Raw genomic sequence first — 55,991 nt, 5'->3', positions numbered from 1 at the left:
ACTTTTTCTTAGGTGATAAAAATGAACCAAAAGTAGTCACTCCATTAAAGGATCAAATCAAAAGTGTTTACAAAAATGAAAAGCTATGGTGTTTAAGTTTGTTCTATTTCTTAACATTTGGTGCATTTGTTGCATTTACAATTTATCTGCCAAACTTCCTCGTAGCAAATTTTGAGCTGGATAAAGTTGATGCAGGTTTAAGAACAGCAGGATTTATTGCAATCGCAACGTTTGTCCGTCCATTAGGCGGATGGCTTGGTGATAAATTTAATTCATTTAAGATTTTAATGATCGTTTTTGCAGGTCTAACCTTATCAGGTATCTTATTAGCATTTAATCCAACATTGACATTTTATTCTATCGGCTGTTTAACAATTGCCTTCTGTGCGGGTATTGGCAATGGAACTATTTTCAAGCTGGTACCGATGTATTTCTCAAAGCAAGGCGGAATTGTTAATGGGATTGTTTCAGCAATGGGAGGCTTAGGAGGATTCTTTCCACCGCTCATGCTCTCATTCTTATTTAATTTGACTGGCCATTATGCAATAGGGTTTATGGCGTTGTCTCAAGTAGCACTTGCTAGTTTAATTATCGTTGTTTGGATGTATTATCAGGAAAAAATGGGGTCTGCTGTTCAAAAAGGGAAACCATTTAATGGAAGAGGGCAATTATCTCAATAATAATAATAATAATAATAGGAAAATCCTCAAATGCTTATGAGGATTTTTCCTTTATCAAGTCATATTTTTGAAAGTTTTTATTCCTCAAAGAAAGCTCTAAATGTTTTTAAATCGGTATTGTTTTTGTTTTGAAGATAAGGATTATCAATAGTTGAATCCTTTGGATCTAAATTGGTTTTTATTTTTAACATCGGTCCAGTTGTTCTTCGTTTAGCAATAATCCGATCATTTAATTCATTAAAATCGGGAAGACTCTGATTACCTGGTTGTCTCGGTTCTGACATTCGGGCACCTCCTTTAAATTAGCTTGCTTATATCAATCAAATATATGTGATGCCAATTAACCGATCTTATGATTATTTTTATAAAGAATAAGCACAATAAGAAGGTACACAAAGTTAAAAAGGGGGGAACGAAGTGTCAAAAAATAAACAAACACCTTCTGCAGAAGTCGATCAAAAGAAATTATTAGACGACAAAGTTGAAGCCCTTCGAAAAAACAACTTTGAAGATGACCATGTTCGAAGAGTTACTTCAAATGGGGCCCAAGGGCAATAAGGAAGAAAAAAGGAGTTGCAAATGCAGCTCTTTTTTTTGAATATATAACTTAACAAATGAATCAAATAGGTATAAAATAATTTAGTGATAGATACCAAGGTTAATTTTATTAAAATATGATTTGGTTTTTTTGAAGCGACCAATTCATATTTGATTTTTGATTCAATCTCGAAAGTGAGTGTTCATTATGGGTCGTAAATGGAATAATATTAAAGAAAAAAAAGCGGCAAAAGACGCAAATACAAGTCGGATTTATGCAAAATTTGGCCGTGAAATTTATGTTGTTGCAAGACAAGGTGAGCCAGATCCAGAAGCAAATCAGGCATTAAAGTTTACATTAGAACGTGCAAAAACATACAATGTACCTAAACATATTATTGACCGTGCAATAGAAAAAGCTAAAGGCGGTTCAGATGAAAACTATGACGAGCTTCGCTATGAAGGCTTCGGACCAAATGGATCAATGGTCATTGTAGATGCTTTGACAAATAACGTCAATCGTACAGCTGCAGATGTACGCGCTGCCTTTGGTAAGAATGGCGGGAATATGGGCGTGAGTGGATCGGTTGCCTATATGTTTGATGCGACAGCTGTCATTGGATTAGAGGGAAAAACGGCAGATGAAGTGCTTGAAATCCTAATGGAAGCAGATGTTGACGTTCGTGATATTATCGAAGAAGATGAATCTGTGATCGTTTACGCAGATCCTGATCAATTCCATGCGGTGCAAGAAGCGTTTAAGAATGCAGGTATTACGGAATTTACAGTTGCTGAACAAACCATGCTTGCACAAAATGACGTAACTCTTTCAGAGGATGCACAGGCAAAGTTCGAAAAAATGATTGATGCACTAGAAGATTTAGAAGATGTTCAACAAGTGTATCATAATGTTGATTTAGGAGAATAGAAGAAGCAGACCTTGTTTTAGAAGGTCTGCTCTTTTTTATTTTTGTGCAACTTATATTAGCAATTACCAGTTTATATTTAGGTGAAGAGGCGTCGGTCGATGATTTTAAGGGATAGCTTAAATTATGAACGAGGCAATTGCAATTGCAGATAAAAAAATTAAGGTTGTGACGGCTATGTAGAATACCTCTTAAAAGAATAAACCAATAACAATAGTACAAATCTTGAAAGAGTTAGAGCGAATGAATAAGAAAAGTTTAATAAAGCTAATGTTAAAACTTATAAGAGAATAAGCACTATTAGAACGGAATGCTGCCAAATGATTTTTGAATATTTTTCCTTTTGTTTGTTTTATTAATGATATTCGTGATAAAAAAGCTAGAAGAATAAATAGACTGATATTAATAATTTTGATAAAGAAGTTAAGTGCAATTATTAACAAAAATGCACAGTTCCAAGATTTAACATAACAAAAGAGTAATTATGTATAATAAAAAGAGCCTTTTTAGGCTCAGAAGTCGATTAGAAAAATACTATCGTGAATTGTTATCTATATAGGCTGAAAACTTAAATTGGTTCAGACAATGCTTTATTAGCTATATTTACATCGTTTTTAAGTAATTTATTTAGATTATATGAAGGATAAAAACCCTTATCATATATGTATTTATAAACATTAGCATGAGTGTCAATAGCTCGTAGAAGCTGTTGAGTTAATACCTTTCTTAGTGATGGTGTTGCAGTTTCGGTAATTGCAATAGCATAGTTTCTAACAGATGTTTTCGCTGAGGGCGTGCATTATTGTGTTCCATTTACCTACCTCCTAAAAATACTCTTTAATACTGTATTCATGTGGAAGGTTCTGGGACATTGTCTTTACAATTTTATGCTTGTACTATTAAAACATTTGTTTACAGGGCAAGCATGCGTTGAAGGTTGAATATGTTAGGATTTTTTTGGATCTTGCCCTGTAGAGCTAAATATAGGAATATAGAATATAGCTCATTATTTTAGAGTTCCCAATATTTAATAAAGAAATACAGATAAATGAATATGATGCCGAGCAAAACCTGAATCTTTTGAGTTCTCGTTCTTCGGAGGGCCTTGCTTGGCATGGATTAAAGTACCCAATTTTGATTTGTATATGCAAAAGAGTAAAAAGGTAAAAAACTATTAAGAATTCCTATTTTTATTTAAAGATTTAAGAAATTTGAAGTGCAATAATTGAAGCCACAATAGAAATGGGTATGAGAAAGCTGAATACAGGTATTTCCAACCGTTGTAATAAAAATAACCAGCCACTAAAGAGATGTATTCGAAAACCAAACTAAAAATAGTCCACCCAATAATGTAAAGTAACTTACTCATTAATGGTTTTCTATTCGGATAGAAATTTATGAATACAATACCTGCAACCGGAAAGAAAATTAAAATCGGCAAGAAACCTAAGTATTGGACACCAGGATAAATATAGCCATACAGATGATACTTAATGTCGAAAACTACATCTACCATCAAGCCTAAGAGAATTGAAAATAATGCGATTGTGTATTGTTCAGACTTCGTTATGTTTTTGGGAATCAGATATAGCACAAATATAAAAATAAAACAAAAGAAAATTAAGAAGAAGGTCATTTTATATATCATTCCCTATAAAAACAAGAATTAAAAATTAGTTTATCCAATCATGAAAAAATAATACGATTAAAGTTTGATTTTTAATTTGAAGAAGATTTTCAACTTTAAGCTGGATTAATAAATTATCTGCTTGGGCTGAGGAATTGCAAAATAGGAAATTGGATTTAATCGAAATTACTTCAAACGCATACAGAAGTTGCTTACCGCTGCAGAATCAGGATATACATACATCATTTTACGGAAATTTCAGCTTTGCCGTTTTTGCTTCGGAAGCTTACTTATAAAGGGGGGAATTCCTGGAGTAATAAAAGAAAGTTGGTAACACAGTCTTGGAAAAACCCCTTGAAAAGAAGGGGAATACTTCTTTTTCCAAGGGGTTTTTCCATTAAAACTGGTTGTCAGGGTGTAAATTATTTTGCATAAATTCTTGCACCTTGTGTATTTCTTCAATAGAGGCTTTTTCAGTTTTATACCAGCCTTTTTCATTCATTATTTCATAGAGCCTGTATTGATTGGTATTTGCATTATCAAAGCACTGCTGGTATATTTCACGCAAATCCTTATGGCTCGATTCTAATATCGCATTACTTACACTTCTGCATCTTCCTTTCTCTAATTCCAGGCAAAGCTGCAGCGTTTCTCGATCTGTTAAGCCACGCCCCTCCATATTATTTGGCATTTGTATGTCTCCTTTCCTCGTTATTGGATCATTTTCGAACGATTAAAATATTGTGAAAGTCCGGCGATTTTTAATTGATGACTTTCTGCTAGTTGTTCAAGAATTTTTCTTAGTTCTTGGTCCTCACACAGAGATGCACACCAATTCATTGTTTTGGCAGTAATTTCCTCAGCGCGGATCTCATCCTCTATATATGAAAGTTCTTTAGTCGTTAGTTCATTCATTCTTTTCACCCCCAGGAACAATAATCCTTTTCTTTGCTAGTATTCATAGAAATGCTCCATTTTATCCACATGACAATATACTTGATTATTGAATAAGATTAAATTTATGATCCAAAATATTGTTTAAAGGAGATGAAAAGATGAAACATGTAATAGCATTTGCTGTAAAAGGTATTGCAAGCCTTGTCCTTTTATATTTAATACTTGGCATGATGTTTGGGATGAGTTTTGGAAATGTATTGTTCATCACCTTAGTTTTGGGGATGGTAGCTTATATAATTGGTGATATGCTCATCCTGCCGAGGACAAATAACTTAGTAGCATCAGTTGCTGACTTTGGGCTTGCATTGATGGTCATTTGGCTAATGAGCAGTGTTCTACCGAATGGCGGGAATTTGTTCTCAATGTCCTTAATTTCATCATTAGGGGTCGCACTTTTTGAGTTTTTTTACCATAAATATATTTCAAATAATGTGATTAATAATTCTCAGACATCTCAAAATTATTCTGGAAATTTACGTTTTCAAACAGAGGCTTCAGAGGAGCTGACACCGAAAAGGGCAGAAATTAAAAATAGGAAAGAAGATAAATAATTGCCAAACGGGATACACTTGAAGGATTTTCATTCTTCAGGTGTTCTTTTTTGTTGGTCTTTCAGTTTTTGCTTGATATAGCAATTCTTTAATATGATAAAACAAAGATAACCACCTCATCTGAATAATTCAGTTCATAGCATCAACCTAGTATTTTAGAAGATGTAAAATGGGTGTATATCCTTCGGTTAACGGAAAAAGTATTCTTCATTAAAATAACTTGTCCTTCTCCAAGACGATGGTGCATATATTAGTGGAAGAAATCGTTTGGGAGGATTATTATGTTTCAAATTTTTGAAAAGGCAATTATGGGCATGGCATTATTACGAATTCTTTCGGGCAGCATCGAAATCTTTGTTGCCATATTGATTTTAAGAATTAATGATATTGAAAAGGCGCTTTTTGTTAATAGTTCTCTAGCTTTAGTTGGACCCATTATATTGATGATCACAACAACGATCGGCCTTGTTGGATTATCTGAGAAGGTTTCTTTTATAAAACTTATTTGGATATTTGGAGGAGTTGCATGTATCCTTTATGGTGTTAAAAGTAATTAATTATTGATGGAATGTTAGGAAACTAAACATTACAGAGTACATCAAGTGAGGTTGGGTTAAGAAAATAAGACTTATACATTACATATATTTGAAAAGAAAACCTGTGCGTATATGTACATATGATAAGGGATCAGGCAAGGCAGATCGAAATGAATCATTTATCAAGAGAAGATTATCTTGTTATAAGAGTTTCAAAACAAGGGAAGCTTATACTTAATGGTTAAGAGTAAATGAAGGGACTGTTTAAGTATGCTTTCAAATCAGGAATTATCCCAGTTTAAGGAAAGACTAAACCATTTAAAACAGGAAATTCAGAGTAGGTTCAAGCAAAATGAGCATTTTGGTTTAAAGGAATCATTTTGGAAGGAATCAATGGGCGAACTTTCAAATTATGACAATCACCCGGGAGATGCTGGGACAGAGCTATTTGAAAGAGAAAAAGATATCGCCTTAAATGAACATTTAGAAGATGAGTTGAAGAACATCGACAAAGCTTTAATAGCCATACAAAATGAGACCTATGGAAAATGTGAAGTTTGTTCGAAGGATATCCCGTCTGAACGATTGGACGCATTACCTACAACTACTTTCTGCATAGAACATTCACAGGATCAACGCACATCTCACAAACGCCCTGTTGAAGAAGAAATTATCGGGCCGCCTTTTAAAAAGTTTTTCAAAGATGAGGACGGAGATGAAAATGTTGCCTTTGATGCAGAGGATTCATGGCAAGAGGTGGCAAAATGGGGAACAAGCGAATCGCCATCTGATATGTCTGATCCGCCAGACGATTACAATGAAATATATACAGATTCAGGAGAAAATGTAGGGTATGTTGAGGATTTCGAAAATTTCGTTGGTGTCGATATTGAAGGAAAAAATATTACAGTTTACCGAAATGCCCAGCATGAGGAGCTAGAGGATCGGTTAGATGAAGAAGATATTATGACATCTTATGGGGATTTATCTGCCTATGAAAAAGACCCATACACTGCTGAATATCTTGAAAGAGAAAGGGATAACGAAGATAATTCTTAAGGAGCCGTTAAATAATATTTCTGTTTTAAAGGACGATCTCTAGAAGATTTCGTCCTTTTTGATTATATTTCAGGAAGGATGATGATGTGAGTAAGTAATACTGAAATTTTCTATTATTTTCTAAAAACATAAAGCCTTTGCCCGAAGTAATTCGTGATCATATAGACTGCAGTTCCAATTATTATAGCTAAATTTTCGCCAGTAAGCCTGATAAGGGGAAATTTACCTATAATCATACCAGCTGCCATTTCACTTACTTTATATGAAAATAAGTAACAAAAAAGAATGACTGCGATGAAGCGGGGGACACTTTTTTTGATCGTAACTTTAGATTGAAAAGTAAAAGTCCGATTTAAACTATAACTGACAATCGCTCCAATACTATTCCCAATAAAAGTAGAAAACCAATAGGAAAGTTCTGCAATATTTAAGAGCAGAAACATCGTACTAAGACCAGTCAGTGTATTTATGACCCCCACGATAAAAAAACGGATAAAGGAATTAGTTCGTTTCAGGCAGCTTTCCAAGATCAGTGCGATAGAACTCATTTTCATTCCCTCCATCATTTATAATATGGCGGGGCATCGGCATATTAAATGTATCAATGTCGATGATATATTTCGGTCTTCTCTTGGATTCTTTATATATTTTTCCGATATATTCCCCAACTAGTCCAATGGCAATAAGCTGAAGTCCACCAATAAGCCATATGGAAATGATTAAAGATGTCCAGCCTATTTCTGTCTTCCCAAAAAACTTTAAGCCGAGAAAATAAGCACCGAATAAAAGACTAATAAAGAAAGATAAAACACCAGCTAACATGACGAAGCGAATAGGGGTAACAGAAAAAGATGTAATTCCTTCAAATGAGAAGGCAAGCATTTTTTTAAATGGATATTTTGTCTCACCGGCCAGCCGTTCCTTTCGGTCGTAGTACACATTAGTTGACTTAAAGCCGATAAGGGGAACAATACCTCGCAGAAACATATTAACTTCCTCAAAATGTTGGAGCTCATGTAACGCACGTTTGCTCATTAAACGGAAATCTGCGTGGTTATAAACAAGATTCACACCCATTTTTTTCATTAGCATGTAAAAGCCCTGTGCTGTGCTTCTTTTGAAAAAAGTATCGCTATCTCGTTTTCTCCTTACGCCATAAACAATTTCACAGCCTTCTTGAAATTTAAGGATAAATTCCCGAATGACAGTAATATCATCCTGAAGATCTGCATCAATGGAAATCACACAATCAGATGCCTCTCTAGCAGCTGCTAAACCAGCGAGAAGAGCATTCTGATGCCCCACATTTCTTGAAAGTTTTAATCCACGAATATTCTCGTCATGTAAGCTTTTTTTGTAAATAATCTTCCAAGTTTCATCCTTACTTCCATCATCCACAAATAATATTTTGCTTTTATTTGAAATGAGTCCTTCTTCCTTTATCTCTCTAAGAAAACTGCTTAGCTGCAAAATCGTTTTTGGAAGAACATCCTCCTCGTTATAGCAGGGGACGACAATAGTAAGTACTGGATTTTTCATGTGGCATTCTCCTATCCTCTATATTGCTTTATAAAGGTAGATTTTCCAGACAGAGCTTTTTGATTCAAACGTTTTTTCTAGCACTAGGCTATTTTCTGAAGCGTTATCAATTGGAACCGCTGAAAATATGTATCTCCCACCCATTTCTTTAAAGTGCTCTATATTAAGCTCCAGTTTTTTCAGCCTTTTTTTTGTCTTTTTTTTAAACATATAATGCTTCCCAAGTTCGGCCGTAAAGATATAACAACGACCGCCCCATTCATCAAAGTATGTCCGAATAGTTTTGTTTTTGGCAAGTTCTTTTTCAATTATTTTCCTGAACTGATATTTATAGCTTAAAGGATAAAAGTTATTATATGTATCAAGCGTGTAGAACCCATTGTACTGTGCGATTGCAGGGTGAATGCCGATACTGGCCACTCGATAATCCTCTTGAGGAATGCCGATAAAATCCTTAATATTATTGAATTGTTCTTCCGCATAAAATTGCTTAACTGTAGGCTTATTACGAAACAAAAACTCTTCATTGGCAAATGAAACAACTAAAATCTGTGCAAGGACAAGGATAAGCCCGATTCTTTTCCAGTTTTTCAAATAAGAACAGATGATTTTTAATGACAATGCAAACAACAAATATACAATAAGAGGTCTTAAAAAGTGATACCTCGCAAAGTTAAATGTGTCAAGAAAGTGGAAACGTTGAGTAAGCGGAAGCCACCCTTTGTAAAACCAAAATGCATACCAAGCAGATAAAACAATGTTTAGCAAAAATAAAAATACAAATACTTTTTCCATTCTCCACTTTTTTTTCATAAAAACGATTGCTAAAGCAATAAGCATCGCTGGCAATATGATAAAAGTATGTACAGTTGCAGCATGATGGTGACCATAAATAAAATTCTTAAAAGTAAGGCGGAGTGCGTGGGTAGCTGATAATCTAGCATGAAAATATTCATCCCGACTGTTTGGGTCATCATCAAATAATAAGGAATATACGAGCCGATATTCAACTAGTAAAAACATGACAGTCATATAAGCGATCGATAAAAGAAAGCGAAAATTCCACCCTTTTCCTCTAATCAAGTCTGAAAGCCAGAATATCCCCATAGCACTAAGAAAAAAGAAAAAACCAAGTACAATACTAGAATAGAATGGGAGAACGGTTAAAATGAGATAGTTCTTCCACAATCTTTCCCCATTCCGTATATTCAAGAAAGCCCATAATGCGAGTGGCATACCAAGTGTACTTAACATCCCTGAAGGCCAAAAAGGAGTAAATGCAAAAGCTAGTGAGATGCCAATATTGAAGGCTATCCATTCCTTATCTTCAAGGAAGTGTGTTTTCAAAAGTAAATACATGCCCAAAAATGCCGTAAATCTTGTTATTGTTTGGCTTATTGCGTAGGCAATCATGGTTGGGAATAGTACATAAAGCCAGACAATCAGGCTATATTCAGTACCAAAGGCATTCCGTGACAAATTCCCGTTAATTATTTGAGGAATAACAGCGTTTGCAGGTCCGGTAATTTGACCGCTTTCAGCTAGGACTTTATACCATGCAAGATTGGAATCCAAATTATCATGGACGCGTATGTGAGCATTGTCTCCTAATATGAATAAGGGGGAGATGAAGATAGTCAATGCAAGTAATGACAAGATAATTAGTAATTTCTCTATATAATTATTTCTTTTTGACAGCAATCTTTACGCACCTCTGAATACAATTCTTTTCTAAGTGAACTTTATTTAAGGTTGCACTATCGTATGAATAATATTCCTTTTGAGTTGTAAATCTTCAATTGAAAAAAGGCCAGATCGAAAAAAAACACCGTCATATAACGGTGTCTAAATGTTAACCTATAGCCTATTGCAAACTTGTTTGTATCCGTTCAGTAAACAACTCAACAAACTTTTTACACTTGGATAAGTCTTGTTTTTGCGGCAATAATTCAACCTTTAAGGTTACAGCTAAATTCGTATTTGTTTTTAATGCATTTTTAAACGTATCGACAGCTCCGCAGTAGTGGGGGTAAAATCGGTCACCCGTACCAAAGATAGCTGTAACCATTTTTTTATCTCTTAAACCTTTAAACTCATTATATATAGGCTCCATTTCTATGGGGATTTCTCCGTCTCCCCATGTATAAGTGCCAATTGCGATTGCATCGTATTCAGCTAACTCGTGAACCGGGAAGTCAGTTATGTTCATTAGTTGAGATCTATATTTCTGTTCAATTAATAGTTCATGTAGTAATCGTGCTAATTCTTCTGTATTGCCGGAAACAGATGTATAAACAATACCAATTCTCATAACTCATCAAAGCCATTGTCTTGCGAGACTTTGGTATATGTTCGTGACTTCTGTTCGAAGAAATCGGACTTCGTTTCGTTCATCATTTCATCACTGAATACATGAATCCATGGCATTGGATTTTCTCGATCTTCATAGAGATTTTCAAGTCCTAGTTGGCGAAGCCTCTTGTTTGCTAAGTACTCAACATAGCCTTCAAATTCTTCAATGTTAATTCCTTTAATGTCTTTTAATATATAATGTGCCCATTCTTTTTCAAGCTGAACTGCTTTATGGATGGTATCATAAACAAATTCAATATTACTCTCTGTATTTAATTCTGGCATTTCAGTTAATAAAATCCGAACAAATTGTGAAATGAAATAGGCGTGCTGCATCTCATCGCGTTGGATATAGCTTATCATTGTGCTCGTTTTTAACATTTTTTGCTGACGTGCTAAGTGGTAGAAGAAAGCAAATCCAGCGTAAAAGTAAATTCCTTCAAGATTTATTGAGTTAATACAGAGCTCAAATAAATGTTGTGGAGTTGGCTCGTTTCGAAATTTTTCGTATGCATCCAAAATAAGCTCATTCCGTTTTCGAACGATGGGATCATCCTTTGCTTGATCGAACCGAGCGTTTTGTTCACTTAGTGGAACAAGTGAGCTCAAAATATAGGAATAAGATTCATTATGAACAGCTTCTTGCTGTGATATAACTGCAAAAATAGCCTTAAAGCTTGGGTCGGTTACATAATCCATCACTTGTGTCATTGTAGGTGTTTGTAAGCTATCGAGAGAAGCCAGCTGTGTATTGATTCTTAAAAATACATCTTGCTCAGTTGTACTTAATAAATCCCATTGTTTAATATCATCCTGCATATTAATTTCTTGGGCTTTCCAAAAATTTGATAATAATGTTTGATACATTCGGTACATTTGCGGATATTTAATGTCGTTCCAATTTAAAATTCCGGAAGAATGACCATTAATGATCCGAGTTGCTTTATTTGGATACTCTGGATTAAGCAGTTTTATTTTAGTAAGGGCTTGTTTGGTGCTCATTTGACTACATCCTCCTCAAGATTTAGCTATGACAAGCTTCACATTCATCAATTTCTGTTTGTGAAGTACTGCGTACATAATATGTCGTTTTCAATCCATGCTTCCATGCTTCCAAATGAAGCTGCAATAATTCCCGCGCTTTTATATCATGGCGAACATAGAGATTAAAGCTAATGGATTGATCAATATGTCGTTGACGTGCAGCATTGTGCTTAATACTCCATAATTGGCTTAATTCATGGCGAACACGACGGTAATAATTGTAAGTATGGTGATTTAAATCAGGAGCAGTCACTTTAAATTTAAAGTTTTTCTTTTCCTCTGCATATTCAATCGCATATAGTGGATCAATTCCATCAGTTGATCCGCCAATTTTTGCTGTAGACGAATTAGGCGCAACAGCAAGCATCCATCCATTCCGAACTCCAAATGTTTGAATATCCTTCTGCAGCATAGTCCAGCGCTCGGAAGTGTAGCCTTTTCGTTCAAAGTAAGCGCCAGTTTGCCATTCAGATCCAGAAAACATTCGATAGGATCCTTTTTCCTTTGCAAGCTCCATTGAAGAATGAATAGTGTGATAACTGATTTCTTCGTACAAAGCATCTGCAAATTCAACGGCTGCTTCAGATTCCCAATGAATTTCCTTGAGTGCAAGTAAGTGATGCCATCCAAACGTTCCTAGTCCAACAGCTCGATACCTTTCGTTTGTCCATTTGGCTTGTCCAACTGAAATATTGTTAATATCAATCGTATTATCGAGCATTCGCATTTGAATTCGGATGAGTCGTTCTAACACATTCGATTGTATTGCATTAGGAAGATGGATAGATGATAAATTACAAACTACAAAGTCTCCTGGTTTTCTAACTATGACAATATTGCCATCATCGTCTTGAAATTCTTTCTGAATCACTGTTGCAGACATATTTTGCATAATTTCAGTACAGAGATTACTGCAATAAATAGAAGTGTGTCCTCTACCTTTCACATGCTTATTTGGATTTTGACGATTTACCTCATCTCTATAGAACATATATGGAGTACCTGATTCTAGCTGAGATACCATAATTCGAGCCATAATATCCATCGCCCGGTATGTTCTTCTTGGAAGTAGAGGGTGATTAACAGCTTCTTCATATTTTTGAGTAAAATATTTAATATCTGTCTCATCGTAATAGTCTTCTAGCCCTAATGGATTCCCAACTTCATCTTTCCAGCCCATGATTTGCTTTACTTGGTGTGGACAGAAGGTATGCCATTCACCAATGCTTCTTCCTGTTTCATCAACTTTCTCTAATTTTTTCATGAATAAATCAGGAATGGCTACACCTGTAAAAATATCATGAGCTTTCCGTCGCTCATCCCCGTTATTCGTCTTTAAATCTAAGAATCCATTCATAATGTCTTTATGGAATATATCTAGATAAATAGCTACAGCTCCTTGCCTTTGTCCCAATTGATCTACGCTGACTGCTGTATCGTTGATTAGTCGAATCCATGGAATGACACCTGAGGAGTTCCCTTTAAATCTCTTAATATCTGAACCTAAAGCACGCACCTTTCCATAATAAATACCGATTCCTCCACCGTCTTTGCTTAATCTAGCAATATCCCAATTATTTAAATAGATACTATCCAAAGAATCTTCAACTGTGTCAATAAAGCAAGAGGATAGTTGACCATAACTTTTCCCTGCATTAGCAAGAGTTGGAGTGGCAACCGTCATATAAAGATTGCTTAATGCCCAGTAGGCCTCTTTAACAAGAGAAAGTCGATTAGATTTACTTTCATGCTTCATTAAAGTCATCGCGATGATCATAAATCGTTCCTGTGGCAATTCAAAGACATTTTTTTCATAGTCTTTCGCTAGATAGCGGTCGGCGAGCAGGAATAAGCCAACATAATTAAATAAATAATCCTTTTCCGGATCAATTGCATTTTCAATTTCAGCGATCTCTTCCTTAGTATATAAATTTAATAAATCATCTGAATAAATTCCTATATTTGTGAGTTCTTTAATAAGTTCATAGAAAGGTCCATACTTTTGTTCCTTGTGATAACCTCTGTTAACAGCTGCTTTTGAATAAAGATCATTTAAATATAACCCGGCAGCAAGAAAGGTCCAATTGGGCTGTTCCATTGAGATCTTGTTCAAGGAATAATGGAGTACCTGTTCATTCGCTTCAGAAAAAGTCTGATCATTCTCCAATATTTTCTGTTTTATCTCCCGGATGTCAATATTGTAAATAGTAGCTGCTCTTTCTAAAGCATCCAAAACAGAATTTAATTCATTTTGAAGCATTGTTTTCATAATATAAATTCCCCTTTCATTACTTTCATTCGATTCTTGGAATAGGGGGAAAATAAAAACCCATCACTCAATAAAGAGGATGGGTTTAACAAACGTTGATAAGATCATAGACAAAAAAGGTCTATCAAAATACCCTCGTTCTATCTTCCCAGCTCCCGAAGAAGATAACACGTTATAAATATGGCAGGTCTCCTGACTCGTGCTTTGCACCTACTTTAAGTCCTTCCCATCCTAATGGACAGTGGATCACTTATTTCGTCAGCACTTACAGTTGCGGGAACAGCTCTGGAATTGCACCAGATTCCCTATTAAGTCTTACTAGACACCGTATTTATAGGTTAATCACTGTATATTGTAGTATTGTGATCGTGTAAATACTATATATGTACTTTTATGATTATAAGCTAAACTCCAACTTTAGACAACCTATTTAGAGATTTGTTTAAATTAGGATGTGGTAAACTGTTGATCTAATGCAGGTTTTTATCAACATATTTCCCAAAGTCAGGTACTGCAATTTGATCAAAGTCATGAACAAGTTTTTCAAGGCTTTTTGTTAATAGTTCACCTGACATTGGCAATCCATGCCCTGTAATTGCAACAGATGGGCTTAAAGATGCTAATTTGATTACCGATTCTTTAGCAGCTTCCCAATCAGTTGTAAAATATCTGGGAGGTCCGTTTATCTCTTGTTTTTGGGTAATTACTTTATATAGTGAATCTTGTTTGACGGTTACAAATGCGTCTCCAACAATCAATGTATTGTCTGATTCCCTGAATAAAGAAATGTGTCCAGGAGAATGTCCGGGAGTATGAATCCAGCAAAAATCAGGCAAATATGGAATCGTCCCATCTGCAGGAAGCTTTTCCACATGATTGTCTAGGTTAATTGGTTCATTTGGAAACAGTGGAGACATTTTTGCTATCAAGCCTCCTTCAACTGTTGGGTCAGGTTCAGGATAACTCTTCTGTCCAGTTAAATAAGGCAGCTCTAATTCATGAGCATAAACAGGTATTTCCCAATGCTTAACCAATTCAATAATTGCACCTACATGATCAAAATGCCCATGTGTCAAGATGATTGCTTTCGGGTGGCTATTTGCGCCATAGTATTCTTCAACAACGGAGATGATCTCATTTGCTGAATGGGGCATTCCAGCATCAACTAGAATAAAATCTTTTGTATTAGGATCCCCTGCTAATATAATATTGACAATTTGTACAGTGTGGCAAAACAAGTCAGGCAAGACCTGAATAGTCATTCCACTCCCTATGGAAGTGGCGGGAATGTATTTATAATCACTGCCATAATTCATATCCTTATCCATTGGCTGTATCCTCCTTTAGATTAATTTCATTGATTCTTGGAAGCTGTTATTAGTATTTAAGGGGATATTTATTTTATACATAGGTAGGATTATTTATGGAAATAAGGAAAAAAAGATTACCTATTTAATGCATTATTTCTGCATTTAAAGTGAAAAAAGGGCAATCCCTTTATTTAAGCAGAATAAGATTAGACCTATAATAGATCAAATATTCCCATTTGCAGATATCCAACAGGCACATTATCATATGGAGGCAAATAAGAATATAAGGAAATTAGTGATACTTGTTAGCTAAATGAAGTTCAATTAAATTCTAATGTTTTAAAGAGATCCACTAGGAAAATAAATTGTTCCAGCTTTTATTATTTTTATCGAAAAATACCTAACATAGCCGATAATATTAAAAAGTAATTATTATTCTAGCGGGGGAACAAAATGAATGCAATCGAACAATTAAAGCTAATGGATTTGAAAAGTAAAAACAAACTAATGCTAACAATATACTTGATATTAACGGTCATTGGGTTAATCAGTATGTTCGCATTAGACCCGAAATCTATAATGACTATGCTAAACCTAGTACAAGTAATTATCTATCCTATTGTTTATTTTATGACGAATAAAAGTAAGAGAGAGTATTTATTTCCCTATGTAATTGTCATAGGAATGAATACATGTATGTTGATTACGACTTTAATAACGGGGGGCAATCTAGCTGGTGTTATTAGTGTATTTTTCTTTACTATTTTTGCTGCAGTTCCCTTTAATAAAAAAATCTTTGGAATCGGTATTGTTTTTGGTTTAATCATCCTTTCCTATAATAGTTTTTTTCCAGTAGCAACATACGCTTACTTGAAAGAGGAATTTGCATCGTTTTTCCTAATATATTTGCTATCAACGGTCCTTTTAAGCGTTTTAATTCATTTGAATGATAAGCAATACAAAATGCTCCAAGAATATATGGATCAAGAAGAAGCAAATTCAAGAGCAAAGGAAGAACAAAAAGTTAAGCTTGAAAAAGAGCTGTTTACCATTGTAGACAGTTTAAGTAAGGTGAATGAAAAAATTCAATTTAGTGTATCTTCACAAGATGAAATGAGAATTGCCATAAGTGAAGTTTCAGCAGGCAGCCAGGTTCAGAGTGAACAAATCTCAGGCATTGCTACCAATGCACATAATAATTTAGTGGTTTTGAATGATATGAATCAGTCAACTAAGGAACTTATTGAAGAATCTGTTCAATCTAGTATTGCTGCTGAGGAAGGTCAATTGAAAGCAAAGCATCTAATGAATGAGATGGATAACTTACAAATGGTTATTAAGGAGCTTAATGAAAACTTTAGGACATTAACTCAAAAAATTGAAGAAACAAATCAATTTGCACAACAAATTCAGCAAATTACAGAGCAAACAAATTTATTGGCATTAAATGCTTCAATTGAGGCTGCGTGAGCAGGTGAAGCAGGGAAAGGATTTTCTGTTGTAGCAGAAGAGATTAGAAAATTAGCTGATACAACGAAAGTAATCACAATTAAAATTACTGAAAATCTCGTAGAGGTTAACAAAACAAATGAATTAGCCCAAGGAAATATGAAAGACAGCAGTGTGAATTTGAACCAAAGTGTCGAATCATCTAACGAAGTGGAAAAAAAATTCTCTGAACTTCATTCAATGCTGAAAAAAGTAAATAAAAAGTTTCAGGAATTTGACACTCTGTCTAAAAAAGTGGGAAGAAATAGTGAAAAAGTTGAATCATCTACAAATGATTTTGCTGCAATTATTGAGGAAGCAACAGCAAGCTTGCAGCAAGTAAATGCATCAATTGAAACAATCACAGCAGATAATCGATTAATCGCAGAATATATCCAACAAACAGCAGAGAGTGCAGAAAATATTAAGAAATCATTTATATGAGAATAAGTGATAACGAGAAGAGTGAAATTGGTATGGTGCTGATTTTACTCTTCTTTTTTTTACTTACGATTAAGATAACTATTGTCAAAATAAAGTCAGTTCAATATAATTAAGATGCAAATACGATATGTTGTATTTGTTTTATGGTAAATACACTATATATAGTGTTAACCAGATAAATGAGGTGCTCTTTCAAGGGCTGAAAAGGGAATCTGGTGTGAAACCAGAACTGTACCCGCAACTGTAAATGCTGATGATTCAAACAAGAACCACTGTCGTTTTTGATGGGAAGGTGTTTGAAAAAAATGAAGCATGAGTCAGGAGACCTGCCTTATTTATACCGTGTTATCTTCTTCGGGAGCTGGGAGGATGGAACGATGGTAGATTTGTAGAATTTTTCTGCAAGTGTGTCAACGTGATGTCAGCCATTTCTCTAAAGAGAAGTGGTTTTTTTATTCTCTTATTATCCTTGGATACATCATGGTTTAGAAAAAGTAAGGAGGTTAAAAAGCAAACCACGTAATTGAATTTTTGGAAAATGAAGTAATGGGGGAGTTACAATGGGACAATTAAGCTACAAGGTGAACAAAAGTACATGGGGGTTAATTAAGAGTTTTGAGGAAATAACAAATGCTTCAGATCAAGAAATTATGAATGAGAATGCAAATATGGACGGAAGATCTCCAATGGGTCAAATGAATAAATTTGGAAGTGAATCCGCCAAATTCTATGCAATAGAGCATCAACTGTCGGAGTCGATAAAAAATTCTGTATTGGAAAATTATATTCATATTCATGACATGGATTACATGCCAATGGGTACGACAACTTGCTGTCAAATCCCTCTAGGTAAGCTTCTTTCTACCGGTTTTAATACAGGGCATGGCTTTATGAGGCAGCCGCAAAATATTAAAAGTGCATTAGCTCTTGCATCAATTATTTTACAGGCAAATCAAAATATGCAGCATGGCGGACAAGCTTATCCGATGTTTGATTATGATTTGGCTCCTTATGTAAAGTTAACATTTGAAAAGCATTTAAGCCGAATTAATGGGTATGAAACAACTTACACAACCGAAGAAAAAGAAAAAATTGCTTGGAAGGAAACTGATCAAGATGTATACCAGGCATGTGAGGCATTTATTCATAATAGTAATTCCATGCATTCACGAGGAGGTTCGCAAGTTCCATTTATTTCAATCAATTATGGAACTGATACGTCAAAAGAGGGCAGGATGATTACTAAGAATATTCTATTAGCTACACAAAGTGGGCTGGGAAAAGGAGAAACTCCGATATTTCCTATTCAAATATTTAAGGTAAAAAAAGGAATAAACTTTGATCCTGATGAACCTAATTATGATCTGTATCAATTAGCATTAGAAACAACAGCCAAGCGTCTTTTTCCGAATTTTAGTTTTATTGATGCTCCCTTTAATCTTAAATATTACGATGGAACGCCAGAAAGTGAAATTTCCTATATGGGCTGCCGTACAAGGGTAATGGCAAATCGCCATGGGGAGGAAAATAGCATTGGACGGGGAAACCTTTCCTTTACAAGTATAAACCTTGTAAAAATAGCATTAACAAGTAATAATGAGGAACAATTTTTTAATAAATTGGATTATTATTGTGATATTGTCATTCAACAATTATACGAGCGATTCTTATATCAGAGAAAGAAAAGCGCACAAGATTTTGCCTTTTTATATTCTCAGCGGATATGGCGGGGAAGTGAGGAACTAGGGAGAGAAGATACACTCGAAGAAGTGCTCCTGCAGGGGACATTGTCCATTGGATTTATTGGACTTGCCGAAGCTTTAAAAGCCTTAATTGGCACTCATCATGGAGAGAATGAGGAGGCTTGGAAACTTGGCTATAAAATTGTTGAATTTCTAAGAAAAAAGGCGGATCAAGCAGCTGAACAGCGTAATCTAAATTTCACACTTATAGCAACACCTGCAGAAGGCTTATCAGGAAAATTTACGAAAAGAGATCAAGCTGAATTTGGGGAAATAAGGGATATAACGGATCGATCTTACTATACTAATTCATTTCATATTCCAGTCTATTATCCAATAAAGGCGATTGATAAAATTAGAAAAGAAGGCCCCTTTCATGAGCTCTGCAATGCCGGTCATATTACATATATCGAATGTGATGGGTATTTAAAAAATAATCTTCAAGCCATAGATCAGCTAGTAAAAGCTATGTACGATAATAAGATTGGCTACGGTTCTATCAATCATCCAGTAGACTACTGTAAGAAGTGCAGCTATTCTGGCATTATTCATAACGAGTGTCCAAGCTGTCATACGACTGATGAATCGGATATTTCTAGAATTCGACGCATTACAGGGTATTTAGTAGGTGATATGTCTAAGTGGAATGTTGCTAAAAAACAGGAAGAAAAAAATCGAGTAAAACATTTATGAAGGTAATGGGCATACATCATGATTCTGTAGTTGATGGAGTAGGATTAAGAACTGTAATATTCTTCGCAGGATGTCCACACCATTGCTTCGGCTGTCATAATCCTGAGAGCTGGAATCTTAAAAACGGGAAAGAAATGTCAGTGGAGGAGATAATGGATGAAGTACTGTCAAATCCACTCACCGATATTACTTTATCGGGAGGAGAACCATTCTATCAGGCGAAAGAGGTAAAAGAACTAGCAAAGGCATTAAAAAATCTTAATAAAAATATTTGGATATACAGTGGATATAAATTAGAACAGTTAAAAAGCTGCGAGGATAAACATGTCAATGAATTGTTGGAATATTGCGATGTGCTAGTGGATGGTCCATTTATAATAGAGAAAAGAGATATCACACTGCCATTCCGCGGAAGCTCCAATCAAAGAATTATTAAACTGAACTAGAGTAGTTTAACAATGTAATAAAACTTATTATAGAAGGAGGTTATCGAATGGAGAATAGCCCCTATGATAGTAATGTTCTTTATGTAATTTTATTATCTATTAATCATGGAAAAAAGCTAACTGAACCAGTCATCCGTGAACATATTTCATTTTTAAGAAAACTTGATGAGAAGAATCAGTTAGTTCTTTGCGGCCCTTTTCTTGACTATAAAGGCGGAATGGTGATAATTCGAGCAACATCCATGGAGGAGGCAAAAGCAATAGCTGAAGCTGATCCATTTATAACATCTGGGTTGGAAAGCTATGAAATTCGTACAATGGAGGTTTCCTCTGAAGAGAACAACCATCTTGGTATGGGATAAGAGTTGTATAACATCTAAGTTTTGGCCGTTGGTGTAACAGTACTAACGGTCTTTTCTTTACAATAATGGTTTTCTTTATCCATATACATAGTTAAAAGACGTTTGTATACAATTTATGAACTTTGCAGTAGCAAAATGATTTTCTTGAGAACAATACTTATAATGGAATAGATAGGAGAATGGAAGTACAGTAGCCTATTCATCAGATGATTTTAACAGAAAGGGTTTACTTTTAAAATGCAGCTTATATTAACATTTGTCATTCTAGGTCTAATAATCTTTCTTTTTATGAGTAATCGTATCCGTGCAGATTTAGTCGCTATTCTCGCATTGCTGGCATTTGTTATTGCTGGTATTTTAGAGCCTGCTGAGGCACTGGCGGGCTTTTCGAATTCAGTTGTGATTATGATTGCAGCATTATTTGTTGTAGGAGCGGGGATTCTTCGTACAGGTCTTGCAAGAAAGGCAAGTAATTTGCTTTTGCGCTGGACTAGTAATAGCGAGAAAAAGTTATTTTTTCTCTTGCTAGTCATTGTTGCTTCTGTAGGAGCCTTTATGAGCAATACAGGGACGGTAGCGATTATGCTGCCAGTTGTTATCAGTATTGCTGTAAGTATGAAGGTGAGCTCATCAAAGTTTTTGATTCCACTTTCTTATGTTGCGAGCTTATCAGGATTATTAACACTAATCGCTTCTCCCCCCAATTTAATTGTCAGTCAAGTCCTTGTTGATCATGGTTTTGAGCGACTTCGTTTTTTTGATATTACGCCAGTCGGTATTGCGGCAGTCATAACAGGAATTATTTATTTAATGATTGTCAGAAAAGCCCTGCTACCGAATAGCAACAATAAGAAACAAATGAGCAATACTCAACTTTCTCCAAAGGAACTCATTCAGCATTATCATTTGGACGAGAACTTACATCGTGTTCATGTACTAATTGAGTCCCCGATGGTGGATCGGCCATTATCTGAATTGAAAATTCCAGCATTGTATCATCTTTGTATATTGAAAATTGACCGTAAATCAGCTGAGGGCAGGAATCTTTTACCTATTACCTATCAAGAAATGGCTGGACCAAAGAGTGTCATACACGGTAAAGATATCCTCTATATTCAAGGATCGAAAAGCCAAGTAGAGAAATTAGCCAAAGATTATCAGCTTGTGTTTGAAACAGATCAATCAAAGAATGATTTAGTTTCAAGTCAACTTGGTATTGCTGAAGTACTGTTAACACCACATTCAAGTTTGATTAATGAAACGATTGAGGATATTGGGTTTAGAGAAAAATACAATTTGAATATTATTGGAATTAATCGAAAAGGCACTTATATTTTAAAGGATATGTCCAATGTACGACTTCGTTTTGGAGATGCTCTCCTTGTACAAGGCTCATGGGAAGAAATCGAATTGCTTTCAAGAGAAACCAAAAATGTTGTGGTCGTTGGTCAGCCGAAAGAGCACGCAAGCGTGGCAGCAGCAAATGGAAAAGCACCAATTGCTGGTGGAATCATGCTTTTAATGATTGCAATGATGATTCTGGAAGTGTTCCCAACTGTTATTTCTGTATTAATCGGTGCTGTTCTTATGATCATCACTGGGTGTTTACGAAATATGGATGATGCCTATGGCCATTTGAATTGGGAAAGTATTGTGTTAATCGCCTGCATGCTCCCTGTGGCAACGGCATTAGAAAAAACAGGGGGAATGGTGCTTCTATCAGAAGGTATTATAGATGTAGCTGGCGGGTATGGACCATTAGGTGTGTTAGCTGGTATTTATTTGATTACAATGGTTTTCGGTCAATTTATTAGTAATACGGCAACTGCGGTGTTATTTGCTCCGATTGCGATGAATGCGGCTATGAATATCGGGGTTAGCCCCTATCCATTCTTAATAACGGTAGCGGCTGCAGCGAGCATGGCATTTGCAACTCCAGTTGCATCCCCAACAAATGCAATGGTCATGACAGCGGGAGGATATAAATTCAGTGACTTTTTAAAGATAGGAATCCCCTTACAAATAGTCATGTTCCTTGTTATGATGTTTATTATTCCGTTAATTTTTCCATTTTAATCAGGCGCTCTCCTTAATGGATAAGCGCCATTTTTTGTATAGGAATATTGTAATTCTGAACTTTATGTGAAATTATTGAGCTTTATTTTAAATTTAGGTGTCTTAGAAAAACGAAATATTTGATTGCCTAATTAATTTAGAGATATATTTAATGCAGTTAATAATTATATGGTTTATAAAAGATTCCAACTTAATAAGGAATGTGACTGCTATGAAACGATTGACTAAATTATTTTCAAAACAAAAAAAGGTTCAAATTGATTTTTGTGAAAAAAATCTTGATCGGTTTTTAAACGAAGAAAATAGCCCTGATTATGAGCGTTTCCTGAATCAGAATCATATTCAATATAAGGAATACAGCTGTCAAAGCAAATGTGAGCAGTGCAAGAAATCCCCATATGCGATTGTAGACGGTGAGTTCATTGCAGCAGAAAATTCCGATGAACTCTTAGGAAGGCTTAAACATATCGCAAGTAACAATAATAAGGAGTAGAGAGCAGTGCCAAGATTATTTGTTCATTTTACATTTTTCTTTTTTACGCTAACAGCTTTGTCAGGTGTTTGGATGCGTATTGTCCCATTTAATCCGACTACTTCGATTCCGTATGAAAATGTGCTTCATGGGCATTCCCATTTAGCTATTCTAGGATGGGCATTTTTGGGTGCGTTTATTATTTTCCTGTCTGTATATTGGCGTACGATTAGGCAGCGGAATCAGGCAATCGCACTGACCATGACGTTATTTTTTACATCCCTATTGATGTTTGCCGCTTTCTTATACCAGGGGTACGGTATCATTTCTATCGTCATGTCTAGTATTCATATTTTTGTAGAATATTGGGCAGCAGTATTTATTTTACGGCAATTAAAAATTCAGAATGAAGTGCCAAAGTCAGGGTTATTATTTATTAAAGCCTCTTTATTAACATTAGTTATCTCATCATTTGGCCCATTTTCACTTGGATATATTTCGGCAAACGGGATGAAGGATTCGATATTCTTTGATGTTGCGATTTATTTTTATTTGCACTTTCAATATAATGGCTGGCTATATTTATTCTTAGTCGGTATGTTTATCATTCTTGTCCATTCGAAAAATATTTTTATTCAAAGCTCTTTTATAAGCTATGGATTTTGGTTCTATATAATCTCCTTGTTCCCAAGTTATTTTTCTAGTATTTTGTGGGTGGATTTAGGTGAAATCAGTATGATCCTTGCAGCTATTGGGAGTATTGGACAATGGATTGGAGTTATTTTTACCTTGGTTGCTTTTAAAGCAATTGGAGGAGAGCTTGCCCGTCACTTTTCGAAATTTACTATAACTTGTCTTTACATAACCTTTTTGTTGTTGTTTTTTAAAAGTACAATGGAGTTAGGATTAATATCGCCTACTTTAGCAAATTTAATCTATGATACGAGAAGTATTGTTATAGGTTATTTACATTTTACTTTATTAGGCTTTGTTAGTATTTTTATTTTAGCTCAATATCAGATGATGAATATTATCACTTCTAAATGGTTATCTATTCTCGGTTTTTCAATTTTTTTTGCAGGATTCCTTCTAAATAAACTTCTATTATTCGGCCAAGGACTTCTTCAATGGCTTGATTTTCCAAGATTAACTTTTGATACAGGTGGCCTTTTACTTGCAAGCGGCCTACTATTAATTGGGATTCTCATTCTTTGGCTTTCTTTTTTTCAGAAAAATAATAACCGTCTAGTAAATCATTAGTTGAATAAGAAAAAATAAGCCCGTTCGCAATGAATAAAAGCGAACGGGTTTTGCTGTTTAATAGAGCTGGAATATTCTTTTGAATGCAGGATAAAGTAAATAACCAATAAAAATTCCAAACAGATTTAAAATAAGATCGTCAATATCTAAACTGCCGCGATGTGTGATAAATTGCAGAATTTCTATTAAAGAAATGAGTAGAAAAGGTATTTCTATTGGATGGCTCTGTTCGTAAACGGAGTTATTTTTATTTAAGGTTTATGTAAGGTTTACATTCATTTCGTGTAAGGTAGGTGAGCTATGATGATTATACAATTATAAAACAATTATTAAGGAGTTTAACAGAATGAATCCATCCATTACACAAAAAGAGAGAATCATTTCATTAGACATTATACGTGGAATTGCGTTATTAGGTATTTTGTTTATTAATGTAGGAGCATTTAAGATTGTTATAGAAGGGGGGCCAATGCCAAACTATAGCGGGATAAATGGCGTGATTGACATTTTAATTGATATCTTTATAGAAAAGAAATTCTTTTCGATTTTTTCATTTTTATTTGGAATCGGGTTTTATATATTCGCTTCCCGTGCTGAAAGCCGTGGAGACAAGCCAAGACTACGATTTTTCCGACGTTTAATGGCTCTGTTATTGCTGGGGATTATTCATATATTTATTTTTTGGGGTTCGATCCTAGCAATATATGCCATCATAGGTTTATTTCTTATCCCTTTTTACCATGCAAAGATATCGATAATAGGCAAATGGCTTGGGGTAATCATAAGTCTTCATATTATTTCGAACCTAATTATGCTATATGTTTCTGATATAGGTATATTAACTAATATTATTGCGTTTCTTGCTAATGATGTAATTGCCATCTTCATTATGTTCTTATCAGGATTTTTGGCTGCAAAAGCAGAATGGATTATGCATATTAGCAAGTGGTCCAAACAAATTAAATGGATACAAGCGGGGACATTGCCTCTATTTATTGGATTCTCTATTTGGATATGGTTTTCTTACCAAGCAAAAAGCCAAAGTCTCGATACAATCATTTCATTAGGTGTATTGCCTACGACTTTATTTTACTTATCTACCTTATTTTTAATCTTAGAAAATAAACTCATTGCGAAATTTCTCCAGCCAATTGCGCGTGTAGGACAAATGGCTTTTACTAATTATGTAGCACAAAGCATTATTGGGCTGGTAATCATCTCAGTTTTAGGTCTTGAGGCTGTATCACCAAATGATATTATCATCATTTCAGTTTTGATTTATGCCCTCCAAATCATCTTTAGTGTCATTTGGTTTAAGTACTTTAAGATGGGACCGCTAGAGAAGGTATGGAGATTTATGACCTATGGAAGAATGAGTAACCTAAAATCATCGTAAAAGTCGAAAAGAATGCTAGAACGACTATTAGGATTGAGGATCAAGGAAAAGGAATAAAAAAGAAGAATTGGACAGAAATTTTGACCGCTATTATCGGGGCACAAATACTGGAGAATCACACAAAGGATCTGGTCTAGGAATGGCAATTGCGAAGGATATCATTAGGGCACACAATGGTGAAATAAACGTCAAAAGTTCACTTGGATGTGGGACAACGATTGAAATTTTTATAAGGACTGTAATCAAATAGTTAAAATCCAGTGAAACAAGTAAGGTAACATTAATAAACCTGTCAAAACCCTTTTATAACAAAGGTGTATTGACAGGCTTTATATTTTCTATAGATTGCAATGTTTATATTTTTCTAGAAAATAGCTTTAGTAACGGATGCATTTTCCTATCTATGATTTTTAACTCATTCATTAATAAATCATCCTGATGCTCAGCTAACCATTTCTTTAGTTCATGTTTGTCCTGACAATGGGTTAAATAAGTTTGTCCGCCTTTTCCGACAGCATTAACAATAAATCTACAAGAGGATTTCCTCATGCTTTCCCGCCTTTAATAAAAAATATGAATGTCCGTCAATTCTGTGAAGTGAATAATCTATAAATATCAGCTGAAACATTTCTCTAAGTCTTTATCCATAATGAACACTTCAATTCTTTCTCCAGTTTTTGTACTAATATCGCTATGAGAAGATAGAACCTTGCAGCCAGTGTGATGTTCTACGATGTTTTCATAATCTTCACTGTACATTTCACGGAGAAGCGATCGCATTTGTTTTACAAGTTTTTTACCAGAAGTATTATTGACAAGATGTTTTTCTTCAACAGTAAGGACACCTTTAAAACGGATGATTAGCATATCATTGATAATATAAGTTTTGGCTTCCTGTGGTCCTCTACCGATTAGATTACGCTGGAATTTAATAAATGCTGCACTTATTTCAGCTTCTAATTTCTTTTTAGAATTTAACATAATGCCTCCATTAGTCTTCTGATTTTCATGAAATTTATCATAATGTCCACGCTTCATTCTTGTCAAGATAAAATTATGTTGATTAAGTTTTCGAAAAACAAAGGAATAATTAGCAAGGTCGAGTTTTTATAGTGTTATCTTATGAAAATGAACGGATATAGATAAATAGGACAATTTATTGACAAAAAAGGGGGTTTACAAAGATTTATAGCTGGCGTAAAATACTTCCATAAATAATAATTTGATATCGGCCAAATCTCAATTTTGAGAACGGAGGACCCAATTTTTGGGGTTAATTCTGCATGCAGAAGGGATGAGTTACTCTTTCGCCATCCTACCCGTCAGCTAACTTCGTCGGCTAAAGCGAAGGAGGTCATAAGACCACCTTAATTCAGGGGGCTTTTTTGTTATGTGAAAGCAAGGGAGCAGCCTGACTAATACGTAGGTCTTTTTGTTATGCGTATGAATATTAAAGTTTCTTGGAAGACGGAACGCAAAGAGAGTTTAATGACTTGCTGGGCGTTAAGTAGACCATGATTACTTTCTCTTTATAAAGAATGTGGGAATGCAAAATTTATCAAACAACAGTCAGGTGCGTGATAGTCTTTCACGACATGACCAGGACAGATATTGCATGCCACATTTTGGAGAAACGTTATCATGGTCTTTTTGTGTTCAGTTTATTGGTATTAAATAGGTCAGAATAGTCAGGAGATAACAATGAAAAAACATAAATTCAATCTTGATCCTCCAAAACTTCTTGTTTTGGGCTTTGCAGCTGTCATTCTAATAGGCGCGTTACTATTGACTCTCCCCGTTGCTACAGAAGATGGGAAAGGTCTTTCATTCATTAATGCATTATTCACTGCCACATCTGCCACTTGTGTAACAGGTCTTGTAGTGGTAGATACGGGTGATACCTTTACAATGTTTGGTGAATTGGTGATATTATCTCTTATTCAAATTGGCGGCCTAGGATTTATGACATTTGCCACTTTTTTATTTCTTCTTCTTGGAAAAAGGATTTCATTGAAAGATAGATTACTTTTGAAAGAAGCTGTTAACCATCTTTCCATTGCAGGTGTCGTAAGGTTAGTGAAACGAATTCTGCTTTTTACTGCTTTGATTGAGATGGCAGGTGGAATCATTCTTTCTATTCGTTTTTCTCTGGATATGCCAATAGGGAAAGCGATTTATTACGGCTTCTTTCATGCGATATCCAATTTTAATAACGCTGGCTTTGATTTAATGGGCAACTTTCAGAGTTTAACGTCCTATGTAGGAGATCCAACAGTAGTTCTTACGATTAGTGCGTTAATCACACTTGGTGGATTAGGTTTTCTTGTAATGAATGATTTGTATGAATATAGGGAGACCCGCCGGCTATCCTTACATTCAAAGGTTGTAATTTATACAACATTAATGCTAACGATAGGAGCAGCGATTTTCATTTTTCTCTTTGAATTTGGAAATGTTAAAACAATAGAACCGCTATCCATTCAAGGAAAGGTATTAGGCTCTTTGTTTCAAGCGGTAACCCCAAGAACGGCAGGTGCTAATACGTTGCCGATAGGGGATTTAACACACTCGACTTTATTTTTGACAATCATTCTAATGTTTATTGGTGCAGGTTCTGGATCAACAGCAGGGGGAATCAAAATAACGACCTTAGCCGTCTTAGCAGCTGCAGTTTGGACACAGATCAGGGGAAAAGAAGATGTTGTGCTTTTTAGACGCAAAATTGTGATGGAGACGATATTAAAGGCCCTTACAGTTACCGTAATCGGACTATTTATCGTTGTTACAGTAACCATGATTCTATCCATTACAGATAGAGGGCACAATTTTATTATGTATCTCTTTGAAGCTACCTCAGCTTTTGGAACTGTAGGGCTTTCCATGGGATTAACACCAGAATTATCTTTGATGGGAAGAATTATAATCATTTTAACTATGTTTGCTGGGAGAGTCGGTCCTCTTACCATTGCACTTGCAATAACAATGAGACGTAAGCGGGATGCTTTTCATTATCCAGAGGGAAAAATAATGATTGGTTAATTTGCTAGGAAAAAGGGAGAGGAAAAATTGTCTAAGCGGGTGTTGGATAAGAAAACGAAATGGAAATTCCGAATGATAAGAAATAAAGGAGATATCAATGAAGATTCGATTTGGCTATGTGGCAAACGCATTAGGTTTATGGGATGCGAGTCCTTCAAAGTCCTTAACATTTGCTCGCTATTCGGCACTTCCTAAGGATGAACGGATGGATAAGGTAAAAGAAGTAACTGCACAAAATATACATCATACAAAGAGAATTCTATATTATAACATGGCACATGAAATAGAATTGTATCGGTTCTCAAGCTCACTTGTTCCACTAGCCACTCATCCAGAAGTTATGTGGGATTTCATGACACCGTTTAAAGCAGAGTGGGAAGAACTAGGACAAATAGTAAAAGATCAAAAGTTACGTCCAAGCTTTCATCCAAATCAATTTACATTATTTACAAGTCCGCGGGAAGAAGTGACAGTGAATTCGATTAAAGATATGCAATTTCATTATATGATGCTTGAAGCCATGGGGATTACCGAACATGCGATCATTAATATTCATATTGGCGGAGCATATGGGGATAAAGAAACGGCTTTAAGACGATTTCATCAAAATATTAAAAGCTTGCCTACTCATATAAAAAAATTAACAACACTTGAAAATGATGATAAGACTTTTAATATAGTAGAAACACTCCGTACTTGTGAGAAAGAGAATATGCCAATGATCCTTGATTATCACCATTACATGGCAAATAAAGGAAATGGTGACCTTTCACAGTATTTGCATCGAATTTTTAACACGTGGGAAAATTCTGGGCTCATTCCGAAGGTTCATCTTTCTTCACCAAAGTCTGAAAAGGCATTTCGATCTCATGCAGATTTCGTCTCATTGGATTTTGTCCTTCCTTTTTTGAAAATGGCTAGAGAACATAATACCGATATAGATATTATGATAGAGGCAAAACAGAAAAATCTTGCGATGCAAAAGCTTGTAGAAGAAATAGCCACTATCCGTGGAGTAAAACGGTTAACAAGCTCGTCATTAGTATGGTAAACGGGACAGAAGGGCAAGAATATTGTCCTTTTTGTTTCGGTTATGTAGCTAGGTAAACTTTTAATGCATGAGACTCAAATTTATGAAAGATTATTCAACTAGATATCATCATATCCTTGATTCATAATTATACGCTAATTGGCAAATAATATTTTTTATATCAAAGAAAATATTATTTGGAGGGAATACAGTTATGACTGTCCATCATCCTCAATTGACTTCTTCTGAAATTGCTTGTTTTTGGACTTCTTACTTGAATGATAGTATGTCCCAATGCGTCTTAGGGTATTTTTTAGCCACTATAGAAGATGAAGATATACGTCCGATTATTCAATTTGCTTATAATCTATCTTCCACCAACATAGAAAAGATGACTCGCCTATTTCAGGAAGAAGCCATTGCATTACCAATAGGATTTACTGAAAGTGATGTGAATTTAAATGCCCCACGCTTATATACGGACCCTTTTATGCTTTCGTATATAGCTCATATGGCAAAAGTTGGGATGCTTGCGTATGGTGGATTTGTTTCTATGAGTGCTAGGAAAGATGTAAAAAAATATTTCATGGAGGGTCTTCAAAAAACTTCGGATTTATTTGATAAAAGTACGGATGTTTTACTTTCTAAAGGTTTATTTATTAGATCACCTTATATTCCCTATCCAACTAAAACAGATTATGTAGACAGTAAAAAGTATTTAAGCGGGTACTCTCTTTTCAGTAAACAAAGACCACTGAATGCGGTTGAGATCTCACATTTATATATGAATGGGTTAACGAATCAAATTGGAAGTAAGCTATCACTTAGTTTTGCACAAACTTCTCCAAATAAAAATATTCAAAAATGGATGTTAAGAGGAAGAGATATTTCACAAAAGCACTTGAAAATATTCGCAGATGCTCTCAATAATAATAATGTACAAGCACCTGTTTCAGCAGATGTCTCTATTACTGATTCAACAATCCCACCATTTTCAGATAAACTAATGATGTTTCATATGGCATTATTAAGTGCAGCAGGAACAGGCAACTATGCAACATCAGCAGCTGCAAGTCAACGAACCGATCTAGTATTGAATTATGAACGACTATCTCTTGAAGTTGCAATATACGCCAAGGATGGAGCGGACATCATGATTAAGAATGAATGGATGGAACAGCCGCCCACTACATCTGATAAAGATAAACTCGCCAAGAAAAAAGAGAAATAGTTATGTGAGGATGTGGAGAATGACGATTGTAAGACTTGGCTATGTGGCAATGAGTATGGAGTTAAAGAATGCTTCTCCTTCGAAAACAATGACCTTTTCACAGTTTCAGAAGATTGAAGATCGTGAGGCAGCGGTTCGAAAACTAGAGAGAATTTCGATATCAAATCTTGAAAATACATTGAGACTGCTCAGGCATAATGCAGCATCATCCATTCACTTTTATCGCTTAACTTCTCGGCTGATTCCGTTGGCTAACCATGAGGAATTGCTTGACTGGAATTATATGAAGCCGCTTAAGGCGTTATTAAAGGAAATTGGGGATTTTTCTAAAAAACATCAGATGAGGATTGATTTTCACCCAGATCATTTTGTCGTACTTAATTCTCATAAAAGAGGATGTTTTGAAAAATTCTATATTAACACTTATAATGCACTATCGTTTACTAAAAGGAATGGGAATCGATCCTACACACCGGTGTGTCATGCATGTTGGTGGCAACTATAATGAAACTGAACAATCCCTTGAGCGATTTATAGAAAATTGGATGGATGTCCCAAAATCAATCCAAAAAATGATCATGCTTGAAAATGATGACACTAGTTTTAACCTTGAAGATACGCTGTACTTGTGTGAAAAGCTCGGAATTCCTCTCGTTTTTGATTACCATCACCATCTAGCATTATACCAAAATCCTCGTTGGGAGGTAAATTGGGAACGAGTCGTGGATACGTGGAAATACTCGCTACTTCCACTGAAAATCCATATATCAAGCCCAAAATCTGAAGAGAAGTTCCGGCATCATGCTGATTATATTGATCTTTCCTTGTTCTTTGACTTTTTAAAAGAAGTGAATGGGTCAATTCCACAAATTGATTGTATGATTGAAGCAAAAATGAAAGATCAAGCACTTTTTCAATTAATGGAAGAAGTAAAGCAGAGGAATGATGTTGAGTTGATTGATGGATCTAGTTTTAAATTATTATGAAAAAATCATTTTTATATGCTCATACTAAATACGAATGAAATTGTCTGTATAGAAAAAAGGGAAGTTGTAGTGAGGCACTAACAAATGGTTTTGAACTCATTTTAATCATTACTCTGATGGCAACATGGAAATTTAAGGAAAGTGCTGGGTGGTTAATCATTATAAATAAATGATAGGGACGGGGAATTTTCCCTGTCCCTTGACTCTTTACAAAATCAGTTCTTGTGATGGCTCTCCATGAATGTTTAAGAGCCGAATCACTTCTGGCTGTATTTGAAGTAATACATAATTGGGATCTTCAGGTCCATCAAACCAGTTAGAAAAAGATTCGTTCCATAATTTTGTTTTGACTTCTGGGCTGTCTTTTATCATCGTTTTTCCGGAAATTTCAACATAGGCATCTTCTAGCCCTTTGTCTTCAAATCCAAGGAGAATAGAAACTGAAGGATTTTTTTTCATTTCTTCTATTTTTTCAGTACCCTTCTTCGTAGGTGTAAATAAGGTCAAATCATCATTATAAAAAGTCATATATCGTGAATGGGGTTTATTATTTTCAACTGATGAAAGGACCCCAGTCCGATGGTTAGAAATAATCTTAACAATTTGTTCCTTTAAATCTTTTTGGACCATGCATTCTACTCCTTTATTGCTTTCTTTGGTTCAATTCCACAATACATTCTTGAACAAGAGTAACTCCCTGACTCATGGATGCTCCACCGCCAAAAGCTGCTGTTACACCGACAGCTTCAAGAATTTCTTGTTCAGAACATCCTTGGTCAAGGCAGCCCTTTGTATGGTAAATAATACAATATTCATCCTGTGCGTGAAGACTAATCCCTAGTGCGATTAATTGCTTCTCTCTTTGAGTTAACGAACCTTCTTGAAAGCAAGCTTCGGTAAAAGAATTAAAATGACTGGCAAATTCAGGCATTTTTTTCATAAACATGCCGAGTCCTTCTTTGTATTTAATAAGTGCAGCTTCAGTAGAGTTCCTAGCCTCAAATGTCATTTTGCAATCAACTCCAATTTCATATTTAGGTGTATCAAAGGTTATTATGAGCTGATTAAAGAACTTTAAACAAAAAAGTTCTATTCGCCAAGTTTAACACTTTCCATAAAAAAGAAAACATAAACTCAAGAACAAAAGGCAAAATTGTATAGAGAGATAACGGGACAAAGAGATAGGAACCTTGTCCCAATTAATGAGGTGAGATAATGAATAATTTTCAAGCAGGCGATGTTGTTTATGTTTTCTACCGAAATCCGCATACACAGGATGTGGCAAATATTCAAGCGGCAGCTGTAGTGAATAATCCTGATAAACCTAACGAGTTGGCTTTGTTTTTATATGAGACCTATTATCCTTTATCAAATGAAATGGCTGTTTATTCCACTGAAGAAGAGGCAAATGCTGCTTATAATTATTATTACGGAGATTTGTCTGAAGGGGTGTTAGAATGAATAAACCGTTTACACCTAGACTTGTATATTTTGAGCCACAAAGCTTAGATTATCCATTAGGAAAAGAACTACTGGAAAAATTTAAAAAGATGGATGTGGAAATTCGGTATACTACTTCTCACAACCAAGTAAGGAATCTCCCTGGTGATAATGATTTACAAAGATACCGGTTGGCAAAGTCAACGCTCGTTGTTGGTATTCGAAAAACATTAAAGTTTGATACGTCAAAGCCATCAGCCGAATATGCCATTCCATTTGCAACAGGGTGTATGGGACATTGCCACTATTGCTATTTACAAACAACGATGGGGAGTAAACCATATATTCGAACTTACGTAAATGTGGATGAAATTCTAGAAGCCGCCGATAAATATATGGAAGAGCGGGCACCAGAGCTGACAAGATTTGAAGCGTCCTGTACATCTGACATTGTAGGGATAGACCACTTAACCCATTCCTTGAAAAGGGCAATTGAGCACTTTGGAAAATCTGAACTTGGAAAGCTGCGATTTGTCACAAAGTTTCATCATGTCGATCATCTGCTTGATGCGAAACATAATGGAAGGACAAGGTTTCGCTTTAGTGTAAATGCAGATTACGTCATTAAGAACTTTGAGCCGGGGACTTCTCCTTTAGAAAAAAGAATAGAGGCGGCAGGGAAAGTTGCAAGAGCGGGATATCCCCTTGGCTTTATCGTCGCCCCCATTTACCTGCATGAAGGCTGGGAGGAAGGTTACTATCATATGTTTGAACGATTAGAAAAGGAACTGCCTCCAGAAGGGAAAGAAGATTTAACCTTTGAGTTCATTCAGCATCGTTTTACAAAACCAGCAAAAAGAGTCATTGAAAAGAACTATCCAATGACAAAATTAGAGTTAGATGAAGAGAAGCGACGATACAAATGGGGAAAATACGGGATTGGTAAATATATTTATCAAAAAGAGGAAGAAGAGGATTTGAAAAGTCATCTTTTTGAATATATGAAAAAGTTCTTTCCGAATGCAAAACTTGAATACTTCACTTGATCAAAAATCTGCCTTGATAAAAGGATGTGTAACTAAAATGTAGGTACACCATGTGATACAAACACTAAATAAATTTTTACAAAGTCAATATGCATTAAAAATGAACATAAATAATGTTTAGAATCAAATATAGCAATGGGATGGTGACGATACATAGCAAAGTAGTGATTAATACACCTAACGAAGCAAATAAAGTGTCTGCACCATATTTCTGTGAGAACAGTGTGATCGTTGGGGCAGCAGGCATTCCAGATACGAGAATGGCAGTAATCAGCAATGAAAACGGAAAAGATATAAAAGCAAACGGGAGTAATAAAAAGGGAATGAATAACAGTCTAGCTATTGCCATTTTCCATAAGTATCTATTTTTGATCGATAGAAAAAGATCTTTATAATTTACATTGGCGACCAGGCTGCCAATCAGCATCATGGAAAGAGGAATTGTCATTTTGCCCACGCTTTCTAATCCACTAGAAACCATTACAGGCAAATTGACTGGAAGCAGAAAAAGAATAAGTCCGACGAATGTAGAAAGAATTCCAGGATTCAAAAAAATTTGTTTCCAGTTGATTGTACTATTACTAAATAGGAATATTCCGTACGTCCATATGAGTATTAAATAACATAAATTAAAGATAGTTAAATAAATAATTCCTTGCTCTTCAAAAAGAATGAAACTAACAGCATAGCCAATAAACCCTTGATTCCCAAAAATAATCAAGCCCTCATATACATTTTTTTGTTTCTTTTCAAGCCTCGCCCGTTTTTTCATCCACTTTGCTAAAAAGCAAGAAAGGACAAGGATATACATAGACATAGAAATGAGCCAAAGAAAATCTTTTACAATATCGACGGAAAATGAAATATCTAATGAGAATAAAATGAGGGCAGGTAATGTGATAGATAAAATCAAATGTGTCAGCACATCATTGGCGTGTTCATTTAAAACTCCTTTTTTCCTTACAATAAACCCCAGAATCCCAATACCGTACAGTACAAACATTTCTTGCAAAAAAACTCCTGCAGAAGACATTGTATCACCCCTTGCTACTATATGTACTAAGTATCAGGGACGTTAATTTCCCCTTAAAATGAAACACTCTTAGCATCCTCAATTAATATGATGAGGGGAGGAGGGGATAGTTCAAATGCAACTATTAGAAGGAAAACAAATTGAAAGTGTTCCCTATTTATTAGATCAACAATGGCAATATGAGGCATTTAAACATTTTAAAGAAAAAATGTCCGATACCAATGGTCCTTTTCCATGTATCCCTGCTACTATTGGTTTTAAATTAAATCACTTTAGATATGGTTTTTTAGGTGATCCGAGGTTAAAAGAAACGTCAGCTGAACTAGCTGAATTACTTAAAACCTTTGGTCAAAATTCGAAAAGTTTTGGTCACTATACATCATTAATTGCTATATTCCATACACCAGAAGATTTAATTAGAAAATATTCATTAGCAGACTATCGTCTGCTATTTTGGTCTCTATTAAGTGAAATAAGTAAATTAGACGAAAGAGAATGGCCACCTCATATCCCGCGAGATCCAGAACATCATGTTTGGGAATACTGCTTTGGAGGAGAGCAATACTTTATGTATTGTGCTACACCCTCTCATAAGAAAAGGAAAACCAGGCATTTTCCTTACTTTATTTTTGCCATTACTCCACGTTGGGTGTTGGTAGAATTCAATTCAGCGATTGAATCAGCAAAAAAGATGAGAGAAAAGATACGAGAAAGAATTGTTAATTATGATACTATAGAGATTCATCCAGATTTAAATCTATATGGAAGCAAAGGGAATTTTGAATGGAAACAATATTTTCTTAGCGATGATCTCTCAACCCCTTCCCGCTGTCCTTTTACATCGTTTCATGCAGACAAATTTGAGTAAAGAGTAAGTTCCCAAATCCTCTAACTGTTTAAGACAGTATAATTCCCCTTTCGAAGGTGAAAATAAGAGTGGTGATACACACCACTACCTGCGATGTGGAGGGAAATAACAATGAAAATACGTGAAGGGTTAATACCTACTGCATTAGGATCAGCTGTCACAGCAGCGGGATACGCAATGAAGCAACAGCGTCGTTCAAATAAAATGATTGCCAATACAGTTTTTGGTTTTGGCTTAGCACACGTAGTATTAGGTGTTATTGACCTAGTTGAACATCGTCGTTAAGAAATGTCGAGTACCATTGGTACTCGACATTTTCAGTTCAATAAAGCTGTTTATTTAGTAGTTAATAATGACAAAACTTATTTGTATGAAACTTGTTATTAATACAAAGGATAGTAATGTATCTTAGACGATGCTTAGATCCAATTTATCAAAAATAATCTTTCATTATCGTGCTATGAAAAGGAGATGTCATGTAAATGAGGACTTTACAACGTATTGCTTTAGCGCTTACCATTATTGGTGCGCTCAATTGGGGTCTAATTGGATTTTTTAATTTTGATTTGGTTGCTGCTATATTTGGTGGACAAGACGCTGCTTTTTCAAGAATTATCTATAGTCTTGTTGGACTAAGTGGAATCGTCTGTCTGTCTCTTCTGTTTAAAGAGTGGGAAGAGAAAGATACTGTCACAACAACAAATCGTCAGGGATACGGAAAAGTCAATTACGGGACGGAGTTTGCAGAAGAAACAGATTTATCAGATCTAAGCGATCGTTCATTAATAACGGACGACGATAAAAAAGAATAATACAATATATTTTAAAAAGTCGAGTGCTTACGAACTCGACTTTTAATCTTATTGATTGTCTTAATTAAGATATTGGAATTATTTGTATTGTAAATATCCTTTGGGAGCTAAACACTTGTCTGCAAACTTGTTATGAGCTTAAGAGTGTATCAATCGAATTTAAAATCCGGTTAATTTTCTCTTCTCCTGCCAATTCCCATCTACTCTTATCTCTTATGTACCCATCTTTATCAAGAGGCTCCTGAAATTGAGTTAGCCCTGTTGTACCTGTCAATAAGGAGTGTTCATCATAATCCAAACCAATATTTACTACATGTTTAATTACATAAGGTGTACCAAATTCAATATAGGCACTCGAATGATCTAATGCTCCCTCCAGAACATTAATCGGAACTCTTAAATAAATAGTTTCACCGCCCTCACGCCATAGAACCGCGTCAAATTTCCCCTGGTGGTAGTCAAAATTACTGCAGAAACTGCATCCGTTTAAGTCAAATAAATCTTTTACAATGCCAAAATAAGCTCTTTTTCCTTCTATTTCAGACTGCAGCTTTATCATAATTATTCACTCCTGTAAAAATGTTTGTTACTATTTTGTACAAAAAAGTGAAATAAATACCAATAAGAATTCTCGATGAAGTTGAAGAAAGCAGGAGCTCTCTTATGTGTATTTCTTTATTAAAGCAAGGAATAGGATATCTACCAATTTTTTGCTATGATAAGGAATATGAAAAATTTTTGTTGGTGAGGAAATGATTGTGAGAAAACGATATGAAAATTTGGATCGTGTAGAGAATAATCATTCATTTAAGGCATTGTCCCAGTGGCGAAAGGAACGTCGAGCGAAAGTTAAGAATTTAACGATCCAGATTCCACAGGCTGAAAACAAAGAAATAGAGGCGCTTCAACTTAATCGTGACAAGGCAAGTATAACTTGGATAGGTCATTCTACTTTTCTTATCCAGTTAGATGGGCTAAACATATTAACGGATCCCGTCTGGGCGAAATGGCAGGGCACAGATAAGCGGCTAACAAATCCAGGAATTGCAATAGAGGAATTGCCGGAAATTGATATGGTTGTTATTTCACATGGTCATTATGATCATTTGGATTTTGGTTCGATTCGCCGTTTAAAAGGGAATCCAACCTATTATGTTCCACATGGATTAAGAGGACTTTTTGTCAAAAGAGGTTATCACAAAACAGTTGAGGCAAATTGGTGGGATTCATTTGCTAATCAAAATCTTAAAATAACTTTTGTTCCGGCCCAGCATTGGACACGGCGTAGCTTATTTGATACAAACTCTTCTCATTGGGGAGGATGGATAATAGAAGAAGCATCCTCTGGCAAAACGATCTATTTTGTTGGTGATACCGGTTATTTTCGCGGTTTTAAGGAAATAGCAAAACGATTTCATTCTATTAATTATGTGTTAATGCCAATCGGAGCGTACGAACCTGAGTGGTTCATGAAAACCTCACATATCAACCCAGAAGATGCGGCTAAAGCATTCAGAGAATTAAACGCCTCCACCTTTATCCCGATGCATTATGGTGCATATCGTTTAGCTGATGATACAGGCCCAGAAGCACTTGATCGTTTGTATAAAGAGTGGGAACACCTCAAATTGAACAAGGAACAGTTGCGTGTGCTTGATATTGGCGGTACTTTATGGATGGACGCTGAGTAGGAATTGCTTTAGAAGATCGAGTATAGAGGTTAAAGGTAAGGATTTTTTGTGAATTCATATAATAAATTCAAATTGAATATACCTATTTTCAGTCGGTTAATAGTGAAACTAAAGGATGGTTTTATGATTATTTGGATAAATGGCACTTTTGGTTCGGGAAAAACGACAGCTGCTTATGAACTGCATAGGAGAGTTGAAAATTCTTTTGTGTATGATCCAGAGAGATTTGGATATGTATTTATGAGGAATGTACCGAAGGATTTAGCAAAAGATGATTTTCAGGACTATCCATTATGGCGTGAAGCAAACTATACATTATTAAAACAACTATCTGATGAATTTAAAGGAGTCATTATCGTACCAATGACACTTACAAATGAATTATATTTCTTAGAGATTATCGGAAGGCTCAGAGAAAATAATGTACTAGTGAAACATTTTACATTAACAGCTTCAAAATCTACAATACAAAAACGTCTAAGGAAGAGACTAGAGGGAAAAAATTCTTGGGCTTTTCAGCAGATGGATAAACGGTTGAGCAGTTTATCGAATGGCTTATTCAAAGAACATATCCAAACGGATGCTATGTCTATTGTAGAAGTTGTAGAAACGATTGCGAAAAATTCAGGTATCGCTTTGAAGCCAGATAACCGTTCGATATTTAGAAAAATGGCAGATAGATTAGGTGTGAAGGCAAAAGAAATTAGTATTTTTAAATGAACCGATGATAGATTAATGTAAAATTTACAATTGCTTTAGCCTAGTAGAATGCTTGGGGATAAATCCTCAAGCTTATTTTGCATTATCTTATCTGAGAAATAAGAAGAAAAGAAGCTATAATTTTTGGGGAAATTATTTTGAAAGCTGGAGGTATTCTCAAAAATTGTCGAATTGGAAAACCCAATTAGTCATGGTGGTAACAATTCTTTTTTAAGACGCATATTGTCAATAATTTTGGGGGCAGAATGATTTTTTTCCTAGATACGAATAAAACAATTTATTGGAGGTAACTTCCAGGTAAATTAAAAAAGTCCGCTTCCATAAAGAAGCGGAAAAGAAAAAGAGACTATGGATCGAGTTGAATTAGTGAAATCAAACGACATATAGTATATGAAGTGAAATATATATACTATATATCGTTAAATGTGATTCTAGCATATTAGCAATGAATTAGCAATAATTTTATGGATATTTCTTAATTTTTACACAATTATCGTCTCTTATGCAATTATTCCTCTAGCATCCTCGCTACTTAATATTCTATTCCATTTGATGAATACAAAAAATATGTGAAAATAATCACTCCATTTTTCCATAAGGAATTGAAAACACTGTAAATATTATGTAGAGTTAAGAGAGTAGATTTATAGCGAAAATTTAATAGTTTTGTAAAATAAAACAGAAATATGACAACTTTTTTTACATCTCTAACGTCTATTTTATAACTACACAAAAGCAATGATTATACAAAACATCCAGAAAATGAAAAGGAGTGATAATTTACTCGTACTTTTGTTATACAACCTGGTTGACAGTAAAGAGTTCTTTATTGTTTATGATTGCTTCTAAGATTAACAAGAAATGGAAAGGTGAATTCTCGTGAGAAGAACAAGGGCAGGAAGAAGTAGAAAATTAATTAAGACAAAGGAAAAAGTAATCATTTCGGCTTTAGTATGTATCGCTTTAGTAGCAATGATTTTACAACCAGGAAGCAATAATGAAGCATTAGCTGTATCTAATTTCAAGCAACCAATTAATATGATGTATTCTTTTATGTCTCAGAGGAATTTTAATCAAGTTGATGAAATGAACGGCTCCATTTATCATTATTTCCGCTCAGTACATCTAAAGAAAAAAGAGGCAGTAAGTAAGCAAGATCAAGCAACTCCTGATGATAAGGTTCCGGACAAAGAGGTGAAAAAAGAAGAAGATACTGAGGCTGAAAAAGATGAGAATAATAATCAGGTAGGTTCAGAGAAAGCCGACAACCGAGGTGTAACACAGGTGCAAGATCATCAGGATGTAAACCTTCAAAAGGTTTATCTAACTTTTGACGATGGACCATCAGCCTATACGACTAGTATTTTAGAATCACTAAATTCACACGGGATGAAGGCAACATTCTTTATGCTCGAACCAAATATGAAAAAGTATCCTGATGAACTCAATCAAATCATTAATGAAGGACATGTCCCAGCATTACATGGGGTAACCCATGACGTATCGAAAATTTATCGTTCGGAGCAAACAGTTGTTGATGAAATGAAACAAGGGCAAGCAACATTATTGAACTTAACAGGGGCATTAACGCATTTAATCCGTACACCTTATGGGTCTGCTCCATATATGAAGCCTTCATATAAAGAGGCGGTTCAAGCGGCAGGTTTCCAATTATGGGATTGGACAATTGACAGCAACGATTGGAAATATCATAACGGTGAATTCGTCGGTCAGGTTATTCAACAAATGGAGAATTACCGATATAAGAGCAGCCCGATTGTTATTCTCCTCCACGATCGCAAATCAACGGCAGAGTATTTGCCATCTCTTTTAAAGTACTTACAATCACATGGCTATGAAACGGATGTTCTTAATGAAAAGCTATCTGCCTATAATTTTTAAATAAGAGTCCCCGGCATCCATTTGTGATGCCGGTATTTTTTTTGTCAAGAGGCAGCGTTTTTACATCTGGATTCATGTCATAAAAGACATATACAAACGATAAGCTGTTATGAGTGAATGTAAAAAGGGGGAGTGGAAGTTGGCTGTAAGCTTTGAAAAGACCGCTAAATTTGAGCACCGGTTTTGGCTGCAGGTGCTTGGTGATCATGCTCGTTTTTTGCATGATTCTTTAGCACCACAGGAAACTGAGCTAATTGATGCGGCAAACTATTTTATCCAAACGTTTGATCAGCTATTAGGCAGGATTGAAGTAGATCATTTAATTGAGCTGAGTGTAAGGGCTGAGGAGGAATCTTTAAAACTAAGAGAGTACAAATTGACTATTATTGAACGGCATCTTGTTGGAAAAGTGACCATTCACCTTGGTCCAACCTTTATTAATCATATGGTAAATGAACTGGATGAATATGTATTACTATTAAAGTATTTGAAAAAAGGGGAAGTGCCGCCAGTATTTCATGAATTACATCATCATTTAATTTGGTTATTGGATGCGGCTGGTCATTCAGGGGCAATTTCAGATAATATGGATCGGATTGAAAAGAAAATTAAAAGTGTAAGTGATGGGTACACAAAGGATTTTGAAGCCTTTTATTTAAAAGCAGTGGAAATGGCTGGATTTTTGCGTACGGGGGTGACCTCTTTCCCGGCGTTAGATAGATTTAATAATGACATTGCAGCAGAAATGAAATTATATATGAATTTTCTTCATGAAATTGAGGAGCTTGAGCTTAGTAAAGAAGCATTAGGAACATTTGCTCCTTTAATGGCTGATCACATGTATAGAGAAGAATGCTATTATTTAACGAAGCTAGCCGAAACAACACAAATAGAAGCACCTAAATGTGACCCGACAAAGCCAAGATTAAAGGAATGAAAAAGGACGAAAAGACCGCAATATACCTATTGCGGTTATTTTTCATCTGGCTTAATAGCTTTAAAGGTGGCTATCGCCGCTACAAGGGCGAGGATGCTTAGTATATAAAACAATGATTTTTCAGCATGCTTCATCAGGACTGCGATTGCAGGAGGACCAGCAGCTACTCCGACAAATCTCATTGAGCTATAAATAGATGTAATCGTTCCTCGTTCCTGTCTTTCAATTCCTTCTGTAATCAAAGTATCCAGGCATGGAAGACCAACACCAATCCCGACACCGCCAAATAGGAATAAGATGATCATAAACCATAAACTATCTGAAAAACTGAGGATGGCAATTGAAATGGCGGTAAGAACGGACCCGCCAAAAATAAGCCATTTCATTAATACTTTATTTTCCTTGATTACTTTCCCGGTTATAAAAGAAGCTGTACATAGGGCTCCAAGCGGGATGGCTAGGAAAAAGCCTTTTTTCACATTTTTTATATCATACGTTTTCTCTAGAATATCTGATAAATAAAACAATACACCAAAAAGAACAAACATCAAGATAGCGCCAATAATAAAAATAGCATATAACCATCTTCCGTTATTCTTAAAGGTTTCTTTAATGTTGGCAAAAAATTGTTTTAAAGGGACTGGCTCGAACTCCATATTTGCAGTTTTCACAAGAAAGATCATAAGTAAAATCGATATTAAACAAAAAACGGGAAATGAAAAAAAAGGTAAAAACCAAATAAATCCTGCTAATAATGAACCGAGTATTGGACTTAATACTTTTCCAAATGTATTAGCTGTTTCAATAATTCCAAGAGATGTACTCATCTCATCTTCATTTTTAAATATATCTCCTACTAAAGGCATGACAATAGGTGCTGCCCCTGCAGCCCCAATTCCCTGTATCGCCCGCCCAATTAAGATAAGCCAATAAGCATCATTCATTTTCCAAGCAGCCCAGCCAGAAATAAGTCCGCCAATACCAGCTATCAACAGACTAGGGATAATCACTTTTTTCCTCCCAATATGGTCTGAAATGATTCCAGCAACCGGTATTAGGATGATGGCTACGATTGAATACACGGTTAAAATCATGCTTGCTTGAAATGATGAAATGTTTAATTGCTTCTCCATTGCTGGCAAAACAGGGATAAGCATTGAGTTGCCTAGCGTCATTACAAGCGGGATTGATGCAAGAGCAAGGATTGCCCATTTTTTAATGGGAACATCGCCACCGTTTTTCCTATTATTCGAATCCTTACCGTTGCTCTGCAACTTTTCAACATGCTCCATTTGCTATTCCTTCCTTGAACATAATCAACCTACTATTAATATGGATTACTTTCATAAAAGTAAAAGATACATTTTTTGGTAAAATCACGAATGGTAAAAACTGTTTAGCTTTAAAGGTAATAAAAGGATAAAATGTAAAAAAACAGAGGTGATTAAATGGAGCAGAAAATACTTTCACTAAATATTGGCAGACCGAATTTACATGTTTGGAAGGGGAAGACGGAAAATTCGGCAATAGCAAAAAAAGGAATAGAAGAAGTTCTGTTGACGAAAAATGGTTTTATAGGAGATTATGTTGCAAATCGTGAATTTCATGGGGGACCCGAAAGAGCAGTTTGTCTCTATCCATATGAACATTATTGGCAATGGGAACAGGAGTTTAACCAGACATTGTGCAATCCAGCTTTTGGAGAAAATATAAGTGTAGAAAATATGCTGGAAGAGAATGTTTATATTGGGGATACTTTTACATTGGGCGATGCGATCATTCAGGTTTCTCAAGGACGGATTCCGTGTTCCACGATTTCAAAGCATAATCGTGTGGATTCACTGCTAAGGAGAATCGTCGAAACGGGCTATACGGGTTATTTCTTTCGTGTTCTGCAAGAAGGGACTATAACAAAAAATTCTAAGCTCACTTTAATCGATCGTAAACAGGAGAAATTTTCAGTGCTTAAAGGCAATCAGTTAATGTTCCATGATCGAAAAAACCGTGAGGCGATTGAAGAATTTCTGGAAATAAAGGAGCTCGCGGAAGTATGGAGAGAGAAATTTTTGAGGATGTTAGAAAATTAAAATAATTACGAAAGTCCTCTTGACACTTCATTCATTTTCAAATATTATAAAAAACAATATATCGGAAGGCAATGACGAAGAAGAGTAGCAAATACGGATACTTAAGAGAGCTGATGGCTGGTGTGAATCAGTGTGGATGTATGTGTGAATGGACTTCAGAGCCCCAAACTGAAAGCTGGTGAAAGCAAGTAGGCTTTGGCGAAAAGTCTCATCGTTACAGGAGACAGGCATTTAAATATTTTTTTTAGATGCTTGTTAAGTGAGCTGAATTTTTAGCTAATGAAGGTGGTACCACGGGTTTCTCGTCCTTTAGTGACGGGAAGCCCTTTTTGCGTTTACAAAACTTAATAATGAAATCGATGAGTAAGAGTAGTACATTGATTCGAATCGTTTCAGAGAGCCGGGAGAGGTGTGAGCCGGCACGAGGAGAGCAATCGGAATGGACTTACGAGAGGCTTCTTGAATGGCAGTAGGGGAGCACGGAATTCCACCGTTAATGGGATAGGGTATCGATGGAAATGTTTTTTTAAATGCCATTTTCAATCCGTACCTGATTGAGGGAGCATCTTTTATGCTCCGAACTTGAGGTGGCACCACGAATCAGCTTAAATCGTCCTCTATACGCACAAATTTTTTGTGTGTATAGGGGACTTTTTTATTTTTAAATAGGGCAGGAGGGAAATATTTTGGAAGCGGCAGAGCCATTTTTATTAACGGAAATAGAAGGAGATTTGTTCACACCTATTTTGATTTATCAAAGGTTAAGCGGTAAGAAAAAGTTTCTGTTGGAAAGCTCTTTAAAGCATGAGAATTCTGGGAGATACTCTTTCATCGGTGCTGACCCAGTTATGGAGTTAAAGGGGTTTGGTAATCAAACAATGGTTATCTCAGCTAAAGAGGCGGAATGGATACAAGATAAACCATTAGAAGTCTTGAAATCGATGATGCCGGAGAAAAAAATCGTACAGCAGGAAAGATTCCCTTTTTTCGGCGGAGCGGTAGGCTATGTTGGGTATGATGCGATTGCGCAATATGAACAGATTGGACTTACCCCGATTGATGAATTAGGTATTCCAGATGTGCATCTTCTGCTTTTTGAAGATGTAATCATATTTGATCATTATGAACAAAAGGTATTTTTTGCTGCCACTTCGCTATCAAATGATACCGATAAATCAAAGCTCAAACTTCGGCTTGAGAAGAGAAGAAAAGAAATTATGTATGGAACGGTTTGTGAAGATAGGAATCGCGTATGTATATCAGCCTTTTCACCTTTTATGAAAAAAGAGGAATTTATTCAAAAGGTAAAAATAGCAAAGGAGTACATTGAAAGCGGTGATATTTTTCAAGTGGTTCTTTCTCAGCGACTTCAAGCAACAATAAAAGGCGATCCTTTCTCCTTCTATCGGAAGCTGAGGGTGCAAAATCCATCTCCATATATGTATTATCTGGATTTTGGTTCCTATCAGATAGCCGGGGCGTCACCTGAGAGCTTAATTAAAGTGAAAAACGGCAAGATGACTGCAAATCCAATCGCGGGGACGAGACCAAGGGGAAAAACGGAAAAGGAGGATCTAAAATTAGAGTTTGATTTGCTTACGGATGAGAAGGAGCTTGCTGAACATCGCATGCTTTTGGATCTAGGGAGAAATGATCTTGGGCGTGTTTGTGAATTTGGCTCGATCCAGATAGAGAAAAACATGAAGGTTGAAAGATTCAAGCATGTCATACATCTCGTTTCTGAAGTAAGCGGGAAATTAACTAACTCTTTCTCGACAATGGATGCATTGATTTCATGTTTGCCAGCGGGGACTGTCTCTGGCGCACCCAAAATAAGAGCTATGGAAATTATCAATGAGCTGGAAGAAGTGAAACGAGGTCTATATGCAGGTGCGGTCGGTTATGTTTCCTGGAATGGTAGTTTGGATTTTGCTCTAGCCATCCGCACAATGGTTATTAAGGAGGGCAAAGCCTACATTCAGGCGGGTGCGGGAATTGTCCATGATTCCATCCCAGAAAAGGAGTACGAGGAAACACTTCATAAATTAAGAGCATTTTTGGAGGATCAAGATGATACTGCTGATTGATAATTACGATTCGTTTACGTATAACCTATATCAGTATTTAGGGGAATTAGGTGAGGATGTACTTGTTGTTAGAAATGACAAAATTACAATAGATGACATTGTTGGTTTAACTCCTGATGCAATTGTCCTTTCGCCAGGACCTGGAAGACCGGAACATGCAGGGATCTGTCTAGAAATCATACAAATATTTTTTCAAACTGTGCCTATTCTAGGCATTTGCCTTGGGCATCAAGCGATAGGATTTGCCTTTGGAGCCACTATTGATCGTGCTAAGGTGATCAAGCATGGAAAAATATCAAAGCTCAAACATAATGGCTCAAGTTTATTTCAATACATGCCACAGCCAATTGATGTCATGCGTTACCATTCATTAGTAATTGTTTCAGGCTCTTTGCCTGGAAGCTTTAAGGTGCTTGCTAGATCATTGGAAGACAATGAGATTATGGCGATCCAACACGAACAATATCCCTTATTTGGATTGCAATTTCATCCGGAATCAATTGGAACAGTGCTAGGGAAAAAAATAATCGAAAACTTCTTAAATCATATTGGGAGGGAGAAGAAGAATGAAGCACATTCTACAGCAGCTATCTGAAGGGAAGTCATTATCCTCAGACGAAATCAATCGTGCCTCAGAAAGTCTCTTTTCAAAGGAGATAACCGATAGTGAAATAGCTGCCTTTTTAATCGGATTGAAAATGAAGGGAGAAACGGCAGAAGAAATTGCTGGGATTGCAGCAGCATTAAGAGAAAGATCGCTGAAGTTTGACAAGAGAATTCCGGATATTATGGATAATTGCGGGACAGGTGGCGATGGAGTAAAGAGCTTTAATATTAGTACAACATCCGCATTTGTCATTGCTGGTGCAGGAATACCTGTAGCTAAACATGGAAACAGGAGCATTTCAAGTAAGACAGGGAGTGCAGATGTTTTAGAGCAACTTGGCATCGATTTAGCCTCAACTCCAGAGGTGACAGAAGAAACGTTGGAAAAGGTGGGGATTGCCTTTTTATACGCTCCTCATGTTCATCCCCAATTAAAAAAGATCATGAAGGTTCGAAAAGATCTGCGAATACCAACCATTTTTAATTTAATTGGCCCACTGACAAACCCAGTTGAATTAGAAACACAGCTACTTGGTATTTACAGGCGTGACATAGTTGTTCTATTCGCAGAGGTATTAAAAAAGCTAGGCAGAAAACGGGCGATTGTCATTAATGGGGCCGGATATATGGATGAAGCTTCTCTTCAGGGCGAGAATTTTTTAGCCATTCTGGAAAATGGATTGATCACGGAAAAAGTATTACACCCTGAAGAATTCGGTCTATCTATCTATTCAAATGATTCAGTCAGAGGAGGAGATGCAAAGGAAAATGCGGATATTCTTCTGAGAGTGTTAAAAGGCAAAAAAGGACCGTATAGAGAAACCGTTCTTCTTAATGCAGGCATTGGTATATTCACCGCTGGGAAGGCAAAGTCAATTCATAAAGGAATTGAGCTAGCAAAAGAAAGCATTGATTCCGGGACTGCCCTTAATAAATTGCAGCAGCTTATTACAGAAAGTCAAAAGAATCAAAAACAGGTGATATAAATGTCTACTATTCTTGATGCAATATTGGCAGAAAAAAGAAAGCAGATTGTGAAATTAAAAGAGGAAATGAATGAGGTTCGGCTGCCAGTCCAACGTAAAAAAAGGTCATTTATTAAACATCTGCAAACAACGGATGATCTTGCAATCATTGCTGAGTTCAAACGGGCTTCCCCATCCAAAGGGGATATAAATGTAAATATGAATCTACAAGCTCAAGTACTTGATTATGTTCATTTTGGTGCAGATGCCATTTCTATTTTAACGGATACTCCTTTCTTTAAAGGCAGCTTTGCAGATTTGGCTGCAGGTAGAGGGGCAGTGGATGTACCGATCCTATGCAAGGATTTCATTATCGATGAAGTACAAATGATGAAGGCGAAAATGGTTGGAGCGGATTTAATTTTATTAATAGCGGCTGCATTAGATGAATCAAGATTGATAGAGCTCTCTCATTTTGCAATGGAACATGGGCTCGAGGTATTAATGGAGGTTCATAATGAAGCAGAAATGGAAATGGCACTATCGTCTGGTGCAAAGTTGATTGGGGTAAATAACCGAGATTTAAAATCCTTTACCGTCGATTTATCTGTAACTGAAACGCTAGGTCCTATCATTAGAAAAGAGGGAGCTTTTCTAATTAGTGAGAGCGGGATCAAATCCCCGGTGGATGTGCAGCGGGTGATAGCTGCAGGAGCAAATGGTGTTCTTGTTGGTGAGACGTTTATGGAAGCAGATAACCTAGAAGAGATATTTAAAGGAATGAAACATCCTCATATAGGAGGGACTGTAAAATGAAGATAAAGATATGCGGTATTACAGATCTTGATACAGCAATAGCGGCAGTTGAATATGGTGCGGATGCTCTTGGTTTCGTGTTTGCTGAAAGTAAAAGAAGAATCACCATTGATCGTGCGAAAGAAATTATTAAGGTACTTCCTAAAAATTTTTTAAAAATAGGTGTATTTGTGAATGAGCAAAAGGAAACGATCGAGAGAATTTTAGAGGAAACTGAAATTAATGCGATCCAGCTTCATGGGGATGAGTCACCGGATGATTGTGCCGGCTTTTTAACTCCAGTCATAAAAGCAATAAGTATTGGATCAGCAAAGGATATATTAAAAGCCGATGAATACGAATGTGAGTATCTATTGCTTGATAGTCCTAAAGGCAAATACCGAGGCGGGAATGGCACCTCTTTTGATTGGGGAGTAGCAGCTGGGCAAAAAGTGAAAAGAAAAAAAGTCATTTTGGCGGGAGGTCTAACACCTGGTAATGTGATAGAAGCCATTCAAATCGTTCAACCTTATATGGTTGATGTCAGCAGCGGGGTTGAATTAGATGGGAAGAAGGATAAAGAGAAAATTAAAAGGTTTATAGATGAAGTAAAGGGGAGGAAGAGAAATGGAAACATACAAATTGCCAGATGAACGCGGGCACTATGGAATGTATGGAGGCAAATTTGTTCCTGAAACATTAATCCAAGCGATTGTAGAACTGGAGGATGAGTATAAGAAAGCAATTGAAGATGAACAATTTAACGATGAATTAAATACGCTTTTGAAAGAATATGTTGGACGTGAAACGCCCTTATATTTTGCGGAACGACTAACGACATTTGCAAATGGTGCGAAAATTTATTTAAAGCGTGAAGATTTAAATCATACAGGCGCACATAAAATTAATAATTCTTTAGGTCAGGCGCTTTTAGCTTCGAGGATGGGAAAGAAAAAAGTGGTCGCTGAAACGGGTGCTGGTCAGCACGGGGTTGCAACAGCAACCGCATGCGCGTTATTGGATCTTGATTGCATTATTTTTATGGGGGCAGAGGACATTAAAAGGCAGCAGTTAAATGTATTCCGAATGGAGCTACTTGGTGCAAAGGTGATCAGTGTTGATACAGGAAGTGCAACCTTAAAGGATGCTGTTAATGAAGCACTGCGATACTGGGTTGCGAATGTAGAGGACACCCATTATATTCTTGGATCAGTTATGGGACCTCATCCATTCCCAATGATTGTCCGTGATTTTCAAAGTGTAATTGGGATGGAAACGAGACAGCAGTATGTGGAAAAGGAAGGAAGACTGCCTAATGCAGTAGTCGCTTGCATTGGGGGTGGAAGCAATGCAATGGGAATGTTTTATCCATTTATTAATGATGAAAGTGTGCGAATGTATGGAATAGAAGCAGCAGGATTCGGGCTAGAAACGAACAAACATGCGGCATCATTGACGAAAGGCAGTCCAGGCATCCTCCATGGGGCATTCATGTATTTGCTGCAAGATGCAAATGGACAAATTCAGGAAGCCCACTCGATTTCAGCTGGGCTTGATTATCCAGGGGTAGGACCAGAACATAGTTATTTAAAAGATATTGGCCGTGTCCAATATGAATCCATTTCGGATAAAGAGGCATTGGAGGCTTTAAAGCTTCTTAGCCAATTAGAAGGAATCATTCCAGCTTTAGAAAGTGCTCACGCTGTTGCCTATGCGCTTAAGCTTGCGAAGAAACTGAATGCCGATGAAGGGCTAGTGGTTTGCTTATCAGGTAGAGGAGATAAAGATATGGATACTGTTAGAGCTAAAATGGGAGGGGGAGTATAATGAATCGAATTGAAAAGGTGATGCGAAGGATAAAAGAAAATAATGAAAAAGCGTTTATTCCATATATAATGGCGGGTGATGAAGGATTAGATGCATTGCCAAAACAAATAACCTTCTTGGAGAAAGCAGGGGCAACAGCTATAGAAATCGGCATCCCTTTTTCAGATCCTGTTGCTGACGGACCCGTAATTCAAGCGGCTGGGATAAGGGCACTGCAAGAAGGCACGACACTAAAGGCGGTCATTCAAACAATGGCAGGGGTTCGTCCAATTGTTCATGTCCCCCTAATTATAATGACATACATGAACCCCATCATTGCTTACGGGATTGAGAAATTTATTGAAGATAGCTATCATGCAGGAGTTGATGGACTGATATTACCTGATTTACCAGTTGAGGAAGAAGGGCTGGTGGCTCCTTTAGCAGAAAAATACGGTGTTGAAATCATTAGGCTTGTGACATTAACGAGTCCGCTTGAACGTATTAAGGAGATCTCATCGAAGGGAAAAGGATTTATTTATGCGGTAACGGTAAAGGGGATTACCGGCGCAAGAAATAGGTTTGATAAGCAGGTCGGGGAGCATTTGCAAAGGGTAAAAAGTGTTAGCTCCTTGCCAGTATTTGCTGGGTTTGGTATTTCAACCCCTTTGCATGTAAAGGAAATGAATCGTTATTGTGATGGAGTCATAGTCGGAAGTAAGATTGTTGAGCTATTTAGAGAGAAAGAACTGTCAGCGATTGAAGAGCTGATTAAAGCTGCAAACATAATGAGGACAATAAAATAGTGAACAATATTTATAGTAAGGTAAAAATCCCCATTTAAATTAACGGGGATTTTTACCTTACTTTTTATTCACTTGCTTTCCGCTTTTTTTCTGACTTTGTGAAGAATTATTCCTAATTTGGAACTCTGAACCAAGTTCGATATCATTATGCTTATCTTGTTTTTCAATTTGTCCCCTAGTTTGATCAGAGTTAGAATGTCCTTGTTTATTCATTGTAAACCCTCCAATAAAATGATTACATTATTAATATGCACATTTTGTATTGGGTTAGTCAGGTGATTTCTTCCTTCTTTCATAAGAGGATTCCGTTAAATCAAAATATTTTTCAATAGTTTAGGGTTTCAACGTTTAATCAATAATCTTATTCCTGGTTGATAGACTTAGGGTAAATAATCTTTTTGAATTTTTTAAATAGCAGCTTGAACCCTTTAACCGAAGCAAGTTCTAAATTTGAAGGGCCAAAGACCCTTTTGTTTACAAAAAAATAAATCAGCTCTTCAACAATGGCAATCACGCAAATTGGAATGACAAACAATAGGATCCAGAAAGTCATGTTTTTCCCCTTCCTTCATTCGCTTTCTTCATGTATATTCAAAGGAAACAATGATTTTACCTTTTTAATACCCAATTCTATATAATTTTTGTATAATATTGGATATGAATAGTGGGACAGAATTTGTTATGATTTTGTTATAGAAGATTCATCCCTACTTCTCAAGTCCTAGAGAATAATAGTTCTCTAGATTCTTATGGCGATTGTTAGACTTTGATTTAATAAAAGCGTAAAGAACGAATAGGATTATGATTTTAGATGATTCCTTTTCGATAAGTGATTGCAGGAGGATGATTTATGGGAGAAAGGAAAGTGTATCTTCTGCTTACCGATACAGGGACATTATTTACTAGAATGATAAGGTTATATACGAAGGAAAGTCATAACCACGCATCCATAGGCTTTGATTGTGATTTAACGGAAGTATATAGCTTTGGCAGAAAAAGACCAAGAAATCCATTTATTGGCGGATTTGTAAAGGAAGATATGCATTCGGAATTATTCCGAAATGCCACATGTGCAGTGTATGTTTATTCGGTAACAGAAAAGCAGTATGAAAATATGCTTCGTCTAATTAAGGAAATAGAAGAGAATAAGCAAAAATATCGCTATAATTTACTAGGTTTATTCGCACTGGCTTTAAATAAGCGAATTCAACGCAAGCATGCTTATTTTTGTTCTCATTTTGTCGCAACTATTTTAAAAGAAGGCAAGCTTTTAGAAACAAACAAACATCTTTGTATGATTACCCCTCAGGACTTAAAACATGCATCTTCTAAAAAACTAGTTTATCAAGGGGATCTCCAATCTTATTTTTCATTTAAAGAAAATCAATTAGAAGTCAACTGATTTTGCCATTATATTCTTATTTATATAAACAAAAGAACCATCACTTATATCATTATAAGGTAGATGGTTCTTTTGTTTTTTCTGATAAAGTAAATCTTTTTTTGTTTTGGTTTTTCTTGTCCGCATATCTGCAAAAACAAATGGACTTCGATTCTCTTCCGGATTCCTTTTTCCTTCGCGAGTTAACTTTTCACGAATTTTCTTCGCTTTTGATTTTGTCATTACCTAACACTCCTTTTTTTATCTAACTTCATAATGAAAGAATAAACCTAAGCTGGCGAGATCACATTTGTTATTAGTAGTACAAAGAAAATGAGCCCTATAAATAGAAAAGTGATCGAAGCAAAGATAACATAGTTCAAACGTAAAGTAAATTCCTCTCTTTTCGATATGATTCCAGTCATTGCACTTGTCTGGCTGTCAATATGTCTTGTCATTGCCCCTCCACTGCTCGAAAACGAGATCGTAATTGCCGAAAATGCAATCCCAGTAAAAAACATTAATTCAATAAAGCGAACAGAGAACCATCTGGCAAGCAGCATCGTTAACCCAATTTCTATAATTAGTATTAAGGCAAATTTTAACATATTTTTCTTCATTTAATTGCCCCCTCTATTAAGTATACGATCGAATAGGTAAAAGGTTTCGAATATTCATTCAGTTAACTGTTTTATATATGATTTTAATATCAGGGGATTTCCCCAAAAAGATAAGGAGTTTCCCCTATATATTATAAATCTACAAACTTCTACAATGAAAGTAAGTTAAATGTTTTGAGGGGGAATATGAAATGCAGGCAAAAGCTGCTGTTAACGAAAAGCCGGTCCATTCAATTAATAATGCATTTGCTTCAAAGTTTGCAAAATCTATGTTTCTGGCTATCTGTGGACTTTTCATCTTAACATTCATTGGTACTAGGATGTTCACACATATCGATTTAAATTTATATGGCTATATGGTTGGAACGATTGTCTTTCTTGGCGGGTTCTTTTACCGATTTATTGCTTGGGGAGAAAGACCGCCGACAAAAATAATTATTAAAAAGGGAATCAAGCTGCTTTTTAGAAAATCAACACCCAAAACATCTGTAGAGCATTTAGCCACATATCGTTTCATCTGGAATAGGGGAATTTACCGATGGACGCAGCACGTGTTAATCGGCTGGGGATGTATCCTCGCTTGCTGTGTAACATTCCCGCTCGTGTTTGGCTGGATGTACTTCACAATGGATGATAATGGCATGTACAATATTATTCTTTTCGGAATGCAAATCTTGACAGTACCAGCTGATGGAATTATCGCAAACCTTTCCTATAATGCCTTGAATATTACTGCTGTCATGGTAATTGCAGGTGTGTGCATGGTGCTTTACCGCCGTTTCAAAAATATGCAGGCAAGAGCAGAACAGAAATTCATGTACGATTTCTTGCCATTAGTTATGTTGATATTAGTAAGTGTGACAGGATTACTTCTAACCTTTTTAAATATGTTTATGCATGGTCATGGTCAGCCAGCCATGTCTTTAATCCACCAATGGACAGTTATTATTACTTTAATCTATCTTCCGTTCGGAAAACTTGCTCATATCCCGTTCCGTCCGTTGAGTGTATTTGCGAAAAATTACCGCGAGTACTATGGGGAGCAATCGATGAAAAAATGTAAAGTATGTGAAACAGAATTTGTCTCAACAGAACAATCAAAAGATGTCGTCGAAGTTCTCGGCGTGAACGATATTCATTTTAAAACAGAGGAAGGCTACCATCTCGCTGAATTATGTCTTCCATGTCGCAGAAAATACCGGATTGCACAATTTTCCGGCTTCCCTACCCATGAGGTAAAAGTGAAGGAGGCAAACCAAAATGCAAAGGGATAAGTTCTTCAAAGAAATAGAGAATGTAAGACATCCGAATGAAACGCTCGTAAAAACACATTGCAGCTATTGCGGTATGCAATGCGGCATGAATTTACGGGTAAATACGTTAACAAATAAAATCATCGGGGTTGAGCCCCGTTATGATTGGCCGGTTACAGTTGGAAAGATGTGTCCGAAAGGGGTTACCGCTTACCAGCAAACTAATCATGATGATCGAATCTTAAAACCGCTTATTCGTGATGATGCTTCATTAAAAGGAACGAAAGAAGGCTTCCGTGAAGCAAGCTGGGAAGAAGCATACGATTTAATTGCTAAGAAATTTACTGAAATGCAAAAACAATATGGGAATGACACACTATCCGTATTCAGCGGTGTGTCAATGACGAACGAAAAGTGCTACTTAACAGGGAAATTTGCACGTGTAGCTCTCGGAACACGCTATATCGATTATAATGGGCGCTTCTGTATGTCAAGTGCTGCCGGTGGCTTCCTCCGTTCATTTGGGGTGGATAGAGGTTCAACATTGCCTTGGACAGATATTCATGAAACAGACTGCTTGTTCATTGCCGGAAGCAACACAGCGGAATGCCATCCAACATCGATGTTCCGGGTCTGGAACGTACAGGAAAGAGGCGGCTACATTATTGTCGCTGATCCGCGAGAAACACCAATTGCTAGAAGAGCAGATGTACATCTCGACTTGAAACCAGGAACAGATCTTGCACTTGCAAATGGAATCTTAAATCTATTAATTCAAAACGGGTATGCAGATGAAGAATTTGTTAATCAGCATACGAACGGATTTGAAGAAACAAAAGAGCTGGTTAAAGAATTCACTCCAGAATATACAAGTGAACTAACAGGTGTTGCACCAGAAAAAATCATCAAAGCAGCAGAAATTTACGGGAAAGCTCCAAATGCAGTTGTCATGTTTGCACGTGGAATCGAACAACAGCATAAAGGGGTAGATAATGTATCAGGCTATACAAATATGGCGCTAGTTACAGGTAAAATTGGCCGTCCGAAATCAGGTGTTGCGACATTCACTGGCCAAGGGAATGGT

General features: G+C 36.0%; 62 protein-coding genes, 4 pseudogenes, 3 riboswitches and 2 other annotated features (2 of these 71 cut by a window edge). Of the genes and pseudogenes, 42 read left to right on the top strand and 24 right to left on the bottom strand.

Features of this window, described 5'->3' with window-relative positions:
- Positions 1-680, top strand: the 3' portion of a protein-coding gene (locus AN957_RS16685) for a nitrate/nitrite transporter (protein WP_053476573.1). The gene continues 523 nt to the left of window position 1, outside the view; the window shows 680 of its 1,203 coding nt (coding positions 524-1,203); its start codon lies beyond the left edge, outside the window; the stop codon is at positions 678-680.
- A gap of 77 nt (positions 681-757) precedes the next feature.
- Here AN957_RS16685 and AN957_RS16680 read toward each other — a convergent pair whose 3' ends face one another.
- Entirely contained in the window at positions 758-964 is a 207-nt protein-coding gene (locus AN957_RS16680; RefSeq protein ID WP_056685255.1) for a hypothetical protein, read from the bottom strand.
- Positions 965-1,097: 133 nt separating this feature from the next.
- Between AN957_RS16680 and AN957_RS28125 the strand changes: the two genes are divergently transcribed.
- A complete protein-coding gene (locus tag AN957_RS28125) occupies positions 1,098-1,238 on the top strand; it encodes a hypothetical protein (protein WP_172797650.1) in 141 nt (46 codons plus the stop codon).
- Positions 1,239-1,425: 187 nt separating this feature from the next.
- A complete protein-coding gene (locus tag AN957_RS16675; RefSeq protein WP_056685252.1) occupies positions 1,426-2,145 on the top strand; it encodes a YebC/PmpR family DNA-binding transcriptional regulator in 720 nt (239 codons plus the stop codon).
- 566 nt (positions 2,146-2,711) lie between these two features.
- Here AN957_RS16675 and AN957_RS26985 read toward each other — a convergent pair.
- Positions 2,712-2,930: pseudogene (locus AN957_RS26985) on the bottom strand (spore coat protein); the annotation flags it as partial.
- Positions 2,931-3,317: 387 nt separating this feature from the next.
- A complete protein-coding gene (locus AN957_RS29210) occupies positions 3,318-3,779 on the bottom strand; it encodes a CBO0543 family protein (protein WP_075209166.1) in 462 nt (153 codons plus the stop codon).
- 199 nt (positions 3,780-3,978) lie between these two features.
- Between AN957_RS29210 and AN957_RS28590 the strand changes: the two genes are divergently transcribed.
- Positions 3,979-4,104 carry a hypothetical protein gene (locus AN957_RS28590; RefSeq protein WP_425388905.1) on the top strand — a complete coding sequence of 42 codons (126 nt, stop codon included), beginning with the start codon at positions 3,979-3,981 and terminating at the stop codon, positions 4,102-4,104.
- A 63-nt stretch (positions 4,105-4,167) separates the two neighbouring features.
- On the opposite strand, the gene AN957_RS16670 is transcribed toward AN957_RS28590, so the two are convergent.
- Together AN957_RS16670 and AN957_RS16665 are read right to left on the bottom strand one after the other, a co-directional pair.
- Positions 4,168-4,461 carry a spore coat protein gene (locus AN957_RS16670; protein WP_053476570.1) on the bottom strand — a complete coding sequence of 98 codons (294 nt, stop codon included), beginning with the start codon at positions 4,459-4,461 and terminating at the stop codon, positions 4,168-4,170.
- Positions 4,462-4,481: 20 nt separating this feature from the next.
- The gene (locus AN957_RS16665; protein ID WP_053476569.1) at positions 4,482-4,685 is read right to left on the bottom strand and encodes a hypothetical protein; all 204 of its coding nucleotides are present in this window, start codon (positions 4,683-4,685) and stop codon (positions 4,482-4,484) included.
- Between the two features lie 140 nt (positions 4,686-4,825).
- Here AN957_RS16665 and AN957_RS16660 point away from each other — a divergent pair, with 140 nt between their 5' ends.
- From AN957_RS16660 to AN957_RS16650, 3 genes are all read left to right on the top strand, one after another.
- On the top strand, positions 4,826-5,278 hold the full coding sequence (locus tag AN957_RS16660) for a YndM family protein (RefSeq protein ID WP_053476568.1): 453 nt from the start codon (positions 4,826-4,828) through the stop codon (positions 5,276-5,278).
- Between the two features lie 281 nt (positions 5,279-5,559).
- A complete protein-coding gene (locus tag AN957_RS16655; protein ID WP_075209165.1) occupies positions 5,560-5,835 on the top strand; it encodes a YqhV family protein in 276 nt (91 codons plus the stop codon).
- Positions 5,836-6,084: 249 nt separating this feature from the next.
- Positions 6,085-6,873 (top strand): TraR/DksA C4-type zinc finger protein, encoded by a 789-nt coding sequence (locus AN957_RS16650; RefSeq protein WP_056685249.1) that lies wholly within the window; start codon positions 6,085-6,087, stop codon positions 6,871-6,873.
- A 113-nt stretch (positions 6,874-6,986) separates the two neighbouring features.
- Here AN957_RS16650 and AN957_RS16645 read toward each other — a convergent pair whose 3' ends face one another.
- The 7 genes from AN957_RS16645 to AN957_RS16615 all read right to left on the bottom strand — a co-directional run bounded on the left by AN957_RS16645 (position 6,987) and on the right by AN957_RS16615 (position 15,405).
- On the bottom strand, positions 6,987-7,421 hold the full coding sequence (locus tag AN957_RS16645; RefSeq protein WP_053476566.1) for a GtrA family protein: 435 nt from the start codon (positions 7,419-7,421) through the stop codon (positions 6,987-6,989).
- Entirely contained in the window at positions 7,375-8,412 is a 1,038-nt protein-coding gene (locus tag AN957_RS16640) for a glycosyltransferase family 2 protein (RefSeq protein ID WP_053476565.1), read from the bottom strand. Before AN957_RS16640 ends, AN957_RS16645 begins: the two co-directional genes overlap by 47 nt.
- 18 nt (positions 8,413-8,430) lie before the next feature.
- The gene (locus AN957_RS16635) at positions 8,431-10,089 is read right to left on the bottom strand and encodes a DUF6044 family protein (protein WP_425388946.1); all 1,659 of its coding nucleotides are present in this window, start codon (positions 10,087-10,089) and stop codon (positions 8,431-8,433) included.
- A 187-nt stretch (positions 10,090-10,276) separates the two neighbouring features.
- Positions 10,277-10,723 carry a flavodoxin domain-containing protein gene (locus AN957_RS16630; protein ID WP_053476564.1) on the bottom strand — a complete coding sequence of 149 codons (447 nt, stop codon included), beginning with the start codon at positions 10,721-10,723 and terminating at the stop codon, positions 10,277-10,279.
- The gene (locus AN957_RS16625) at positions 10,720-11,766 is read right to left on the bottom strand and encodes a ribonucleotide-diphosphate reductase subunit beta (protein ID WP_053476563.1); all 1,047 of its coding nucleotides are present in this window, start codon (positions 11,764-11,766) and stop codon (positions 10,720-10,722) included. Before AN957_RS16625 ends, AN957_RS16630 begins: the two co-directional genes overlap by 4 nt.
- 22 nt (positions 11,767-11,788) lie before the next feature.
- Positions 11,789-14,077, bottom strand: a complete 2,289-nt coding sequence (locus tag AN957_RS16620; RefSeq protein WP_053476562.1) for a ribonucleoside-diphosphate reductase subunit alpha — start codon at positions 14,075-14,077, stop codon at positions 11,789-11,791.
- Between the two features lie 165 nt (positions 14,078-14,242).
- Positions 14,243-14,422, bottom strand: a riboswitch (cobalamin riboswitch).
- 125 nt (positions 14,423-14,547) lie between these two features.
- Positions 14,548-15,405 carry an MBL fold metallo-hydrolase gene (locus tag AN957_RS16615; protein WP_053476561.1) on the bottom strand — a complete coding sequence of 286 codons (858 nt, stop codon included), beginning with the start codon at positions 15,403-15,405 and terminating at the stop codon, positions 14,548-14,550.
- A 163-nt stretch (positions 15,406-15,568) separates the two neighbouring features.
- Here AN957_RS16615 and AN957_RS26970 point away from each other — a divergent pair, with 163 nt between their 5' ends.
- The 9 genes and pseudogenes from AN957_RS26970 to AN957_RS16575 all read left to right on the top strand — a co-directional run bounded on the left by AN957_RS26970 (position 15,569) and on the right by AN957_RS16575 (position 24,370).
- Complete coding sequence (locus AN957_RS26970) at positions 15,569-15,700, top strand: zinc-binding dehydrogenase (RefSeq protein WP_082446848.1); 132 nt, start codon at positions 15,569-15,571, stop codon at positions 15,698-15,700.
- A gap of 140 nt (positions 15,701-15,840) precedes the next feature.
- On the top strand, positions 15,841-16,857 hold the full coding sequence (locus AN957_RS16610) for a methyl-accepting chemotaxis protein (RefSeq protein WP_056685246.1): 1,017 nt from the start codon (positions 15,841-15,843) through the stop codon (positions 16,855-16,857).
- Between the two features lie 12 nt (positions 16,858-16,869).
- Positions 16,870-17,319: pseudogene (locus AN957_RS16605) on the top strand (methyl-accepting chemotaxis protein); the annotation flags it as partial.
- A 165-nt stretch (positions 17,320-17,484) separates the two neighbouring features.
- A riboswitch (cobalamin riboswitch) is annotated at positions 17,485-17,667 on the top strand.
- Between the two features lie 212 nt (positions 17,668-17,879).
- Positions 17,880-19,754 carry an anaerobic ribonucleoside triphosphate reductase gene (locus AN957_RS16600; protein ID WP_056685239.1) on the top strand — a complete coding sequence of 625 codons (1,875 nt, stop codon included), beginning with the start codon at positions 17,880-17,882 and terminating at the stop codon, positions 19,752-19,754.
- Positions 19,751-20,200: an anaerobic ribonucleoside-triphosphate reductase activating protein gene (gene nrdG / locus AN957_RS16595; RefSeq protein ID WP_053476558.1), complete on the top strand. Its 450-nt coding sequence runs from the start codon at positions 19,751-19,753 to the stop codon at positions 20,198-20,200. The genes AN957_RS16600 and nrdG overlap by 4 nt, the downstream gene beginning before the upstream one ends.
- A gap of 47 nt (positions 20,201-20,247) precedes the next feature.
- Positions 20,248-20,562 (top strand): YciI family protein, encoded by a 315-nt coding sequence (locus AN957_RS16590; RefSeq protein ID WP_053476557.1) that lies wholly within the window; start codon positions 20,248-20,250, stop codon positions 20,560-20,562.
- Between the two features lie 237 nt (positions 20,563-20,799).
- Positions 20,800-22,638, top strand: a complete 1,839-nt coding sequence (locus AN957_RS16585) for an SLC13 family permease (RefSeq protein WP_056685236.1) — start codon at positions 20,800-20,802, stop codon at positions 22,636-22,638.
- A 211-nt stretch (positions 22,639-22,849) separates the two neighbouring features.
- On the top strand, positions 22,850-23,131 hold the full coding sequence (locus AN957_RS16580) for a DUF1450 domain-containing protein (protein ID WP_053477565.1): 282 nt from the start codon (positions 22,850-22,852) through the stop codon (positions 23,129-23,131).
- Between the two features lie 6 nt (positions 23,132-23,137).
- Positions 23,138-24,370 (top strand): hypothetical protein, encoded by a 1,233-nt coding sequence (locus tag AN957_RS16575; protein WP_056685233.1) that lies wholly within the window; start codon positions 23,138-23,140, stop codon positions 24,368-24,370.
- A gap of 57 nt (positions 24,371-24,427) precedes the next feature.
- On the opposite strand, the gene AN957_RS26965 is transcribed toward AN957_RS16575, so the two are convergent.
- Positions 24,428-24,580: a VanZ family protein gene (locus AN957_RS26965; protein ID WP_281176533.1), complete on the bottom strand. Its 153-nt coding sequence runs from the start codon at positions 24,578-24,580 to the stop codon at positions 24,428-24,430.
- Between the two features lie 136 nt (positions 24,581-24,716).
- Here AN957_RS26965 and AN957_RS16570 point away from each other — a divergent pair, with 136 nt between their 5' ends.
- Positions 24,717-25,766, top strand: a complete 1,050-nt coding sequence (locus AN957_RS16570; protein ID WP_056685229.1) for a DUF418 domain-containing protein — start codon at positions 24,717-24,719, stop codon at positions 25,764-25,766.
- Positions 25,757-26,016 (top strand): annotated as a pseudogene (locus tag AN957_RS16565) (sensor histidine kinase); the annotation flags it as partial. The gene AN957_RS16570 and the pseudogene AN957_RS16565, both read left to right, overlap by 10 nt.
- Positions 26,017-26,120: 104 nt before the next feature.
- Here AN957_RS16565 and AN957_RS16560 read toward each other — a convergent pair.
- Both AN957_RS16560 and AN957_RS16555 read right to left on the bottom strand, forming a co-directional pair.
- Complete coding sequence (locus AN957_RS16560; protein WP_053476552.1) at positions 26,121-26,315, bottom strand: hypothetical protein; 195 nt, start codon at positions 26,313-26,315, stop codon at positions 26,121-26,123.
- 66 nt (positions 26,316-26,381) lie between these two features.
- Positions 26,382-26,747, bottom strand: a complete 366-nt coding sequence (locus AN957_RS16555; protein WP_379998740.1) for a Na-translocating system protein MpsC family protein — start codon at positions 26,745-26,747, stop codon at positions 26,382-26,384.
- A 239-nt stretch (positions 26,748-26,986) separates the two neighbouring features.
- Positions 26,987-27,122, top strand: a riboswitch (cyclic di-AMP (ydaO/yuaA leader).
- 345 nt (positions 27,123-27,467) lie between these two features.
- Here AN957_RS16555 and AN957_RS16550 point away from each other — a divergent pair.
- From AN957_RS16550 to uvsE (AN957_RS16535), 4 genes and pseudogenes are all read left to right on the top strand, one after another.
- A complete protein-coding gene (locus tag AN957_RS16550; protein ID WP_053476551.1) occupies positions 27,468-28,805 on the top strand; it encodes a TrkH family potassium uptake protein in 1,338 nt (445 codons plus the stop codon).
- 97 nt (positions 28,806-28,902) lie between these two features.
- On the top strand, positions 28,903-29,856 hold the full coding sequence (gene uvsE, locus AN957_RS16545; RefSeq protein ID WP_056685227.1) for a UV DNA damage repair endonuclease UvsE: 954 nt from the start codon (positions 28,903-28,905) through the stop codon (positions 29,854-29,856).
- A gap of 193 nt (positions 29,857-30,049) precedes the next feature.
- Positions 30,050-31,066 carry a DUF3231 family protein gene (locus tag AN957_RS16540; RefSeq protein WP_053476549.1) on the top strand — a complete coding sequence of 339 codons (1,017 nt, stop codon included), beginning with the start codon at positions 30,050-30,052 and terminating at the stop codon, positions 31,064-31,066.
- Positions 31,067-31,085: 19 nt separating this feature from the next.
- Positions 31,086-32,052, top strand: a pseudogene (uvsE, locus tag AN957_RS16535) (UV DNA damage repair endonuclease UvsE).
- A 207-nt stretch (positions 32,053-32,259) separates the two neighbouring features.
- On the opposite strand, the gene AN957_RS16530 reads toward uvsE (AN957_RS16535), so the two are convergent.
- Together AN957_RS16530 and AN957_RS16525 are read right to left on the bottom strand one after the other, a co-directional pair.
- Positions 32,260-32,682, bottom strand: a complete 423-nt coding sequence (locus AN957_RS16530; protein WP_053476547.1) for a pyridoxamine 5'-phosphate oxidase family protein — start codon at positions 32,680-32,682, stop codon at positions 32,260-32,262.
- 13 nt (positions 32,683-32,695) lie between these two features.
- Complete coding sequence (locus AN957_RS16525) at positions 32,696-33,061, bottom strand: carboxymuconolactone decarboxylase family protein (protein WP_056685224.1); 366 nt, start codon at positions 33,059-33,061, stop codon at positions 32,696-32,698.
- Between the two features lie 206 nt (positions 33,062-33,267).
- Here AN957_RS16525 and AN957_RS16520 point away from each other — a divergent pair, with 206 nt between their 5' ends.
- Both AN957_RS16520 and splB read left to right on the top strand, forming a co-directional pair.
- The gene (locus AN957_RS16520; protein ID WP_053476545.1) at positions 33,268-33,513 is read left to right on the top strand and encodes a transcriptional regulator SplA domain-containing protein; all 246 of its coding nucleotides are present in this window, start codon (positions 33,268-33,270) and stop codon (positions 33,511-33,513) included.
- Positions 33,510-34,538, top strand: a complete 1,029-nt coding sequence (gene splB, locus AN957_RS16515) for a spore photoproduct lyase (protein WP_056685221.1) — start codon at positions 33,510-33,512, stop codon at positions 34,536-34,538. The genes AN957_RS16520 and splB overlap by 4 nt, the downstream gene beginning before the upstream one ends.
- Before the next feature lie 94 nt (positions 34,539-34,632).
- On the opposite strand, the gene AN957_RS16510 is transcribed toward splB, so the two are convergent.
- On the bottom strand, positions 34,633-35,571 hold the full coding sequence (locus AN957_RS16510) for an AEC family transporter (protein ID WP_056685218.1): 939 nt from the start codon (positions 35,569-35,571) through the stop codon (positions 34,633-34,635).
- 115 nt (positions 35,572-35,686) lie between these two features.
- Here AN957_RS16510 and AN957_RS16505 point away from each other — a divergent pair, with 115 nt between their 5' ends.
- From AN957_RS16505 to AN957_RS16495, 3 genes are all read left to right on the top strand, one after another.
- Positions 35,687-36,439, top strand: coding sequence for a YqcI/YcgG family protein (locus AN957_RS16505; RefSeq protein WP_053476542.1), 753 nt, complete (start codon positions 35,687-35,689; stop codon positions 36,437-36,439).
- Positions 36,440-36,550: 111 nt separating this feature from the next.
- Positions 36,551-36,724, top strand: a complete 174-nt coding sequence (locus AN957_RS16500) for a hypothetical protein (RefSeq protein ID WP_053476541.1) — start codon at positions 36,551-36,553, stop codon at positions 36,722-36,724.
- A 197-nt stretch (positions 36,725-36,921) separates the two neighbouring features.
- The gene (locus AN957_RS16495) at positions 36,922-37,251 is read left to right on the top strand and encodes a DUF378 domain-containing protein (protein WP_053476540.1); all 330 of its coding nucleotides are present in this window, start codon (positions 36,922-36,924) and stop codon (positions 37,249-37,251) included.
- 130 nt (positions 37,252-37,381) lie between these two features.
- Here AN957_RS16495 and AN957_RS16490 read toward each other — a convergent pair whose 3' ends face one another.
- On the bottom strand, positions 37,382-37,810 hold the full coding sequence (locus tag AN957_RS16490; RefSeq protein ID WP_053476539.1) for a YugN family protein: 429 nt from the start codon (positions 37,808-37,810) through the stop codon (positions 37,382-37,384).
- Positions 37,811-38,009: 199 nt separating this feature from the next.
- On the opposite strand from AN957_RS16490, the gene AN957_RS16485 reads away from it, so the two are divergent.
- The 4 genes from AN957_RS16485 (at position 38,010) to AN957_RS16470 (ending at position 42,501) form a co-directional block, all read left to right on the top strand.
- A complete protein-coding gene (locus AN957_RS16485; protein ID WP_053477563.1) occupies positions 38,010-38,942 on the top strand; it encodes an MBL fold metallo-hydrolase in 933 nt (310 codons plus the stop codon).
- A gap of 123 nt (positions 38,943-39,065) precedes the next feature.
- Positions 39,066-39,662 carry an AAA family ATPase gene (locus AN957_RS16480; RefSeq protein WP_056685215.1) on the top strand — a complete coding sequence of 199 codons (597 nt, stop codon included), beginning with the start codon at positions 39,066-39,068 and terminating at the stop codon, positions 39,660-39,662.
- Positions 39,663-40,541: 879 nt separating this feature from the next.
- Positions 40,542-41,564 carry a polysaccharide deacetylase family protein gene (locus AN957_RS27415; protein ID WP_082446619.1) on the top strand — a complete coding sequence of 341 codons (1,023 nt, stop codon included), beginning with the start codon at positions 40,542-40,544 and terminating at the stop codon, positions 41,562-41,564.
- A gap of 109 nt (positions 41,565-41,673) precedes the next feature.
- A complete protein-coding gene (locus tag AN957_RS16470) occupies positions 41,674-42,501 on the top strand; it encodes a DUF2935 domain-containing protein (RefSeq protein ID WP_056685212.1) in 828 nt (275 codons plus the stop codon).
- A 35-nt stretch (positions 42,502-42,536) separates the two neighbouring features.
- Here the strand turns inward: AN957_RS16470 and bcbE are convergent, their stop codons facing one another.
- Positions 42,537-43,793 carry a bacillibactin exporter BcbE gene (gene bcbE / locus AN957_RS16465; RefSeq protein WP_056685209.1) on the bottom strand — a complete coding sequence of 419 codons (1,257 nt, stop codon included), beginning with the start codon at positions 43,791-43,793 and terminating at the stop codon, positions 42,537-42,539.
- Positions 43,794-43,949: 156 nt separating this feature from the next.
- On the opposite strand from bcbE, the gene AN957_RS16460 reads away from it, so the two are divergent.
- From AN957_RS16460 to trpA, 8 genes are all read left to right on the top strand, one after another.
- Positions 43,950-44,588, top strand: a complete 639-nt coding sequence (locus AN957_RS16460) for an MOSC domain-containing protein (RefSeq protein ID WP_056685206.1) — start codon at positions 43,950-43,952, stop codon at positions 44,586-44,588.
- 62 nt (positions 44,589-44,650) lie between these two features.
- Positions 44,651-44,901 (top strand) — a binding site (T-box leader).
- 37 nt (positions 44,902-44,938) lie between these two features.
- Positions 44,939-45,209, top strand: a binding site (T-box leader).
- A gap of 65 nt (positions 45,210-45,274) precedes the next feature.
- Entirely contained in the window at positions 45,275-46,675 is a 1,401-nt protein-coding gene (gene trpE, locus AN957_RS16455; protein WP_082446617.1) for an anthranilate synthase component I, read from the top strand.
- Complete coding sequence (locus tag AN957_RS16450; RefSeq protein ID WP_053476533.1) at positions 46,659-47,270, top strand: anthranilate synthase component II; 612 nt, start codon at positions 46,659-46,661, stop codon at positions 47,268-47,270. The genes trpE and AN957_RS16450 overlap by 17 nt, the downstream gene beginning before the upstream one ends.
- A complete protein-coding gene (gene trpD / locus AN957_RS16445) occupies positions 47,242-48,267 on the top strand; it encodes an anthranilate phosphoribosyltransferase (protein ID WP_053476532.1) in 1,026 nt (341 codons plus the stop codon). The genes AN957_RS16450 and trpD overlap by 29 nt, the downstream gene beginning before the upstream one ends.
- The gene (gene trpC / locus AN957_RS16440; RefSeq protein WP_053476531.1) at positions 48,268-49,062 is read left to right on the top strand and encodes an indole-3-glycerol phosphate synthase TrpC; all 795 of its coding nucleotides are present in this window, start codon (positions 48,268-48,270) and stop codon (positions 49,060-49,062) included. It begins immediately after the preceding gene.
- Positions 49,059-49,694 carry a phosphoribosylanthranilate isomerase gene (locus AN957_RS16435; protein ID WP_053476530.1) on the top strand — a complete coding sequence of 212 codons (636 nt, stop codon included), beginning with the start codon at positions 49,059-49,061 and terminating at the stop codon, positions 49,692-49,694. Before trpC ends, AN957_RS16435 begins: the two co-directional genes overlap by 4 nt.
- Complete coding sequence (gene trpB / locus AN957_RS16430; protein WP_053476529.1) at positions 49,669-50,868, top strand: tryptophan synthase subunit beta; 1,200 nt, start codon at positions 49,669-49,671, stop codon at positions 50,866-50,868. The genes AN957_RS16435 and trpB overlap by 26 nt, the downstream gene beginning before the upstream one ends.
- A complete protein-coding gene (gene trpA / locus AN957_RS16425) occupies positions 50,868-51,653 on the top strand; it encodes a tryptophan synthase subunit alpha (RefSeq protein ID WP_053476528.1) in 786 nt (261 codons plus the stop codon). Before trpB ends, trpA begins: the two co-directional genes overlap by 1 nt.
- Before the next feature lie 57 nt (positions 51,654-51,710).
- On the opposite strand, the gene AN957_RS28120 is transcribed toward trpA, so the two are convergent.
- Together AN957_RS28120 and AN957_RS16420 are read right to left on the bottom strand one after the other, a co-directional pair.
- On the bottom strand, positions 51,711-51,866 hold the full coding sequence (locus AN957_RS28120; protein WP_172797648.1) for a hypothetical protein: 156 nt from the start codon (positions 51,864-51,866) through the stop codon (positions 51,711-51,713).
- Between the two features lie 148 nt (positions 51,867-52,014).
- Positions 52,015-52,206 carry a hypothetical protein gene (locus AN957_RS16420; RefSeq protein ID WP_056685203.1) on the bottom strand — a complete coding sequence of 64 codons (192 nt, stop codon included), beginning with the start codon at positions 52,204-52,206 and terminating at the stop codon, positions 52,015-52,017.
- A 297-nt stretch (positions 52,207-52,503) separates the two neighbouring features.
- Here AN957_RS16420 and AN957_RS16415 point away from each other — a divergent pair, with 297 nt between their 5' ends.
- Positions 52,504-53,055 (top strand): hypothetical protein, encoded by a 552-nt coding sequence (locus AN957_RS16415; RefSeq protein WP_053476526.1) that lies wholly within the window; start codon positions 52,504-52,506, stop codon positions 53,053-53,055.
- Here the strand turns inward: AN957_RS16415 and AN957_RS16410 are convergent.
- On the bottom strand, positions 53,041-53,277 hold the full coding sequence (locus AN957_RS16410; protein ID WP_053476525.1) for a hypothetical protein: 237 nt from the start codon (positions 53,275-53,277) through the stop codon (positions 53,041-53,043). The two genes, AN957_RS16415 and AN957_RS16410, sit on opposite strands and share 15 nt — an antisense overlap.
- Positions 53,278-53,324: 47 nt before the next feature.
- Positions 53,325-53,654 carry a hypothetical protein gene (locus tag AN957_RS16405; protein WP_053476524.1) on the bottom strand — a complete coding sequence of 110 codons (330 nt, stop codon included), beginning with the start codon at positions 53,652-53,654 and terminating at the stop codon, positions 53,325-53,327.
- A gap of 191 nt (positions 53,655-53,845) precedes the next feature.
- Here AN957_RS16405 and AN957_RS16400 point away from each other — a divergent pair, with 191 nt between their 5' ends.
- The gene (locus AN957_RS16400) at positions 53,846-54,928 is read left to right on the top strand and encodes a respiratory nitrate reductase subunit gamma (RefSeq protein WP_053476523.1); all 1,083 of its coding nucleotides are present in this window, start codon (positions 53,846-53,848) and stop codon (positions 54,926-54,928) included.
- A protein-coding gene (locus AN957_RS16395; RefSeq protein ID WP_053476522.1) for a molybdopterin oxidoreductase family protein crosses the window boundary here: on the top strand, positions 54,915-55,991 show its beginning. It continues 1,101 nt past the right edge of the window; only the first 1,077 of its 2,178 coding nucleotides appear in the window; the start codon lies at positions 54,915-54,917; the stop codon falls past the right edge of the window. The genes AN957_RS16400 and AN957_RS16395 overlap by 14 nt, the downstream gene beginning before the upstream one ends.

Origin of the sequence: Cytobacillus solani (assembly GCF_001420595.1) — a bacterium.
Taxonomy (GTDB): domain Bacteria; phylum Bacillota; class Bacilli; order Bacillales; family Cytobacillaceae; genus Cytobacillus; species Cytobacillus solani.
This window is presented reverse-complemented; position numbering and strand designations above follow the sequence as displayed.

What these genes read in the sequence shown, in the direction of transcription:
- AN957_RS16525 (WP_056685224.1), bottom strand. Translation starts at nt 33,061, where the DNA reads ATGACATTTGAGGCTAGGAACTCTACTGAAGCTGCACTTATTAAATAC.
- AN957_RS16400 (WP_053476523.1), top strand. Translation starts at nt 53,846, where the DNA reads ATGCAGGCAAAAGCTGCTGTTAACGAAAAGCCGGTCCATTCAATTAAT.
- AN957_RS16560 (WP_053476552.1), bottom strand. Translation starts at nt 26,315, where the DNA reads ATGAGGAAATCCTCTTGTAGATTTATTGTTAATGCTGTCGGAAAAGGC.
- AN957_RS16655 (WP_075209165.1), top strand. Translation starts at nt 5,560, where the DNA reads ATGTTTCAAATTTTTGAAAAGGCAATTATGGGCATGGCATTATTACGA.
- nrdG (WP_053476558.1), top strand. Translation starts at nt 19,751, where the DNA reads ATGAAGGTAATGGGCATACATCATGATTCTGTAGTTGATGGAGTAGGA.
- AN957_RS16640 (WP_053476565.1), bottom strand. Translation starts at nt 8,412, where the DNA reads ATGAAAAATCCAGTACTTACTATTGTCGTCCCCTGCTATAACGAGGAG.
- AN957_RS16675 (WP_056685252.1), top strand. Translation starts at nt 1,426, where the DNA reads ATGGGTCGTAAATGGAATAATATTAAAGAAAAAAAAGCGGCAAAAGAC.
- AN957_RS16520 (WP_053476545.1), top strand. Translation starts at nt 33,268, where the DNA reads ATGAATAATTTTCAAGCAGGCGATGTTGTTTATGTTTTCTACCGAAAT.
- AN957_RS16665 (WP_053476569.1), bottom strand. Translation starts at nt 4,685, where the DNA reads ATGAATGAACTAACGACTAAAGAACTTTCATATATAGAGGATGAGATC.
- AN957_RS16420 (WP_056685203.1), bottom strand. Translation starts at nt 52,206, where the DNA reads ATGACTTTCTGGATCCTATTGTTTGTCATTCCAATTTGCGTGATTGCC.
- AN957_RS16660 (WP_053476568.1), top strand. Translation starts at nt 4,826, where the DNA reads ATGAAACATGTAATAGCATTTGCTGTAAAAGGTATTGCAAGCCTTGTC.
- AN957_RS16630 (WP_053476564.1), bottom strand. Translation starts at nt 10,723, where the DNA reads ATGAGAATTGGTATTGTTTATACATCTGTTTCCGGCAATACAGAAGAA.
- trpC (WP_053476531.1), top strand. Translation starts at nt 48,268, where the DNA reads ATGTCTACTATTCTTGATGCAATATTGGCAGAAAAAAGAAAGCAGATT.
- AN957_RS16490 (WP_053476539.1), bottom strand. Translation starts at nt 37,810, where the DNA reads ATGATAAAGCTGCAGTCTGAAATAGAAGGAAAAAGAGCTTATTTTGGC.
- AN957_RS16435 (WP_053476530.1), top strand. Translation starts at nt 49,059, where the DNA reads ATGAAGATAAAGATATGCGGTATTACAGATCTTGATACAGCAATAGCG.
- AN957_RS16670 (WP_053476570.1), bottom strand. Translation starts at nt 4,461, where the DNA reads ATGCCAAATAATATGGAGGGGCGTGGCTTAACAGATCGAGAAACGCTG.
- AN957_RS16585 (WP_056685236.1), top strand. Translation starts at nt 20,800, where the DNA reads ATGCAGCTTATATTAACATTTGTCATTCTAGGTCTAATAATCTTTCTT.
- AN957_RS16480 (WP_056685215.1), top strand. Translation starts at nt 39,066, where the DNA reads ATGATTATTTGGATAAATGGCACTTTTGGTTCGGGAAAAACGACAGCT.
- splB (WP_056685221.1), top strand. Translation starts at nt 33,510, where the DNA reads ATGAATAAACCGTTTACACCTAGACTTGTATATTTTGAGCCACAAAGC.
- AN957_RS16600 (WP_056685239.1), top strand. Translation starts at nt 17,880, where the DNA reads ATGGGACAATTAAGCTACAAGGTGAACAAAAGTACATGGGGGTTAATT.
- AN957_RS16540 (WP_053476549.1), top strand. Translation starts at nt 30,050, where the DNA reads ATGACTGTCCATCATCCTCAATTGACTTCTTCTGAAATTGCTTGTTTT.
- AN957_RS16570 (WP_056685229.1), top strand. Translation starts at nt 24,717, where the DNA reads ATGAATCCATCCATTACACAAAAAGAGAGAATCATTTCATTAGACATT.
- trpD (WP_053476532.1), top strand. Translation starts at nt 47,242, where the DNA reads ATGAAGCACATTCTACAGCAGCTATCTGAAGGGAAGTCATTATCCTCA.
- AN957_RS16510 (WP_056685218.1), bottom strand. Translation starts at nt 35,571, where the DNA reads ATGTCTTCTGCAGGAGTTTTTTTGCAAGAAATGTTTGTACTGTACGGT.
- AN957_RS16495 (WP_053476540.1), top strand. Translation starts at nt 36,922, where the DNA reads ATGAGGACTTTACAACGTATTGCTTTAGCGCTTACCATTATTGGTGCG.
- AN957_RS16645 (WP_053476566.1), bottom strand. Translation starts at nt 7,421, where the DNA reads ATGAGTTCTATCGCACTGATCTTGGAAAGCTGCCTGAAACGAACTAAT.
- AN957_RS16610 (WP_056685246.1), top strand. Translation starts at nt 15,841, where the DNA reads ATGAATGCAATCGAACAATTAAAGCTAATGGATTTGAAAAGTAAAAAC.
- AN957_RS16530 (WP_053476547.1), bottom strand. Translation starts at nt 32,682, where the DNA reads ATGGTCCAAAAAGATTTAAAGGAACAAATTGTTAAGATTATTTCTAAC.
- AN957_RS16500 (WP_053476541.1), top strand. Translation starts at nt 36,551, where the DNA reads ATGAAAATACGTGAAGGGTTAATACCTACTGCATTAGGATCAGCTGTC.
- AN957_RS16410 (WP_053476525.1), bottom strand. Translation starts at nt 53,277, where the DNA reads ATGACAAAATCAAAAGCGAAGAAAATTCGTGAAAAGTTAACTCGCGAA.
- AN957_RS16680 (WP_056685255.1), bottom strand. Translation starts at nt 964, where the DNA reads ATGTCAGAACCGAGACAACCAGGTAATCAGAGTCTTCCCGATTTTAAT.
- AN957_RS16470 (WP_056685212.1), top strand. Translation starts at nt 41,674, where the DNA reads ATGAGTGAATGTAAAAAGGGGGAGTGGAAGTTGGCTGTAAGCTTTGAA.
- AN957_RS16550 (WP_053476551.1), top strand. Translation starts at nt 27,468, where the DNA reads ATGAAAAAACATAAATTCAATCTTGATCCTCCAAAACTTCTTGTTTTG.
- AN957_RS16460 (WP_056685206.1), top strand. Translation starts at nt 43,950, where the DNA reads ATGGAGCAGAAAATACTTTCACTAAATATTGGCAGACCGAATTTACAT.
- bcbE (WP_056685209.1), bottom strand. Translation starts at nt 43,793, where the DNA reads ATGGAGCATGTTGAAAAGTTGCAGAGCAACGGTAAGGATTCGAATAAT.
- trpA (WP_053476528.1), top strand. Translation starts at nt 50,868, where the DNA reads ATGAATCGAATTGAAAAGGTGATGCGAAGGATAAAAGAAAATAATGAA.
- AN957_RS16405 (WP_053476524.1), bottom strand. Translation starts at nt 53,654, where the DNA reads ATGAAGAAAAATATGTTAAAATTTGCCTTAATACTAATTATAGAAATT.
- trpB (WP_053476529.1), top strand. Translation starts at nt 49,669, where the DNA reads ATGGAAACATACAAATTGCCAGATGAACGCGGGCACTATGGAATGTAT.
- AN957_RS28120 (WP_172797648.1), bottom strand. Translation starts at nt 51,866, where the DNA reads ATGAATAAACAAGGACATTCTAACTCTGATCAAACTAGGGGACAAATT.
- AN957_RS16650 (WP_056685249.1), top strand. Translation starts at nt 6,085, where the DNA reads ATGCTTTCAAATCAGGAATTATCCCAGTTTAAGGAAAGACTAAACCAT.
- AN957_RS29210 (WP_075209166.1), bottom strand. Translation starts at nt 3,779, where the DNA reads ATGACCTTCTTCTTAATTTTCTTTTGTTTTATTTTTATATTTGTGCTA.
- AN957_RS16555 (WP_379998740.1), bottom strand. Translation starts at nt 26,747, where the DNA reads ATGTTAAATTCTAAAAAGAAATTAGAAGCTGAAATAAGTGCAGCATTT.
- AN957_RS16580 (WP_053477565.1), top strand. Translation starts at nt 22,850, where the DNA reads ATGAAACGATTGACTAAATTATTTTCAAAACAAAAAAAGGTTCAAATT.
- AN957_RS16615 (WP_053476561.1), bottom strand. Translation starts at nt 15,405, where the DNA reads ATGGATAAGGATATGAATTATGGCAGTGATTATAAATACATTCCCGCC.
- uvsE (WP_056685227.1), top strand. Translation starts at nt 28,903, where the DNA reads ATGAAGATTCGATTTGGCTATGTGGCAAACGCATTAGGTTTATGGGAT.
- AN957_RS16450 (WP_053476533.1), top strand. Translation starts at nt 46,659, where the DNA reads ATGATACTGCTGATTGATAATTACGATTCGTTTACGTATAACCTATAT.
- AN957_RS16505 (WP_053476542.1), top strand. Translation starts at nt 35,687, where the DNA reads ATGCAACTATTAGAAGGAAAACAAATTGAAAGTGTTCCCTATTTATTA.
- AN957_RS16590 (WP_053476557.1), top strand. Translation starts at nt 20,248, where the DNA reads ATGGAGAATAGCCCCTATGATAGTAATGTTCTTTATGTAATTTTATTA.
- AN957_RS16625 (WP_053476563.1), bottom strand. Translation starts at nt 11,766, where the DNA reads ATGAGCACCAAACAAGCCCTTACTAAAATAAAACTGCTTAATCCAGAG.
- AN957_RS16620 (WP_053476562.1), bottom strand. Translation starts at nt 14,077, where the DNA reads ATGAAAACAATGCTTCAAAATGAATTAAATTCTGTTTTGGATGCTTTA.
- AN957_RS16415 (WP_053476526.1), top strand. Translation starts at nt 52,504, where the DNA reads ATGGGAGAAAGGAAAGTGTATCTTCTGCTTACCGATACAGGGACATTA.